This window comes from Streptomyces sp. AM8-1-1 (assembly GCF_032229325.1).
GTDB lineage: Bacteria > Actinomycetota > Actinomycetes > Streptomycetales > Streptomycetaceae > Streptomyces > Streptomyces achmelvichensis.
This window is the reverse complement of the sequence record NZ_CP135086.1, coordinates 6,277,090-6,333,543: the sequence shown is the minus strand read 5'-3', so window position 1 is coordinate 6,333,543 and position 56,454 is coordinate 6,277,090. Positions and strand designations below refer to the sequence as shown.

At 71.5% G+C, this 56,454-nt stretch carries 49 protein-coding genes and 1 pseudogene (2 of these 50 cut by a window edge); 22 read left to right on the top strand and 28 right to left on the bottom strand.

The window, feature by feature from the left end; genetic code table 11:
- Positions 1 to 1,134 carry the 5' portion of an excinuclease ABC subunit UvrC gene (gene uvrC, locus RPQ07_RS28180; protein ID WP_313947010.1) on the bottom strand. Its footprint begins 840 nt before the window's first position, so 1,134 of the gene's 1,974 nt are visible here — the first part of the coding sequence; its start codon is at positions 1,132 to 1,134; its stop codon lies beyond the left edge, outside the window.
- Between the two features lie 397 nt (positions 1,135 to 1,531).
- On the opposite strand from uvrC, the gene RPQ07_RS28175 reads away from it, so the two are divergent.
- Positions 1,532 to 2,473, top strand: coding sequence for a hypothetical protein (locus RPQ07_RS28175; protein ID WP_313947009.1), 942 nt, complete (start codon positions 1,532 to 1,534; stop codon positions 2,471 to 2,473).
- Positions 2,474 to 2,528: 55 nt separating this feature from the next.
- Here the strand turns inward: RPQ07_RS28175 and RPQ07_RS28170 are convergent, their stop codons facing one another.
- Positions 2,529 to 2,960: a Rieske (2Fe-2S) protein gene (locus RPQ07_RS28170; protein ID WP_313947008.1), complete on the bottom strand. Its 432-nt coding sequence runs from the start codon at positions 2,958 to 2,960 to the stop codon at positions 2,529 to 2,531.
- A 126-nt stretch (positions 2,961 to 3,086) separates the two neighbouring features.
- Here RPQ07_RS28170 and RPQ07_RS28165 point away from each other — a divergent pair, with 126 nt between their 5' ends.
- Positions 3,087 to 3,986, top strand: a complete 900-nt coding sequence (locus tag RPQ07_RS28165; RefSeq protein ID WP_313947007.1) for a carbohydrate kinase — start codon at positions 3,087 to 3,089, stop codon at positions 3,984 to 3,986.
- 138 nt (positions 3,987 to 4,124) lie between these two features.
- Here RPQ07_RS28165 and uvrA read toward each other — a convergent pair whose 3' ends face one another.
- Positions 4,125 to 7,160 carry an excinuclease ABC subunit UvrA gene (uvrA, locus tag RPQ07_RS28160; RefSeq protein WP_313947006.1) on the bottom strand — a complete coding sequence of 1,012 codons (3,036 nt, stop codon included), beginning with the start codon at positions 7,158 to 7,160 and terminating at the stop codon, positions 4,125 to 4,127.
- A 196-nt stretch (positions 7,161 to 7,356) separates the two neighbouring features.
- Here uvrA and RPQ07_RS28155 point away from each other — a divergent pair, with 196 nt between their 5' ends.
- The 3 genes from RPQ07_RS28155 (at position 7,357) to RPQ07_RS28145 (ending at position 10,002) form a co-directional block, all read left to right on the top strand.
- Positions 7,357 to 8,049: a maleylpyruvate isomerase family mycothiol-dependent enzyme gene (locus RPQ07_RS28155; RefSeq protein ID WP_313947005.1), complete on the top strand. Its 693-nt coding sequence runs from the start codon at positions 7,357 to 7,359 to the stop codon at positions 8,047 to 8,049.
- 10 nt (positions 8,050 to 8,059) lie between these two features.
- Entirely contained in the window at positions 8,060 to 8,716 is a 657-nt protein-coding gene (locus RPQ07_RS28150) for an MBL fold metallo-hydrolase (protein WP_313947004.1), read from the top strand.
- 239 nt (positions 8,717 to 8,955) lie between these two features.
- Positions 8,956 to 10,002 carry an LD-carboxypeptidase gene (locus tag RPQ07_RS28145; RefSeq protein ID WP_313947003.1) on the top strand — a complete coding sequence of 349 codons (1,047 nt, stop codon included), beginning with the start codon at positions 8,956 to 8,958 and terminating at the stop codon, positions 10,000 to 10,002.
- 116 nt (positions 10,003 to 10,118) lie between these two features.
- Here the strand turns inward: RPQ07_RS28145 and RPQ07_RS28140 are convergent, their stop codons facing one another.
- The 5 genes from RPQ07_RS28140 to RPQ07_RS28120 all read right to left on the bottom strand — a co-directional run bounded on the left by RPQ07_RS28140 (position 10,119) and on the right by RPQ07_RS28120 (position 17,284).
- The gene (locus RPQ07_RS28140) at positions 10,119 to 11,117 is read right to left on the bottom strand and encodes a TerC/Alx family metal homeostasis membrane protein (protein WP_313947002.1); all 999 of its coding nucleotides are present in this window, start codon (positions 11,115 to 11,117) and stop codon (positions 10,119 to 10,121) included.
- A gap of 223 nt (positions 11,118 to 11,340) precedes the next feature.
- The gene (locus RPQ07_RS28135) at positions 11,341 to 13,296 is read right to left on the bottom strand and encodes a TerD family protein (RefSeq protein WP_313947001.1); all 1,956 of its coding nucleotides are present in this window, start codon (positions 13,294 to 13,296) and stop codon (positions 11,341 to 11,343) included.
- Positions 13,297 to 13,402: 106 nt separating this feature from the next.
- Entirely contained in the window at positions 13,403 to 13,981 is a 579-nt protein-coding gene (locus RPQ07_RS28130; protein ID WP_096629140.1) for a TerD family protein, read from the bottom strand.
- 191 nt (positions 13,982 to 14,172) lie between these two features.
- Entirely contained in the window at positions 14,173 to 16,293 is a 2,121-nt protein-coding gene (gene uvrB / locus RPQ07_RS28125; RefSeq protein ID WP_313947000.1) for an excinuclease ABC subunit UvrB, read from the bottom strand.
- A 121-nt stretch (positions 16,294 to 16,414) separates the two neighbouring features.
- Positions 16,415 to 17,284 carry an MHYT domain-containing protein gene (locus tag RPQ07_RS28120; RefSeq protein ID WP_313946999.1) on the bottom strand — a complete coding sequence of 290 codons (870 nt, stop codon included), beginning with the start codon at positions 17,282 to 17,284 and terminating at the stop codon, positions 16,415 to 16,417.
- Between the two features lie 293 nt (positions 17,285 to 17,577).
- On the opposite strand from RPQ07_RS28120, the gene RPQ07_RS28115 reads away from it, so the two are divergent.
- The 5 genes from RPQ07_RS28115 to RPQ07_RS28095 all read left to right on the top strand — a co-directional run bounded on the left by RPQ07_RS28115 (position 17,578) and on the right by RPQ07_RS28095 (position 22,405).
- Entirely contained in the window at positions 17,578 to 18,468 is an 891-nt protein-coding gene (locus RPQ07_RS28115) for a glycerophosphodiester phosphodiesterase (protein ID WP_313946998.1), read from the top strand.
- Between the two features lie 57 nt (positions 18,469 to 18,525).
- Positions 18,526 to 19,056: a methylated-DNA--[protein]-cysteine S-methyltransferase gene (locus tag RPQ07_RS28110; RefSeq protein ID WP_313946997.1), complete on the top strand. Its 531-nt coding sequence runs from the start codon at positions 18,526 to 18,528 to the stop codon at positions 19,054 to 19,056.
- A gap of 167 nt (positions 19,057 to 19,223) precedes the next feature.
- Positions 19,224 to 20,447 carry an MFS transporter gene (locus RPQ07_RS28105; RefSeq protein WP_313949055.1) on the top strand — a complete coding sequence of 408 codons (1,224 nt, stop codon included), beginning with the start codon at positions 19,224 to 19,226 and terminating at the stop codon, positions 20,445 to 20,447.
- Between the two features lie 105 nt (positions 20,448 to 20,552).
- Entirely contained in the window at positions 20,553 to 21,455 is a 903-nt protein-coding gene (locus RPQ07_RS28100; protein WP_313946996.1) for a pseudouridine-5'-phosphate glycosidase, read from the top strand.
- Complete coding sequence (locus tag RPQ07_RS28095; protein WP_413777788.1) at positions 21,452 to 22,405, top strand: carbohydrate kinase family protein; 954 nt, start codon at positions 21,452 to 21,454, stop codon at positions 22,403 to 22,405. The genes RPQ07_RS28100 and RPQ07_RS28095 overlap by 4 nt, the downstream gene beginning before the upstream one ends.
- On the opposite strand, the gene RPQ07_RS28090 is transcribed toward RPQ07_RS28095, so the two are convergent.
- Complete coding sequence (locus tag RPQ07_RS28090) at positions 22,378 to 23,016, bottom strand: uridine kinase (protein WP_313946994.1); 639 nt, start codon at positions 23,014 to 23,016, stop codon at positions 22,378 to 22,380. The two genes, RPQ07_RS28095 and RPQ07_RS28090, sit on opposite strands and share 28 nt — an antisense overlap.
- A gap of 528 nt (positions 23,017 to 23,544) precedes the next feature.
- Positions 23,545 to 24,276 carry a hypothetical protein gene (locus RPQ07_RS28085; protein WP_313946993.1) on the bottom strand — a complete coding sequence of 244 codons (732 nt, stop codon included), beginning with the start codon at positions 24,274 to 24,276 and terminating at the stop codon, positions 23,545 to 23,547.
- 83 nt (positions 24,277 to 24,359) lie between these two features.
- Between RPQ07_RS28085 and RPQ07_RS28080 the strand changes: the two genes are divergently transcribed.
- A complete protein-coding gene (locus RPQ07_RS28080) occupies positions 24,360 to 24,659 on the top strand; it encodes a hypothetical protein (RefSeq protein WP_313946992.1) in 300 nt (99 codons plus the stop codon).
- Here RPQ07_RS28080 and RPQ07_RS28075 read toward each other — a convergent pair.
- Positions 24,652 to 25,611 carry a D-2-hydroxyacid dehydrogenase family protein gene (locus RPQ07_RS28075; RefSeq protein WP_313946991.1) on the bottom strand — a complete coding sequence of 320 codons (960 nt, stop codon included), beginning with the start codon at positions 25,609 to 25,611 and terminating at the stop codon, positions 24,652 to 24,654. The two genes, RPQ07_RS28080 and RPQ07_RS28075, sit on opposite strands and share 8 nt — an antisense overlap.
- On the opposite strand from RPQ07_RS28075, the gene RPQ07_RS37835 reads away from it, so the two are divergent.
- The 3 genes from RPQ07_RS37835 (at position 25,610) to RPQ07_RS28065 (ending at position 26,522) form a co-directional block, all read left to right on the top strand.
- Complete coding sequence (locus RPQ07_RS37835) at positions 25,610 to 25,825, top strand: hypothetical protein (RefSeq protein WP_413777787.1); 216 nt, start codon at positions 25,610 to 25,612, stop codon at positions 25,823 to 25,825. The genes RPQ07_RS28075 and RPQ07_RS37835 overlap by 2 nt on opposite strands.
- A 77-nt stretch (positions 25,826 to 25,902) precedes the next feature.
- On the top strand, positions 25,903 to 26,373 hold the full coding sequence (locus tag RPQ07_RS37830) for a DUF2293 domain-containing protein (protein WP_413777786.1): 471 nt from the start codon (positions 25,903 to 25,905) through the stop codon (positions 26,371 to 26,373).
- A complete protein-coding gene (locus RPQ07_RS28065; RefSeq protein ID WP_313946990.1) occupies positions 26,256 to 26,522 on the top strand; it encodes a DUF2293 domain-containing protein in 267 nt (88 codons plus the stop codon). Before RPQ07_RS37830 ends, RPQ07_RS28065 begins: the two co-directional genes overlap by 118 nt.
- A gap of 19 nt (positions 26,523 to 26,541) precedes the next feature.
- Here the strand turns inward: RPQ07_RS28065 and RPQ07_RS28060 are convergent, their stop codons facing one another.
- Positions 26,542 to 27,186, bottom strand: coding sequence for a chaplin (locus RPQ07_RS28060; protein WP_313946989.1), 645 nt, complete (start codon positions 27,184 to 27,186; stop codon positions 26,542 to 26,544).
- Positions 27,187 to 27,353: 167 nt separating this feature from the next.
- Positions 27,354 to 28,691, bottom strand: a complete 1,338-nt coding sequence (locus tag RPQ07_RS28055) for an amidohydrolase (RefSeq protein ID WP_313946988.1) — start codon at positions 28,689 to 28,691, stop codon at positions 27,354 to 27,356.
- Between the two features lie 197 nt (positions 28,692 to 28,888).
- Between RPQ07_RS28055 and RPQ07_RS28050 the strand changes: the two genes are divergently transcribed.
- Entirely contained in the window at positions 28,889 to 29,407 is a 519-nt protein-coding gene (locus RPQ07_RS28050) for a DUF3574 domain-containing protein (protein ID WP_313946987.1), read from the top strand.
- A 52-nt stretch (positions 29,408 to 29,459) separates the two neighbouring features.
- On the opposite strand, the gene RPQ07_RS28045 is transcribed toward RPQ07_RS28050, so the two are convergent.
- Complete coding sequence (locus RPQ07_RS28045) at positions 29,460 to 30,644, bottom strand: cytochrome P450 (RefSeq protein ID WP_313946986.1); 1,185 nt, start codon at positions 30,642 to 30,644, stop codon at positions 29,460 to 29,462.
- Positions 30,645 to 31,004: 360 nt separating this feature from the next.
- Here RPQ07_RS28045 and helR point away from each other — a divergent pair, with 360 nt between their 5' ends.
- Positions 31,005 to 33,143 (top strand): RNA polymerase recycling motor ATPase HelR, encoded by a 2,139-nt coding sequence (helR, locus tag RPQ07_RS28040; protein WP_313946985.1) that lies wholly within the window; start codon positions 31,005 to 31,007, stop codon positions 33,141 to 33,143.
- Positions 33,144 to 33,262: 119 nt separating this feature from the next.
- Here helR and RPQ07_RS28035 read toward each other — a convergent pair whose 3' ends face one another.
- The 5 genes from RPQ07_RS28035 to RPQ07_RS28015 form a co-directional block, all read right to left on the bottom strand.
- The gene (locus RPQ07_RS28035; protein ID WP_313946984.1) at positions 33,263 to 34,534 is read right to left on the bottom strand and encodes an SWIM zinc finger family protein; all 1,272 of its coding nucleotides are present in this window, start codon (positions 34,532 to 34,534) and stop codon (positions 33,263 to 33,265) included.
- The gene (locus tag RPQ07_RS28030; RefSeq protein ID WP_313946983.1) at positions 34,531 to 37,440 is read right to left on the bottom strand and encodes a DEAD/DEAH box helicase; all 2,910 of its coding nucleotides are present in this window, start codon (positions 37,438 to 37,440) and stop codon (positions 34,531 to 34,533) included. Before RPQ07_RS28030 ends, RPQ07_RS28035 begins: the two co-directional genes overlap by 4 nt.
- Positions 37,441 to 37,566: 126 nt before the next feature.
- Positions 37,567 to 38,673: a slipin family protein gene (locus RPQ07_RS28025; RefSeq protein ID WP_313946982.1), complete on the bottom strand. Its 1,107-nt coding sequence runs from the start codon at positions 38,671 to 38,673 to the stop codon at positions 37,567 to 37,569.
- 256 nt (positions 38,674 to 38,929) lie between these two features.
- Positions 38,930 to 39,379: a DoxX family protein gene (locus tag RPQ07_RS28020; protein WP_313946981.1), complete on the bottom strand. Its 450-nt coding sequence runs from the start codon at positions 39,377 to 39,379 to the stop codon at positions 38,930 to 38,932.
- A gap of 137 nt (positions 39,380 to 39,516) precedes the next feature.
- Positions 39,517 to 40,431 carry an acyltransferase domain-containing protein gene (locus tag RPQ07_RS28015; RefSeq protein WP_313946980.1) on the bottom strand — a complete coding sequence of 305 codons (915 nt, stop codon included), beginning with the start codon at positions 40,429 to 40,431 and terminating at the stop codon, positions 39,517 to 39,519.
- A gap of 236 nt (positions 40,432 to 40,667) precedes the next feature.
- Here RPQ07_RS28015 and RPQ07_RS28010 point away from each other — a divergent pair, with 236 nt between their 5' ends.
- On the top strand, positions 40,668 to 40,925 hold the full coding sequence (locus RPQ07_RS28010) for a DUF6343 family protein (protein WP_313946979.1): 258 nt from the start codon (positions 40,668 to 40,670) through the stop codon (positions 40,923 to 40,925).
- Between the two features lie 26 nt (positions 40,926 to 40,951).
- Here the strand turns inward: RPQ07_RS28010 and RPQ07_RS28005 are convergent, their stop codons facing one another.
- The 4 genes from RPQ07_RS28005 to RPQ07_RS27990 all read right to left on the bottom strand — a co-directional run bounded on the left by RPQ07_RS28005 (position 40,952) and on the right by RPQ07_RS27990 (position 43,587).
- Positions 40,952 to 41,320, bottom strand: a complete 369-nt coding sequence (locus RPQ07_RS28005) for a tetratricopeptide repeat protein (protein ID WP_313946978.1) — start codon at positions 41,318 to 41,320, stop codon at positions 40,952 to 40,954.
- A 116-nt stretch (positions 41,321 to 41,436) separates the two neighbouring features.
- A complete protein-coding gene (locus RPQ07_RS28000; RefSeq protein WP_313946977.1) occupies positions 41,437 to 41,808 on the bottom strand; it encodes a DUF3592 domain-containing protein in 372 nt (123 codons plus the stop codon).
- Between the two features lie 132 nt (positions 41,809 to 41,940).
- Entirely contained in the window at positions 41,941 to 42,549 is a 609-nt protein-coding gene (gene coaE, locus RPQ07_RS27995) for a dephospho-CoA kinase (RefSeq protein WP_313946976.1), read from the bottom strand.
- Positions 42,550 to 42,648: 99 nt separating this feature from the next.
- Positions 42,649 to 43,587: a PAC2 family protein gene (locus RPQ07_RS27990; RefSeq protein WP_313946975.1), complete on the bottom strand. Its 939-nt coding sequence runs from the start codon at positions 43,585 to 43,587 to the stop codon at positions 42,649 to 42,651.
- 169 nt (positions 43,588 to 43,756) lie between these two features.
- On the opposite strand from RPQ07_RS27990, the pseudogene RPQ07_RS27985 reads away from it, so the two are divergent.
- A pseudogene (locus RPQ07_RS27985) lies at positions 43,757 to 44,008 on the top strand (sheath polysaccharide-degrading enzyme); the annotation flags it as partial.
- Positions 44,009 to 44,141: 133 nt separating this feature from the next.
- Here RPQ07_RS27985 and rpsA read toward each other — a convergent pair.
- On the bottom strand, positions 44,142 to 45,644 hold the full coding sequence (gene rpsA, locus RPQ07_RS27980) for a 30S ribosomal protein S1 (RefSeq protein ID WP_313946974.1): 1,503 nt from the start codon (positions 45,642 to 45,644) through the stop codon (positions 44,142 to 44,144).
- A 362-nt stretch (positions 45,645 to 46,006) separates the two neighbouring features.
- Between rpsA and RPQ07_RS27975 the strand changes: the two genes are divergently transcribed.
- Both RPQ07_RS27975 and hrpB read left to right on the top strand, forming a co-directional pair.
- Entirely contained in the window at positions 46,007 to 46,828 is an 822-nt protein-coding gene (locus tag RPQ07_RS27975; RefSeq protein ID WP_313949054.1) for a class I SAM-dependent methyltransferase, read from the top strand.
- On the top strand, positions 46,825 to 49,368 hold the full coding sequence (gene hrpB, locus RPQ07_RS27970; RefSeq protein ID WP_313946973.1) for an ATP-dependent helicase HrpB: 2,544 nt from the start codon (positions 46,825 to 46,827) through the stop codon (positions 49,366 to 49,368). Before RPQ07_RS27975 ends, hrpB begins: the two co-directional genes overlap by 4 nt.
- A 6-nt stretch (positions 49,369 to 49,374) precedes the next feature.
- Here the strand turns inward: hrpB and RPQ07_RS27965 are convergent, their stop codons facing one another.
- The 3 genes from RPQ07_RS27965 to RPQ07_RS27955 all read right to left on the bottom strand — a co-directional run bounded on the left by RPQ07_RS27965 (position 49,375) and on the right by RPQ07_RS27955 (position 52,388).
- Entirely contained in the window at positions 49,375 to 50,364 is a 990-nt protein-coding gene (locus RPQ07_RS27965) for a DUF3068 domain-containing protein (RefSeq protein WP_313946972.1), read from the bottom strand.
- 13 nt (positions 50,365 to 50,377) lie between these two features.
- Entirely contained in the window at positions 50,378 to 50,515 is a 138-nt protein-coding gene (locus RPQ07_RS27960) for an SPW_0924 family protein (protein ID WP_313946971.1), read from the bottom strand.
- A gap of 154 nt (positions 50,516 to 50,669) precedes the next feature.
- Positions 50,670 to 52,388 carry a lytic transglycosylase domain-containing protein gene (locus RPQ07_RS27955; protein WP_313946970.1) on the bottom strand — a complete coding sequence of 573 codons (1,719 nt, stop codon included), beginning with the start codon at positions 52,386 to 52,388 and terminating at the stop codon, positions 50,670 to 50,672.
- A 199-nt stretch (positions 52,389 to 52,587) separates the two neighbouring features.
- Between RPQ07_RS27955 and RPQ07_RS27950 the strand changes: the two genes are divergently transcribed.
- Positions 52,588 to 53,400, top strand: coding sequence for a DUF4184 family protein (locus tag RPQ07_RS27950; RefSeq protein WP_313946969.1), 813 nt, complete (start codon positions 52,588 to 52,590; stop codon positions 53,398 to 53,400).
- A gap of 111 nt (positions 53,401 to 53,511) precedes the next feature.
- Here RPQ07_RS27950 and polA read toward each other — a convergent pair whose 3' ends face one another.
- The gene (gene polA / locus RPQ07_RS27945) at positions 53,512 to 56,166 is read right to left on the bottom strand and encodes a DNA polymerase I (RefSeq protein WP_313949053.1); all 2,655 of its coding nucleotides are present in this window, start codon (positions 56,164 to 56,166) and stop codon (positions 53,512 to 53,514) included.
- 201 nt (positions 56,167 to 56,367) lie between these two features.
- On the opposite strand from polA, the gene RPQ07_RS27940 reads away from it, so the two are divergent.
- Positions 56,368 to 56,454 carry the 5' end (the start) of an FdhF/YdeP family oxidoreductase gene (locus RPQ07_RS27940; protein ID WP_313946967.1) on the top strand. Its footprint extends 2,187 nt past the window's final position, so only the first 87 of its 2,274 coding nucleotides appear in the window; it begins with the start codon at positions 56,368 to 56,370; its stop codon lies off the right edge, out of view.

Below are 56,454 nucleotides of genomic sequence, written 5' to 3'. Positions count from 1 at the left end.
GGCGCGCTTGGTCTTGTGCAGGCCCAGCGCCTGGAGCGCATTGCGCTGGACCGTCGCCATCAGGTCCTTCTTGTCCCCGCGCTGGGGGATGCGCAGGGAGACGTTCGAACCCCGGCGCTGGCCGAGCCACTGGCTGACCGCGTCCGAGTCGTCGGGGAGGGCGGGGACGAGGACCTCCTTGGGCACCGCGTCGCCGCTCTCCTCGCCGTACAGCTGCTGGAGCGCGTGCTCGACGAGCCCGGCGGTGTCGACGGCCTCGACCTTGTCGGTGACCCAGCCGCGCTGTCCGCGCACCCGGCCGCCGCGGACGTGGAAGATCTGCACGGCCGCTTCCAGCTCGTCCTCGGCGACCGCGATCACATCGGCGTCGGTGGCGTCGGCGAGCACGACGGCGTTCTTCTCCAGGGCGCGCCGGAGAGCCCCTATGTCGTCCCGCAGCCGGGCCGCCCGCTCGTACTCCATCTCCTCGGCCGCGTCGGTCATCTGCCGCTCCAGGCGGCGGATGTACGTGCCGGTGCGGCCGGCCATGAAGTCGCAGAACTCGTCGGCCAGTTCGCGGTGCTCCTCGGGTGTCACCCGCCCGACGCAGGGAGCGGAGCACTTGCCGATGTAGCCGAGCAGACAGGGCCGGCCCTTCTGCTGGTGGTTCCTGAAGACTCCGGCGGAGCAGGTGCGCACCGGGAAGACGCGCAGCATCAGGTCGACGGTCTCGCGGATCGCCCAGGCGTGGCCGTACGGACCGAAGTACCGCACTCCCTTGCGCTTGGCGCCGCGCATCACCTGGACGCGCGGGAACTCCTCGTTCAGGGTGACGGCGAGGTAGGGATAGCTCTTGTCGTCCCGGTACTTGACGTTGAACCGCGGGTCGTACTCCTTGATCCAGGAGTACTCCAGCTGGAGCGCCTCGACCTCGGTGGAGACGACGGTCCACTCGACGGAGGCCGCTGTGGTGACCATCGTCGCCGTGCGCGGGTGCAGATTGGCCAGGTCCTGGAAGTAGCTGGCGAGGCGCTGGCGGAGGCTTTTCGCCTTCCCGACGTAGATCACCCGGCGGTGATCGTCGCGGAACCGGTAGACCCCCGGCGAGTCGGGGATCTCTCCCGGCTTGGGACGGTAGCTGGAGGGGTCTGCCATGCCGACCACCCTACTGGCGGGGGGTGACACCGCGGGGCGCGCGGGCGTGCACCGGACCGGAGGCTCCAGCCGCTCTCAGGTGCCGCTACGGCGTCCGGCGCGGCTCGCCCCGGGACGGGCTCCGCTCACCGTGCGAGAGGCTGCCGGCACGGCGCGTGCGCAAGGGGGACGGAGCGCGTCCGGGGACGCTGCGGTTGTGCCCGAATCCTTGTCGCGGATAGGTCAACCCGCTTCAATGCGGTGGACACGGGACTGTGAACGCGCGACCGGGATGTGAACACCTCCCCGCCCCGGCCGGACGGCCGGGACGCGCGCTGACAGGGGCCGTTCCCGTCCTGACCGTTCATCCGGGCCGTCGCAGGCCGCGCAGCCGTACCCCGAAGCCGCTGGAGGTTCCATGGGTCGCCCCGACCTTGACACCGCCGATCTGGCACAGGTGCTGCACACCGGGCCGTTCCATCTGGCGCTGCGGGCCGCCCTCGCGGTGCGCGGACTGCCGCTCCAGCGGGTGCAGCACCATCTCGCCCACCGCGGCATCAAGGTCGGGGTGACCAGTCTCAGTTACTGGCAGCAGGGCGCCCGCCGCCCGCAGCGTCCGGAGTCGCTGCGGGCGGTACGCGCGCTGGAGGAGGTGCTGGAGCTGCCCGGCAACTCACTCACCCGGCTGCTCGGGGTCGGCGAGCGCGGGGCGGGCCTCGACGTCGAACGTCCCGCCGGACGCTCGTACCGCTCCCTGGCCGAGGTGTCCGGTGTCGTGGAGCGGCTGCTCGCCGACATGGAGACGCCGAAGGACACCGGACTGCACACCGTGGGACACCACGAGCGCGTGCGCATCGGCGCCGGGCGGGAACTGGTGGGCCGCGATTCCCAGCATGTCGTCCGGGCCCACCGAGACGGTGTCGACCGCTATCTCGCCATCCACCACGGGGACCCTGGCTGCGACCCGGCCCTGGTCCGGGTGAGCGCGCTGGAGAACTGCCGTACGGGCCGGATCCGCCGGCACCGCGAGACCGGGATCACCGTCGCGGAACTGCTCTTCGACGCCCGGCTGCGGGCGGGCGAGACCTATCTCTTCGGCTACGGCTTCGAGGACGGCACCGGCGGCCCGAGCAATGAGTACGTCCGCGGCTTCACCTTCGCGGGCGGGCAGTACGTCCTTCAGGTGCGGTTCGACGAGGGGGCCCTGCCGGCCCGGTGCCGCCGGTTCGCCCAGGCCACCACGGGTGCTCCGCGGGGCGCCCGGACGGCTCTGACGCTCAGCGGCAGGCACCGCACGGTGCATCTGGTCGAGCAGGGTGTGCGCCCCGGGATTCTCGGGATCGACTGGGACTGGGAGTGAGCCCGGACCGGCCGACTTCGCCGGCCGGTGACCGGTGACCGGTGTGCCGGACGTCTTACGCGCTCGGCCCCGCGACGAGCTTTCCGCCCTTGGCGGTCACCGGCACCTCGGGCAGCGGCACGGTCGCCGGGCCCTGGAGCGCCTTGCCGGTGGTCACGTCGAAGCGGCTGCCGTGGCACGGGCAGTTGCCCTCGGTGCCTTCGACCTTGTCGAGGACACAGCCGGCGTGGGTGCACTGGGCGCTGAACGCCCGGTACTGGCCCGCGGCCGGGCAGCTCACGATCAGGCGCTGCTCGCGGTAGAGCTTGGCACCACCGACCGGAACGGCGTCGGCCGCGCCGAGGTCGACGGGCGCGGTCGGTGTGGGGTTCTCCGCGTGGCCGAGCTTGGACTCGGTGGAGCAGGCGGCGACCCCGAGGCCGGCGGCCCCGGCGAGGGCGGCGCCTTTCAGCACGGTGCGGCGGGCGGCTGAGGGGTGGCCGGACATGCAGACTCCACAGGTCAGAGCATCGGTCGCAGGGCCTGCGACAGACCCGACAATACCGGCGCGTACCCGCGGCCCCGAGGGCGGGATACCTCCCCCGGGCCGCGGTAATGAGTTACGTTCTGGCCCGTGATCGTCGTCGCCGGTGAATCCCTGATCGACCTGGTCCCGCACGGGGACGGCGAGCCCCTGCCGACGCTGCTGCCGCGCCTCGGCGGCGGACCGTACAACACCGCCGTGGCGCTGGGGCGGCTCGGCGCGCGCGCCGCCTTCTGCTCCCGGATGTCCACGGACGGCTTCGGGGAGGCGCTGCTGGCCGGCCTGCGGGACGCGGGCGTCGACACCGGGCTGGTGGCGCGCGGCCCGGAGCCGACAACGCTGGCGGTCGCGTCCCTCGGCGCGGACGGCTCCGCCGGCTACGGCTTCTACGCCGAGGGCAGCGCAGACCGGCTGTTCGAGCTGCCGCCCCGACTGCCGGACGCGGCACGGGCGGTGGCCTTCGGCACGTGCTCGCTGGTGCTGGAGCCGGGCGCGAGCGCGTACGAGGCGCTGTTGCGGCGGGAGGCGGAGCGCGGGCTGTTCACGCTGCTCGACCCGAACATCAGACCGGGGCTGATCCCGGACGCGGACGCCTACCGAGCACGGTTCGCGGGCTGGCTGCCGTCGGTGTCCCTGCTGAAGCTCTCGGAGGACGACGCCCGCTGGCTGGGCGGTGTGCCCGAGGGCCCGGCGGCGGTGGTCCTGACGCGGGGCGACGAGGGCATGCGCGTGCGGACGCGGACCGGGACGGAGGTCTCCGTGCCCGCGACACAGGTGCGCGTCGCCGACACCATCGGCGCGGGCGACACGGTGAACGCGGCCCTGTTGCACGGCCTCGCGGCCCGGGACGCCCTGTCGGCGGACGGCATGGCCCGGCTGGGTGCGGAGGGCTGGCGTGCGGTGCTGGACTTCGCGGCACGAGCGGCGGCGGTGACCTGCTCCCGTACCGGGGCGGAACCGCCCTACGCCTGGGAACTGCGCCAGGACTGACGAGCCGTCCGGCGGGCTGTCGGCCGAGCCGTCCGGGTTCGAAAACCGGCCGAACGACATCGGTCTCCCCCCGATGAGCTCGGGGAGAGACCGATGACGCTGCCGACTACGGTGATCAGGCCTTGCGGGCTACGGTGCTCATGCCTTGCGGGCGCGAGCCGCCGTCTTCTTCGCCGCCGTCTTCTTGGCCACCGCCTTCTTCGCGGTGTTCTTGGTGACGGGTGCCTTCACGGTGGGGACCGAGTTCGCGGCGGCCGTGGTCGCGGGCTTCTTAGCCGCGGCCTTCCTGGTGCCCGAGCGCGCCTGCGGCACCACCGCGTCGCTGATCCGCTCCGTGTCCAGGATGTCCCGCAGGAACTTGCCGGTGTGGCTGGTCGGGACTCCGGCGATCTGCTCCGGAGTGCCTTCCGCGATGACGAGTCCGCCGCCGCTGCCGCCCTCCGGTCCCATGTCGACGACCCAGTCCGCGGTCTTGATCACATCGAGGTTGTGCTCGATGACGATGACCGTGTTCCCCTTGTCGACCAGCCCGGACAGCACGTTGATCAGCTTGCTGATGTCCTCGAAATGCAGACCGGTCGTCGGCTCGTCGAGCACGTACACCGTGCTGCCGGTCGAGCGCTTCTGGAGCTCGGACGCCAGCTTCACCCGCTGGGCCTCACCTCCGGAGAGCGTCGGCGCGGACTGGCCGAGGCGGACGTAACCGAGACCGACCTCGTTGAGCGTGCGCAGATGACGGGAGATCGTCGGGACGGCCTCGAAGAAGTCCAGGGCCTCCTCGATCGGCATGTCCAGCACCTCGGCGATGGACTTGCCCTTGTAGTGGACCTCCAGGGTCTCCCGGTTGTAGCGCGCACCGTGGCAGACCTCGCACGGGACGTACACGTCCGGAAGGAAGTTCATCTCGATCTTGATGGTGCCGTCGCCCGAGCAGTTCTCGCAGCGGCCGCCCTTGACGTTGAAGGAGAACCGGCCGGGGAGATAGCCCCGGACCTTGGCCTCCATCGTCTCGGCGAAGAGCCTGCGGACATGGTCGAAGACACCGGTGTACGTCGCCGGGTTGGACCGCGGGGTGCGGCCGATCGGCGACTGGTCGACATGCACGACCTTGTCGACGAGGTCGTCACCGTCGACGCGGGTGTGCCGTCCGGGCACCGACTTGGCGCCGTTCAGCTCACGCGCCAGGTGCGTGTAGAGGATGTCGTTGACCAGGGTCGACTTGCCGGAGCCGGAGACACCGGTGACGGCGGTGAGGACACCGAGCGGGAAGGAGACGTCGATGTCCCGCAGGTTGTTCTCACGGGCGCCGTGGACGGTGAGCTGCCGTCCCGGGTCCATGGGCCGGCGGATGTCGGGGGTCGGGATGGACCGCTTCCCGGCGAGGTACTGACCGGTGATCGACGCCTTGTTGGCGAGCAGATCCTTGAGCGAGCCCGAGTGCACGACCTTGCCGCCGTGCTCGCCGGCGCCCGGACCGATGTCGACGACCCAGTCGGCCACCTTGATGGTGTCCTCGTCGTGCTCGACGACGATGAGGGTGTTGCCCATGTCACGGAGCCGGACGAGGGTCTCGATGAGCCGGTGGTTGTCGCGCTGGTGCAGACCGATGGACGGCTCGTCCAGGACGTACAGCACGCCGACGAGTCCGGAGCCGATCTGGGTGGCGAGCCGGATGCGCTGGGCCTCGCCGCCGGAGAGGGTGCCGGCCGCGCGGTTCAGCGAGAGGTAGTCCAGGCCGACGTCGACCAGGAACCGCAGCCGCTCGTTGACCTCCTTGAGCACCCGCTCGGCGATCTTCTTGTCCCGGGCGTTCAGCGTCAGACGGCCGAGGAACTCGGCGCACTCGCTGATCGACATCGCGGAGACATCGGCGATGGACTTCTCCATCACCGTCACCGCGAGGACGATCGGCTTCAGCCGGGTGCCCTGGCAGGTGGGACAGGGGACTTCGCGCATGTAGCCCTCGAAGCGCTCCCTGCTGGAGTCGCTCTCGGCCTCCTGGTGCCGCCGCTTGACGAACTGCACCGCGCCTTCGAAGGCGGGCGTGGTGTACGCGCGCTCCCTGCCGTACCTGTTGCGGTAGCGGACCTCGACCTGGGTCTTGTGGCCGTACAGCAGGGCCTTCTTGGCCCGCTGCGGCAGTCCGCCCCAGGGCATGTCGGTGGTGAACCCGAGCGCCTGGGCGAGCCCGCCGATCAGCCGGCCGAAGTACTCCTTGGTGTGGCCGTGCGACCAGGGGTGGATCGCACCCTCGTCGAGGGACTTCTCCTCGTCCGGGACGATCAGCTCGGGGTCGACCTCCATGCGCGTGCCGATGCCGGTGCAGTCGGGGCAGGCGCCGAAGGGGGAGTTGAAGGAGAACGAGCGGGGCTCGAGCTCCTCGAAGGACAGGTCGTCGTACGGGCAGTACAGATGCTCCGAGTACATCCGCTCGCGCTCGGGGTCGTCCTCCGGGAGGTCGACGAAGTCGAGCACGACCATGCCGCCGGAGAGGCCGAGCGCGGTCTCCACGGAGTCGGTCAGCCGGCGCTTGGCGCTGTCCTTGACCGTGAGGCGGTCGATGACCACCTCGATGGTGTGCTTCTCCTGCTTCTTCAGCGTCGGCGGCTCGGCAAGCTGGATCGTCTGGCCGTCGACCCGGGCCCGGCTGTATCCCTTGGTCTGGAGATCGGAGAAGAGGTCGACGAACTCGCCCTTGCGCTCGCGCACCAGCGGCGAGAGCACCTGGAAGCGGCTGCCCTCGGGAAGCTCGAGCACCCTGTCGACGATGGCCTGCGGCGACTGGCGCGTGATGGGCCGGCCGCACTCGGGACAGTGCGGCTTGCCGATCCGCGCGAACAGCAGACGGAGGTAGTCGTAGACCTCGGTGATGGTGCCGACCGTCGAGCGCGGGTTGCGCGAGGTCGACTTCTGGTCGATGGAGACGGCCGGGGAGAGACCCTCGATGAAGTCGACGTCCGGCTTGTCCATCTGCCCGAGGAACTGGCGGGCGTACGACGACAGGGATTCCACGTACCGGCGCTGGCCCTCGGCGAAGATCGTGTCGAAGGCGAGCGAGGACTTGCCCGACCCGGAGAGCCCCGTGAAGACGATGAGGGAGTCACGGGGGAGGTCGAGCGAAACGTTCTTGAGATTGTGCTCGCGAGCGCCACGAACGATGAGACGGTCGGCCACGCCGGGTCCGCACCTTTCTTCAGAGAAGCGGGGGCACCGGCCCCCGTCCCAGACTGTTCCAGCCTACGGAGGGCGCCAGATCGATGAATGCCAGACAAGCAAGGATGCCTCGGACCAGGCTATAGCACGTGCATTCGATTACAGACCGCGCTCTGCCACCTTCACCCGAACGTGTGGCGCGGCTATCGTCGGCCTCATGATCGATCCCCTGCGCGACCTGGCATCTGTACGTGAAGCGACGGAGCGGCTGCTCAGCGCAGTCGACTCCATGGACAACGCCGTCCTCGCCGGTCCGTCACGGCTACCGGGCTGGAGCCGCGGACATGTCCTTGCTCATGTATCCCGTAACGCCGACGCGATCGTAAATATTCTCGAGGGCCGGCCGATGTACGCGAGCGCCGAGGCGCGCGAGGCCGACATCGAGCGTGACGCGCCGCGTCCGCTGGACGTACAGCTCGCCGACCTGCGCGACAGCGCGGCCCGCCTGGAGGCCGTGGGCGCGCTCCCCGCCGACTGGCGGCGCACGGTCCAGCTCCGCAACGGCGTCACCGATGCCGCCGCCCGGGTCCCCTTCCGCCGGCTCGTCGAGGTCGAGCTGCATCATGTGGATCTCGACGTGGGCTACGAGCTGGAGGATCTGCCGCAGGAGTTCACCGCCCGGGAGATCGACTTCCTCGCGCAGCGCTTCTCCGGCCGGCCGGACGTGCCCCCGACCCGGATCGCCGCGACGGACGGCTCCGGCGGCGAGTGGCACACCGGCGGTACCGACGGCGCCCCTGTCACCGTCTCCGGCCCTTCGGCCGCGCTCGTGGGCTGGCTCGCCGGCCGCCGGGACGGGGCCTCCCTGGACACCGCGGGAGCCCTGCTGCCCGCGCTGCCCCCGCTATAGGCTGATCTCCATGACGTACAGCGGAGTGGTGAAGGTCGGCGGCGCTGCGGACGTTCACGAACTGACGGACCTGATGATCTCCAAGGTCGCCGTCGGTCCGATGGACAACAACGCCTTTCTGCTGCGCTGCCGCGCCACGGACGAGCAGTTGCTGATCGACGCGGCGAACGAGCCGGAGACGCTGCTCCGGCTGATCGGCGACGACTCCATCGCCTCGGTGGTCACCACACACCGCCACGGCGACCACTGGCAGGCACTCGCCGATGTGGTCGGGGCGACGGGTGCGCGCACGTACGCGGGGCGCTTCGACGCCGAGGGCATTCCCGTCGCCACGGACGTGCAGGTCGAGGACGGCGACGTCATCCGCGTCGGCCGGGTCGAGCTGACCGCCCGGCATCTGGTGGGCCACACCCCGGGGTCGATCGTCCTGGTCTACGACGACCCGCACGGCCACCCGCACATCTTCACCGGAGACTGCCTCTTCCCCGGCGGGGTGGGCAACACCCGCAAGGACCCGGTGGCGTTCCGGAGCCTGATCGACGGTGTCGAGGAGAAGCTCTTCGGGCCGTTGCCGGACGAGACGTGGGTGTACCCGGGCCACGGCAAGGACACGACGCTCGGCGACGAGCGGCCGCACCTGGCGGAGTGGCGCCGGCGCGGCTGGTGACCGCGCGGCCGTACGGGGGTTCCGGCACCCGGGCGGCGTGGGAGACGGGTCCGCGTCCGAGCGGCTGTGCGCGTGGGTGCGCGTCCTGACGGCTGTGCCGGTCGGTCCGCGTCCGGGCGGCTGTGCTCGTGGGTCCGCGTTCCGGGCGACTGTCCGCGTGGGCCCGCGTCCGGTCTGTGGGTCCGCGGCCGGAGAGAAACCGTTGTCGTCCGGCGCCTGCGCACGGTTAGCCTCCGGGCATGACGCAGCCCGTCCACCCTCCCAAGCCCCGTCCCGGCGACCGGATCGCGGTCCTCTCGCCCTCCAGCGCACTTCCGGGACTGCTGCCGCTGCCGTTCGAGCTCGGTCTCGCCCGGCTCCGTGACGACTTCGGGCTCGTCCCGGTCGAGTACCCGACGACCCGCCGGATGGGCTCGTCGCCACGGGAGCGGGCCCGCGACATCCACGCGGCCTTCGCGGATCCCGGTATCACGGCCGTCGTCGCGAGCATCGGCGGGGACGACCAGATCACCGTGCTGCCTTATCTGGACCGGGAGTTGATCCGGGCCAACCCGAAGCCCTTCTTCGGATACAGCGACAACACGGCCCTGCACTGCTACCTCTGGAACACCGGCATCGTCAGCTACCACGGCGGCAGCGTGATGGTCGAGCTCGGCCGCCCGGGGGCCATGGCCCCGCTGACCGCCGACTCGATGCGGGCCGCCCTGTTCACCTCGGGTCCGTACGAACTGCGCGCAGCCGACCGGTTCCGGGTCGTCGACCGAGACTGGGCGGACCCGGCGACGTTCGAGGCCGAGCCGGAGACGGATCCGGGCGGCGGCTGGCTGTGGCACGGGCCCGAGCGCGTCGTCGAGGGGCGTTCGTGGGGCGGAAATCTCGAAGTGCTGGCCGGGCTGCTGATGGCGGACCGCGAGATCAGCTCCGACCTCTCGGCGTACGACGGCGGAGTGCTGCTCTTGGAGACCTCAGAGGAACTGCCGTCGGCCGAGGAGGTGTTCCGCATCCTGCGCGCCATGGGCGAGCGGGGGCTCCTGGAGCGGTTCGACGCGCTGCTGATGGGCCGGGCCAAGACCTGGTCCTTCGAGCGGCCCGGCGACCACGCGGAACGGGCACGGTACGCGCGCGACCAGCGCGAGGCGGTGCTGCGAGCCCTGGCGGCGTACGCGCCGGACCTGATGGCCGTCTTCGACGTCGACCTCGGGCACACCGATCCGCAGTTGATCGTTCCCTACGGCGGGCTTGTGCGGGTGGACGGGCCGGCCCGGCGCATCACGGTGACGTATTGACTGGCCGAAGGCCGGGGGCGCGGGAACGCCGGTGGACGTGGGAAACGCGGTGGACGCGGGAACGCCGGTGGGCGGGGACAGCAGCCGCTGTCCCCGCCCACCGCTCATGAGGTCCGTCAGGCCTCGATGCTGTCCTTCTCCGGCGACTCCGGCGTCTGGGCCGCCTCGCGCTCGGACTGCCTCTTGGAGGCGATCAGGCTGGTGATCGTGGTGATGATCAGCACGCCGCAGATGACCGCCAGCGAGACCGGGATCGAGATCTCGGGGACATGCACCCCGCTCTCGTGCAGTGCGTGCAACACCAGTTTCACGCCGATGAAGCCGAGGATCACCGACAGGCCGTAGCTGAGGTGGACCAGCTTCCTCAGCAGTCCGCCGATCAGGAAGTACAGCTGCCGCAGACCCATCAGGGCGAAGGCGTTGGCGGCGAAGACGATGTACGGGTCCTGGGTGAGGCCGAAGATCGCCGGGATCGAGTCCAGCGCGAACAGCACATCCGTGGTGCCGATGGCCAGCATGACCACCATCAGCGGGGTCAGGACGCGCTTGCCGTTGTTGCGGATGAAGAGCTTCGTGCCGTGGTACTTGTCGGCGACGCCGAACTTCTTCTCGATGGACTTCAGGAGACGGTTCTCCTCGAACTCCTCGTCCTCGTCGTCGGCCCGCGCCTCCTGGATGAGCTTCCAGGCGGTGTAGATCAGGAACGCACCGAAGATGTAGAAGACCCAGGAGAAGCTGGCGATGATCGCGGCACCGGCGGCGATGAAGATCGCTCGCAGCACCAGGGCGATCAGCACACCGATGAGCAGCACCCGCTGCTGGAGGTGTGAGGGCACCGAGAACTTCGCCATGATCAGGACGAAGACGAAGAGGTTGTCGACGCTGAGCGATTTCTCGGTGATGAAGCCCGCGAAGAACTCGCCGGACGCCTGGCTCTCGCCCGCCATCAGCAGGCCGAGGCCGAACAGCGCGGCGAGGACGATCCAGACGATCGTCCAGATTCCGGCTTCCTTGATGGACACGTCATGGGGCTTGCGCCCGATGAAGAAGTCCACGGCGATGAGGGCTGACAGACCAAGAATGGTCAGCAACCAGATGTTCAATGAAACGTCCACTGCGCCTCCGGCTTCGTACGGCTACTGATCAGCGTCGTCGCTGCCGGAGGTCTCCTCCACCCGAGCGGTCCTTGCCGCTCCGGCCGGCGCCCCGGGACCTGTGAATCGGTCCGTATTGACGGGCACGCCGCAGTCGGGAGTACTCCCCTCCGTTCAAAAGGAGAGTACAGGTATCCCCAAGGAAAGGTAAAGCGCGGGGTAAAGGACGGTTCAAATCCGCAGGTCAGCGGCCCCAGTTACGGCGGGCGGCGGTCACCGCGTCCAGCACCTGCCGCAGCACCGCGCTACCCGGCGGGACCGTCAGAGGCTGGTACGTCCAGGCGTGCCGGACCCAGGGATCGGCGAGATGGTCGTCCGGCACGGGCGTGATCCGCAGGAGGGACCGCCACAGCGGGTCCAGCACCGGTCCGTAGGCGCTCGCGTCCTCGCGATCCGCGACCATCATCAGGTGCACACCGACCGCCGGACCCTCGTCGGCGAGGTAGCGCAACTGGGTGACGGCCCGGTCGTCGAAGCCGTGCGGGAAGTCGTTGACGATCAGCAGCTGCTCGCCGGTGTCCAGGTCGGGCGGAAGGGCGTCGGCCGCGCCTCCGCGCACCGCCATCGTCACCAGGTCCACCCGCTGGGTGAGCTTGGCGAGCGTGTCGCTCACACCCTGCGCGCCGGTCGCGGGCGGGCCCGCGAGAGCGCCCGACTCGACCAGCGGGGCGAGCGATGCCGCTGCGGTACGGGCGGGGTCGATGACATGGACGGTGAACTCGCCGGGCGGGTAGACACCGAGCAGCCGGGCCGCGTGCGAGACCGCGCAGTCCACGGCGAGCTTTCGCAACTGGCCCTCGTCCAGCATCATCGCGGCCTCGGAGCCGGTGCGTCCGCTGTCCACCCACAGACCGCGCTCCAACGGCAGCCTGATCAGGAACGGGATGCGCAGCTCCGGCGTCTCGGGCAGCTGGAGATCACCGAGGCGCAGGGCCATCGGGATCTCCATGGGCACGCGGTAGGCGTGCCAGACCGGGTTGTCCCAGCGCGCGAAGGCCGGCGGCAGGGCCGGCTCGACGACGTCGGACTCGGCCGACAGCTGGGCCAGGTCCCGGTCGAGCGCCTGGCGCGCCTGGGTCGTCAGCTCCTCGCACTTGGCGCGGGCCGCCGCACGGGCGGTGTCCCCGGCGCCGCCGATACGGCTGCGCGGGTCGGACAGGGCCCGGTCCAGTTCCTGGTCGAGGCGGTTCTCGGCGAACTCGACCGCGCTGCGGTAGGCGGCTACCGCACGGGCCAGGTCCTCGAACATCCCCCAGATCTGGTTGTAGAGCCGCTCCTCCATGGACCAGCCGGTGGCGTCGCCCGCGACGGGCCGGGCGGGCTGTCCGGGCTCGGCGGCCGGCGCGGGAGGAGGCGGCGGGGGCGGGGCCGAGCGGCGGCGCGGGTGCGCGTAGTCGATGGGGCCGCCGGATCCCGGCGGGGCGTCGGGTGTGGTGGCCTGCTGGGGTTCGGCAGGTGCCGGGGCCTGACCGCCGCCGGCCCCGAGGCCGTCCGCGACCGTCGGGTCCACCGCGGTGGTCTGGCCGGAGGCCGGGCGGGTGTAGGCGCCGTCGGCGCCGCGGGTGTTCAGCGGCGCGGGCGCGGTCCGCGGACTGCGCGGGGCGGCGACGGCCTGGATCTCGGCGGCCTTCTCACGGGCCGTGGCCAGTCCCTGGTCGCCGAGGAGCTGGGCGAGCCCGCCCGCGTACCCCTGGCCCATGGCGCGCACCTTCCAGGCGCCCTGGCGGCGGTAGACCTCGACGGCGACGAGCGCCGTCTCGGTGTCCAGACCGGTGATGGTGAAGCTGGCCACCTCGCTGCCGTCCTCGGCGACGACGGCGAGGAACGGGGCGGCCGTGGCGCCGAACTGGGACGGGCCGCCGGTGCCTTCGGGGAGCGCGAGCAGGATGTTGAGCCGGTGGACGGCCGCGGGTACCGCCGGCAGGTCGACGGCGAAGCGGGGCGCCTCGGTGGCCTGGCGGGGTACCTCGACGCCGTGGACGGTGGGCGATCCGGGGTGGGCGATCCAGTCGTCCCGGACGGCGCCCCGCTCGTCGGCGCAGGTCGCGCAGGCCACGACCGGGTGTCCGGCCGACACCCGTATCTCCAGGCGGGCGTCGGGCAGTGGATGGTTCTGCCCCCGGACCAGCTCGGCCGTCATCGCCTTGTCCCCTCGTGCTGTGGTCGGTGCTGCGCGGTGGTGCCAATCGGTGCAGCTCCCGGCGGCCTCATGCCTCCGGGAGCTGCGTCGTCCGTGCGAGCCGTGCTTACAGGTGCGGCAGGATCGACGGCATCAGGTCCTGGAAGGTGCGGCCATTGGCGGGGTTGCCGAGGGCCGTCATCTGCCAGCCCGAGCCCGCGCGGTGCACCTTCGCCATGATCTGGGCGGTGTACTGGCCACCGCCGTCGAGCGTGTAGCGGGCGAGCTCCTGGCCGTTCGTCTCGTCGACGATGCGGCAGAAGGCGTTCTGCACTTCCTGGAACGTCTGGCCGGTGAAGGAGTTCACCGTGAAGACGATCTGGTCGATGTGCACGGGCACTCGCTGAAGATCGACGAGGATCGCCTCGTCGTCGCCGCCCGAACCCGCCCCGCCGACCAGGTTGTCACCGGTGTGCTTCACCGAACCGTCGTCGCTGACCAGGTGACGGAAGAAGACCACGTCCACCGGCTGCTTGTCGGCGAACAGCACCGCCGAGGCATCCAGATCGATCTCCCTGGTGCGCGAGCCGAACAGACCGCGCCGGGGCGCCGCCTGCCAGCCGAGCCCCATCCGTACAGCCGTGAGGGTGCCCCCGTCGCTCTTCTGCAGGCTGATGGCCTGACCCTTGGTCATGTTGACCGTCACGCGCTGTCCCCTTCTCCCTGAATTCCGCCGCCCAACGCGCGGCTTCCCAGCACCCTACGCAGTTGCGTCAACGGTGCAGCACAAATGGCTCGATTTTGTGTCGGTCTTGCAACACACCAGACGAATCACCAGGTGTGCGAGGGCTGCCGCACACCTGGTGAGCGGGGTGGTGGCCCGCCCGTGGGACGGGCTCAGGCCACACCCGCCTCCTTCATCTGACGGAGCTCCTTCTTCAACTCGCCGACCTCGTCGCGCAGCCGGGCCGCCACCTCGAACTGCAGATCCGCGGCGGCCGCTCGCATCCGGTCGGTCATCTCCTCGATGATTCCGGCCAGTTCGGCGGCGGGCCGGTCGCTCAGCACCTCGCCCTTCCTGCCCGCCTTGCCGCCGAGCGCGGGGACGGGGGCCTTGGCGCCCTTGCCCGGCTTCTCCGCCTTCGCCTGCCGGTAGCCGGTGCCGAGCAGCTGCTCGGTGTCGACCTCCTCGCGCGCGATGGTGGCGACGATGTCGTTGATCTTCTTGCGCAGCGGCTGGGGGTCGATGCCCCGCTCGGTGTTGTAGGCGATCTGCTTCTCCCGGCGGCGGTTGGTCTCCTCGATGGCCTTCTCCATCGCCGGGGTGACCTTGTCCGCGTACATATGGACCTGGCCGGAGACGTTGCGCGCCGCGCGGCCGATGGTCTGGATCAGCGAGGTGCCGGAGCGCAGGAAGCCCTCCTTGTCGGCGTCGAGGATCGCCACCAGGGACACCTCGGGGAGGTCGAGGCCCTCCCGCAGGAGGTTGATGCCGACCAGCACGTCGTACTCGCCGGCGCGCAGCTCGCGCAGCAGCTCGACGCGGCGCAGGGTGTCGACGTCGCTGTGCAGATAGCGGACCTGGATGCCCAGTTCGAGGAAGTAGTCGGTGAGGTCCTCGGCCATCTTCTTGGTGAGGGTGGTGACGAGGACCCGTTCGTTCTTCTCGGTGCGCAGCCGGATCTCGTGCACCAGGTCGTCGATCTGGCCCTCGGTCGGCTTGACGACGACCTCCGGGTCGACGAGTCCGGTGGGGCGGATGATCTGCTCCACGAATCCGTCGCCGCGGGAGAGTTCGTACGCACCGGGGGTGGCCGACAGATACACGGTCTGGCCGGTCCGCTCCTTGAACTCCTCCCACTTCAGCGGGCGGTTGTCGAGCGCGGAGGGCAGCCGGAAGCCGTGGTCGACCAGGGTCCGCTTACGGGACGCGTCGCCCTCGTACATCGCGCCGATCTGCGGAACGGTGACGTGCGACTCGTCGATCACGAGGAGGAAGTCCTCGGGGAAGTAGTCGAGAAGGGTGTTGGGCGGCGAGCCGGGTCCGCGGTCGTCGAAGTGCATCGAGTAGTTCTCGATGCCCGAGCAGGAGCCGATCTGGCGCATCATCTCGAGGTCGTAGGTGGTGCGCATCCGCAGCCGCTGCGACTCCAGGAGCTTGCCCTGCTTGTCCAGCTCGGCCAGCCGCTGCTCCAGCTCCGCCTCGATGCCGTTGACCGCCTTCTCCATGCGCTCGGGGCCCGCGACGTAGTGGGTCGCCGGGAACACGTAGAGCGACTGGTCCTCGCTGATGATCTCGCCGGTGAGCGGGTGGAGGGTGGAGAGCGCCTCGATCTCGTCGCCGAACATCTCGATGCGGACCGCGAGCTCCTCGTAGACCGGGAAGATCTCGATGGTGTCGCCGCGGACCCGGAAGGTGCCGCGCTGGAACGCCGCGTCGTTGCGCGTGTACTGGATGTCGACGAAACGGCGCAGCAGCTGGTCGCGGTCGATCTCCTCGCCGACCTTGAGCTGCACCATGCGGTCGACGTATTCCTGCGGGGTGCCGAGGCCGTAGATGCACGAGACGGAGGCGACGACGATCACGTCACGCCGGGTGAGCAGCGAATTGGTCGCGGAGTGGCGCAGCCGCTCGACCTCTTCGTTGATCGAGGAGTCCTTCTCGATGTAGGTGTCCGACTGCGGGACGTAGGCCTCGGGCTGGTAGTAGTCGTAGTACGAGACGAAGTACTCGACGGCGTTGTTCGGCAGGAGCTCGCGGAACTCGTTCGCCAGCTGGGCGGCCAGCGTCTTGTTCGGCGCCATCACCAGGGTGGGGCGCTGGAGCTTCTCGATCATCCAGGCGGTCGTCGCCGACTTGCCGGTGCCGGTCGCGCCGAGCAGCACGACATCGTCCTCACCCGCGCGGATACGGCGCTCCAGGTCGGCGATGGCCGCGGGCTGGTCGCCACTGGGCTGGAAGGGACTGACGACCTCGAAGGGCGCCACCGTACGTTCGATCTTGGAAACGGGCCGCATGGATCCAACGGTACGACCCCCCACTGACAACCGGGCTCGGGTCCGTCCTGTGGATCAGGCCGGATCGGGCCGGATCGGGCCTGCGCCCCCGGGAATCGCCCCCGCCGGGCGGCCGCCGTGGTCACCAGCTGTCGGACCGGTGCCGCTCGCCCCTCTCGACCGCCCAGCCGGGCGCCCGGTACCCGGACGGGCTCCCCGTGCGCTGGGCCGGCACCCCGGGGCGCAGATCCATGCTCCCGGGCGCCCGCCGGTCCGGCTCTCCCAGCATCAGGAGCGGGTCGAACATCACCACCACCCCCGCCAGCACGAGGAAGATCACGGGGCCGATCAGCATGGGGAGGAGCAGTGCGGCGGGGTCGTCGCCCGTGCCCGCGGCGCCCGCGACTCCGTGCAGATGGACGCTGACGGCCGCCATGCCGGTGTAGTGCATGCCGCTCACGGCCACGCCCATGACCAGGCCGGCGCCGAGGCCGGCCAGGAGGCCGTGGACGGAGACCGCCGCCCACAGGGCGATCGTGGCCGCGGCGACGGCGATCACCACGGACGCGGCGACGGTCACGGTGTCGTACGCCAGAGCCCCCTGGAGCCGCATCCCCGCCATGCCGAGGTAGTGCATGGAGGCGATGCCGAGGCCGGTGATCGTGCCGCCGGTGACCAGGGCCATCGGCGTGGCCCCGCGGTAGCCGACGAGGAAGATCCCGATGCCGGTCATGAGGACGGCAACGCCGAGCCCGGCGAAGACGACCGGCCGGTCGTAGGCGATCGGCGCCTCGTCCACGCTGAAGCCCAGCATCGCGATGAAGTGCATGCTCCAGATGCCGGAGCCGATCGCGGTCGCGCCGAGCGCCAGCCAGCCGGCCTTGAACGACCCCCTGTTGCGGACGGACCGTGCCGTGCAGCGGAGCCCGAGGGCACCGCCCAGCCACGCCATCACAAACGCGGCCACGGGCGTGACGAGTCCGTAGCTGAAGCCGTCGACTGTTCCCTGCATACCTCTGACGCCCTTCGCTCCCGGCGCGATTCCGCGGTTCTGCGGTTCTGCGGTTCTGCGATTCCCGCAATCCTGGATCCCCCACGATCCTGAGGGAACGTCCGGTCAGGGGCCGAGGGTATGACTCCGGCCACGGTTGGCAAACAGGTGTGCGGAGATTTGTCGACACGAGAGCGGACACGCGATGTGTTCTGGGTGGATCCGTTCACGTTCTGGCCATACTTCGCCTGTTCCGCGTTGACCGGCGGGTGTCACTCTCGGCCCGTCCGTGACCGACACCGTGAGGAGTCAAGGTGTACGCACGTCCCGTCGCCGCAACTGCCGCCGCCGTCCTGGGAGTCGGAGCGGCCCTGCTGTCCCCTCCGGCGGCCGCCGCCGGCCCGAGCCCCGCCGAGACCGCGGGCCGGCACGGCGAACCGATCGTCTTCGCCCACCGGGGTGCTTCCGCGTACGCCCCGGAGAACACCCTCGCGGCCGTGGACCTCGCCTCCGACATGGGCTTCGCCTGGGTCGAGAACGACGTCCAGCGCACCAAGGACGGCGAACTCGTCGTCGTCCACGACGACTCGCTGGCCCGCACCACGGACGTCGAGCAGCGGTTCCCCGCACGGTCGCCCTGGAAGGTCAAGGACTTCACGGCCGCCGAGATCGCGACGCTGGACGCGGGCAGCTGGTTCGGCCCCAAGTGGTCGGGCGCCCGGGTGCCGACCCTGAAGCAGTACCTGAACCGCGTCGAGGACAACGGCCAGAAGCTGCTGCTCGAGATCAAGAAGCCCGAGCTCTACCCCGGCATCGAGAAGGACACCCTGCGCGTGCTGCGCCAGGAGGGTTGGCTCGACCGCGGGCACGTCCGCTGCCGCCTCGTGATCCAGAGCTTCGGGGCGGCCAGTGTGCGGGAGGTGCACCGTCAGCGCCCCGACGTCACCACCGGATTCCTGGGCACGCCCGCGGTGGCCGATCTGCCGTCTTACGCGGCGTACACCGACCAGATCAACCCGACGCACAGCACCCTCACCGCCGACTACGTGACCGCGGTCCACCGGCTCAAGGGGGCGCACGGCAAGCGGCTCCAGGTGAACACCTGGACCGTGGACGACGCGGCGAACGCCGAACGGGTCGCCGGGTACGGCGTCGACGGCATCATCACCAACAAGCCCGACGTGGTGGCGGACGCGGTGGGCTGAGGCGCTCCGAGCCGCAGCCGGAGGGCACTGTCAGTGCCCGGTCGTACGGTGGTCCGCATGAAGAGCTTCGAGTGGACCGTCGTGAGCACGGACATCGGGCCCCTGCTGGTCGCCGCGACCGAGCAGGGCCTGGTGAGCGTCGTCTTCCACGCGGACGCGGGCATACGCGACCGGGCGCTCGGGCAGCTGGCCGGGCGCCTGGGCGCCGAGCCGGTCGAGGACGCGACCGGCAGGCTGAAGGAGCCGGTGCGCCAGCTGACGGAGTACTTCGCGGGCGGCCTGCGGGAGTTCACGCTGCCGCTCGACTGGTCGCTGTCGGGCGGCTTCAACCGTGAGGTGCTGCGCGAGCTCGCCGCCGGCGTCCCCTTCGGCACGGTCGTCGGCTACGGCGACCTGGCGTCCCGGGTGGGCCAGCCGGGTGCCGCCCAGGCCGTGGGGGCGGCCATGGGGTCCAATCCGCTGCCGGTGGTGGTGCCCTGCCACCGCGTGGTGGAGACCGACGGCAAGCTGGGGGGCTTCGGAGGCGGTCTGGAGACGAAGCGGAAGCTGCTGGCCCTGGAGGGGGTTCTGCCGGAGCCGCTGTTCTGAGGCGGGCGGATCCGGCCGTGCGCCCCGGGGCTCGTGGTTTCGCACGGCCGTGCGAGCTGCCAGACTGCGTCAGTGACTCTCCGCGCTGACGCACCCTCCCTCTGTCCCGGCGGTGGAACGGCGCCCGCGTCGTGACCTCGCTCGACAAGGCTCCGGCCGTCGCCCCGATGCCCGAGACCGAACTGGCGGCCGTGCGGCGGCGCATCACCGCCGTGCTCGTCGCCAGTCAGATCCTCGGCGGGCTCGGAGTCGCCACCGGCATCGCGCTCGCCGTCGTGCTGGCGCAGCAGGTGAGCGGCACCGAGGCGCTGGCCGGCCTCGCGCCGACCGCGACCGTCGCGGGGACGGCGCTGATGTCCGTGCCGCTGGCCGCACTGATGACGGCCAGGGGACGGCGGCCGGGGCTGGTCCTCGCGTATCTGATCGGCGCTCTCGGTGCGGGCGTCGTCGTGCTCGGCGCCGTCATGGACAACTTCGTGGTGCTGCTGGTGGGCATGGCCGCGTTCGGCGCCTCCTCGTCGGCCAATCTCCAGGCGAGGTTCGCCGCCGCGGATCTGGCCGTGCCCGAGCGGCGTGGCCGTGCCATCTCGAACGTGGTGTGGGCGACCACGATCGGTGCGGTCCTCGGCCCCAACATCGCGGCGCCCGCGGGCCGTAGCATCGCCGGTGCCGGCATACCGGCCACAGCCGGTCCGTTCGTCTGGGCCGCCGGAGTGTTCCTCATCGCGGCGGTCATGGTCCTGGTGCTGCTGCGGCCCGACCCGCTGCTGACCGCCCGTGCGCTGTCGCCCGCCGACCGGTCCCCCGAGGGCCGCTCCCTGCGGGCCGGGGTGCAGGCCGTGCGCGAGTCCCCCATGGCCCGGCTCGCGCTGGTGACCGTCGCCCTCTCGCACACATCCATGGTGTCGATCATGTCGATGACACCTGTGGCTCTCAGCCACCACGGCGCCGGCATAGAACTGATCGGGCTCGTCATCAGCGGCCATATCGCGGGCATGTACGCGTTCTCGCCGGTGATGGGCTGGCTGGCGGACCGGGTCGGCCGGCTCGCGGTGATCGGACTCGCCGTCGGTCTGCTGTCGGTGGCCGCGCTGCTCGCCGGCACGGCGGGTGCGAGCCACGTCCAGACCGCCGTGGGGCTCTTCCTGCTGGGACTCGGCTGGTCGGCGGGCGTGGTCTCCGGTTCGGCGCTGCTGACCGACTCGGTGCCGCAGCCTGCCCGGGCCGCCGCCCAGGGCCTCTCCGACCTGGCCATGAGCGCCACCGCCGGGCTCGGCGGCGCGGCCGCGGGCCTGATCGTCGCCCAGGCGGGCTACGGCTGGCTGAACCTGGTCGGAGCCTGTCTGCTGCTCCCGATGGCGGCCCTGACGATCCGCAGGTCGATCCGCTGACGTACACGGGCCCGGGACTTCGGGTCGGGTGTCCCGTCAGTGGCTCCAGGTCCGGGACGCGTTCTCCGGGGTTTGGGCGGCCCGCCGCTGTGCCAGGGATGGGACATGCAGCTCACCGAGATGACCGAGGAAGTACGGGAAGCACTCGCCGCCCACCGGCCCGTCGTGGCCCTGGAGTCGACGATCATCGCGCACGGGCTGCCGCGTCCGCGCAATCTGGCCGTCGCCGAGGAGCTGGAAGGGCTCGTACGGTCCGAGGGGGCCGTCCCCGCCACGATCGCCGTCCTGGACGGACGGATCCACATCGGCCTGGACAAGCGGCAGTTGGACCGCGTCGCCGGGGACGACGACGTACGCAAGCTCGGGCACCGGGACCTCGCACCGGCGCTGGCCTCGGGAGCCTCGGGGGCGACGACGGTGTCGGCGACGGCCTTTCTCGCCTCGCGGGCCGGTATCCGGGTCTTCGCGACGGGCGGGCTCGGCGGGGTGCACCGCGAGTGGACACACTCCCAGGACGAGTCCGCGGATCTTCGGGTGCTGGCGCAGACACCGATCGCGGTGGTGTGCGCGGGGGTGAAGTCGGTGCTGGACGTTCCCGCGACGCTGCAACGGCTGGAGACGTTGGGCGTCGGGATCCTCGGCTACGGGACGGATCGTTTCCCCGGCTTCTATCTCACCTCCTCCGGGGAGCCGGTCGACTGGACGGTCCACTCCCCCGGTGAGGTCGCCGAGGTGATCCGCGCCCGGGAAGCGCTCGGCGGGCCGGAGTCCTCACTGATCGTCGCCAATCCGGTAGCGGAGTCGGACCAGCTGGATCCGGCGCTGCACGACCGCGTGCTCCGCGAGGCGCTGGACGAGTGCACGGAGCGGGGCATCGTGGGTCAGGCGGTGACGCCCTTCCTGCTGGAGTTCCTGATGCAGCGGACGGAGGGCGCGTCGCTGGAGGCCAACATCGCGGCGGTGCGCGGGAATGTGCGGCTGGCCGCGCGGATCGCGGCGGCCCTGTGAGGGCGGAGCTTCCCGCTCCGTTCGAAGGGGGAGCCGTGCCCGCGGGCGCGCTGCTCGTCATCGGGGACGTCGTCACCGACGTCGTCGCACGTCATGCGGCACCGCTCAGCCACGGCACGGACACAGCGGCCGAGATCCTCATCCTGCCGGGCGGCGCGGGTGCCAACGTGGCCTGCTGGGCAGCGCGCCGGGGCTGCGCCGACCTACGTCTCCTCGGCCGGGTCGGCCGCGCGGAGGCCGGCTGGCACGAGGAGCGGCTGCGGTCCGCCGGGGTTCGCCCGCTGCTCGTCCCCGACGACGGGGCGCCGACCGCCACGGTCATCGCGCTGGTCGACGCCAGCGCGGAGCGCACGTTCCTCACCGACAGCGGCGCGGTCCTGCGCATCTCACCCGCCGACTGGTCGCCGTCGCTGCTGGACGGCGTCGGGCATCTGCACATCTCCGGCTATCTGCTCTTCGCCGAGTCCAGCCGAGAGCTCGCGCGCCTCGCCATGGCCTCGGCGCGCGCCCGGGGCGTCCCGGTGGGCCTGGACCCGGCCTCGGCGGGCTTCATCCGTGGTGCCGGCGCACCGAAGGTGCTGGCGGAACTCGACGACGTGGACGTCCTCGTCCCCAACGCGGACGAGGCGTGCCTCCTCACGGGTCTGACCGATCCGGCGGACGCGGCGGCACGGCTCAGCCGCCGGGTTCCGCTGACCGTCGTCACTCTGGGCGCCGGGGGCGCGCTGGTGGCCGAGTCCGGTGAGATCACGGCCCGCGTTCCGGCGCCGCGGGCCAGTGCGGTCGACTCGACGGGCGCGGGCGACGCCTTCACGGGGGCGTTCCTGGCGGCGCGGCTCGCCGGGGCGGACCCTGCGAGTGCGGCGGCAGAGGGCTGCCGGGCCGGCGCGGAGGCGGTGACGCTGATCGGCGGCCGGCCGGCTCAGCCCGTCCCGCCCCACGCGGGATGACGCGGGTCGTCGACACGGACCAGCACATCGGCGGCCCCGGCGGGCCCCACCTCGTCCTCGTACCGCTGGAACGCGGGCAGGGTCCACTGTTCGCTCTCCGGTGTCCGCCTTCGCAGCGCACCGGGCGAGAGCTGGAGGTGGACGGTCAGGTCGAACGGGAACCAATGGCCGAGCAGAAAGGGACCGTGCAGCAACAGCACTCCCCCGGGCGGGAGCCGGACGCGCGGGCTGCGGGTCGCCCGGTCGGTCGCCGGATCCCACAGATCGGGCAGGACGAGCCCGCTGCCCCCGGCCTCCAGCGGCCCGAAGACCTCCCGCCACAGGGCGCCCGTGTCGAACCAGCCGCTGTAGTACGAGTCGGGGTCCTCGCGCCCGTACTCCAGGCGCAGCGACGCGGGTCGCAGGAAGCCTTCGGTCCCGACGACGAGAGCGCTCCGGCCGCGCAGCCGCAGCGCCTCCTCGACGCGCCGGGCGAACTCCCATCCGGGCGCCCCGCCGGCGCCGTCCACGGCGACGCGCAGCCACGGGCTGCCGTCCTCGGCCTCGACCGCCGTGACCGTGTCCGCCACGGCCTCGGTCAGCCGCTCCCAGGTGATCGCTTCGAGTCGCACGGGTCCCATGATGCGGCGGACGCGGTGGCGATGCCCGAAGGAGGGGGTGGTGGTGCTGCCCGGCCGAGGCCGGTATCGGTGTCCGACGGGAGTGCGGCGGCGGTGCCCGACGAACGCGGGTGGGGCCGAAAAGGAGCGGGCCCGGAGGCGTAGCCGGCCCCCGAGCCCTGTGATGCCGCCCATGTGGCACGCCGGCACACTTGAGGACCCCGGTCAGTCATGATGTCGTCGCGTCCTGCCTTTGGACCACCGCACATCGAGCTGTGCGGGCCGGACTTGAACCGGCATCTCGGCGTACTGGGCCCGGGCCCGGTCGATCCGGCGATCGGCGGCGAATACTGAATCTGGAGCAATAGTCTGAGATTGACGGCGGCTGCCTCTGCCAGGCTTGGGCTACCGCGGCGCGTGACATGCCGCGGGGAGGATTCGAACCTCCACTGGAACCGCCTCGTTCACGACAAGCTTCAGCTTCAGCTTGCGCTCCTCGCGCACCCCGCCCGCACAGCAGCGGACGGGGAGTCTTGAAGGCTACCCGAACAGGTAGCCGAACACCGCGTCACCCACGCGCTCGTCGGTGACCTCCGCGCCGTTGGCCTCCTCGCGCGCGAACTTCACGGCCTGCTGCAACTTCTCCACCCGCTCCAGCAGTTCGTTCACCCGCCGGGCCGGCAGCGCGCCGGAGAACTTCACCGTCGTCCAGTAACCGACCGGGATGTCCTCGTAGTAGACCTCGACCTGGGCCGGGTGCTTCTCGGTCGCCTCGGCCTTCACATGGTTGCGGGGCACCTTCTTGGTCCGCAGCGTACGGACCGCCTCGGTCTTCCACGCGTCCGTCGACGGGTCCTGCGTCCACGACTCCGACGCGTCCAGCACGGGCAGCTTGCGCACGAAGGTGTTGATGTCCGTCAGCTGCTTCTCCAGGAACAGGAGGTACGCCACCGGTACATCACTCACGAGCACCCGCCCGTCCACCGTCACATCGGCGCGCGCGGTGCAGTTCGCCCAGTCCTTGGTGGCGGTCACGTCGAACAGCCGCGTCAGCGTCTTCGCCGTGTCGCGCAGCACGTCCTCGGCCTTGACCTGGACCCGCGTGGACTCGGGAGGAAGCTGCTCGCCCTCCTCGTCCTTGGGCTGGTACGTACGCGAGATGCCGGCGAGCAACGCGGGCTTCTGGAGCCCGTGGTGAGCGGCCGTCAGGCCCTGGTGCGTCTTGGACTTGACGCCTTTCTCCACTGCGATGATCTGATTGAGTTTCGCCACGTCGATCACGTTACCAAGACCTTCCGACGCGCTCGAACCCTTATTCGGAGCACCGGGACGCGGCCGGAACGACCGGTGGCACCGTGCGCAGCAGACTCCGGACGGCCGGCGCCGGAGCGGCCCGCATCGACGACTGCCGGCTGCGTTCCGGCGACCATCAGGCTCTGGTCCACGTCCAGTTGATGTGTGACGACCATCAGGCGTTGGTCCGCGTCCAGTTGACGTGTGACCACCCGCCGGCGCCGGCCCTGGCCGCGTCGGCCTGCGCGGTGCCCGACCGCATGCGCGGGGCACCGGACGAGGCCGACCGGGCGGATCGCTCCGAGCAGGCACCTGAAACGCTCTCGGAGTTGCTCGGCGCGCTGGCGCCGGGTGTCAGGTGAGCCGGCGGACCGGGCTGCCCGCGAGATACGCCGCGATGTCCTCGACCGCCTGGGTGAAGTAGCCCTCGTAGTTGCGCCGCGTGACATAGCCGAGGTGCGGCAGGCCGAGGAAGTTCGGTGCGTCACGCAGCGGATCATCGGCCGGCAGCGGCTCGGCAGCGAACACGTCCGATCCCGCTCCGGCGATCCATCCCTCGCGCAGCGCCCGCACCAGCGCGGACTGGTCGACGATCGCCGCGCGAGAGGTGTTGACGAGATAGGCCGTGGACCGCATGCGCCGCAGCTCGTTCTCCCCGATCAGCCCGCGGGTGCGGTCACCGAGCTGGAGATGGACGGAGACGAAGTCGCCTGCTTCGAGGAGTTCGTCGAGCGAGGCCGCGCGGACGACGCCGTGCTCCGCGGCCCGTTCGTCGGTGAGGTTCTCGCTCCAGGCCATGACGTCCATACCGAAGGCCTGTCCCACGCGGGCGACCTTGACGCCGATCTTTCCCAGCCCGAGGAGGGCGAGCCGGCGGCCGTACAGGTCGGCGCCGACGGTCGACTGCCAGGGCCCGTTGCCGCGCAGGGCCACGTTCTCCTCGACGACATGGCGGGCGAGACCGAGGATCAGCGCCCAGGTCAGTTCGGCGGGAGGCTCCGAGCTGCTGGCGGTGCCGCAGACGGTGACGCCGTGCCGGGCGGCGGCCTCCAGGTCGATGGACGCATTGCGCATGCCGGAGGTGATCAGCAGCCGAAGACGGGGCAGGCGGGCGAACAACGAGGCGGTGAAAGGGGTGCGTTCGCGCATCGCGACGAGGATCTCGCAGTCGCCGACGGCGTCGGCGACCTCGTCCTCGGAGGCCAGATGGCGGGCGTGGGAACGGACTTCGACGTCGCCCGCGACGGCCGACCAGTCGGCCAGGGAGAGCGCGACCGCCTGGTAGTCGTCGAGCACGGCACAGTGCAGCGTCATGGGAGCGGAGCGTACCCGGTGGGTACGTGCGGACATGGACGTGGTGGTGATCGAACCACGGAAGGGACGGTACTGCGCGGAGTGCCGTCAGGGGCCGCTGGCGATGCACATCCGGGAGTTCAACGCGCCGCTCTGCCCGGTCTGCGCGGATCTCGCGCACCTGGTCCACCTGCCGCGGGGTCCGCGGCACTCACCCGCCGCGCCCGCGAGGTGAGTTCGCTCTCGGCGGTCGCACCCGGGCCCTTGGCGCGGCGGCCGGGCGCGACGCGGTGACCCGGACGCGCCGCGGTCGTGGTCCGCTTCAACCGCCGCCGCCGGCGGTACGAGCGGCAGGGCCTGCTCGTCGAGGAAGCCGCTCCGGCCCGTGCCGAGTCGGCCTGCCTCGCGGACGCGGAGGCCCGGGCATGCCGCCGGGAACGGGACGCGGCCCGGTGTGCGGGCGAGGACGTACGCTTCACGGCCGGACTGGCCGCCGAGATCCCGCGGTTGTTCCTCCGCTGTCCGCCCGCCCGCGCGCAGGACATTGCCGCGCACGCCGCGGCGCGCGGCAGCGGCCGGGTGGCCCGCACCGCCGCGGGCCGATCCCTGGAGACAGAAGCGGTGACAGCCGCGGTACGGGCCGCCTGGCCGCCGAGATCCCGCGGTTGTTCCCCCGCTGTCCGCCCGCCCGCGCACAGGACATCGCCGCGCACTCCGCGACGCGCGGCAGCGGCCGGGTGGCCCGCACCGCCGCGGGCCAGTCCCTGGAGACAGGAGCGGTGACAGCCGCGGTACGGGCCGCCGTACGGCATCTCGACACCGGGTACGACGCGTTGCCGACCGCCGGAACCGCCCGCAAGCAGGCACGGACACGGGTGTCCGCCGCGATCGAGACGGTGCCGGCGTCGTGGCGGCAGCCGCCTGGCCGGTAGGCGTCGGAGCGGGGTGTTCTCAGGCCCCGCCGCGGCGTGCCCGCCGGTAGAGCATCGCTCCGCCGAGCAGCAGTGCGGCGCTCGTGGGAACCGCGTAGCCCATCGGTCCGGAGCCGGTGTGGGCGAGCTCGACGTCCGTCTCGGGCAGCGGTGCGTCGGCGCGTTCGACCGGCTTGGGCGGGGCGGGCCTGGGCGGGGTGACGGGGCGCGGCTGGGCGGGCGGCTGCCCGGGGTTGTTGGAGGAGGAGTTGCCCACGGAGGCGTTGCCGATACCGACCACGTTCACTGAGTTCCCCGTGACGTTGACCGGCACATCGACCGGAAGCTGGATGCCGTTGCCGGACAGGACGCCCGGGGAATCCTTTCTGCCACCCTCGGCGGTGGCTCCCTTCGAGCCGTGTCCGGCACGCCGGCCGTCGTCCTGCGAGGTGTTCTCGCAGGAATTGCCGGCGGCCGGATTGAGCAGCCCGACGACGTTGATCGTGTTGCCGCACACATTGACCGGGACGTGTACCGGAAGCTGCACCGTGTTGCCGGCGAGCACACCGGGTGAACCGGCCGCGGCGCCTTCCGCCCCGGCGTCGGCGTACGCGTGTCCCGTCAGCGCGAGCGCGCCACCCGTGAGCATCACGGTGGCCAGACCCTTTCGGTGAAGCTGCCTCATGTTCCCTGCCTTCCGGAGAAGTTCGCGGGCACTCGCCCGCACCGGGAACAACGACGCCCTGACGCCATCCGGGTTACGTGGCCCACGCCTTTCACTCCATCGAGTGGGCAGCATTTCGAACTGGGCGGGGTAAGCGGTATCGCCGTCTCCACCGTGCCGGACAGGTTTCAGCCGTCGTAGTCCTGGATCCGCTTGCCCTTCCGCCGCTCGGTCAACGCGGGGAGTTCCGCGTTCAGTTCGGCGACGATCTCCGGCACGTCGAGGGTGAGCAGCCGGCGGTCCCGCATGAGGATCCGGCCGTCGACGACCGTGGTGGTGACGTCGGCCGAGCGCGCGGAATGCACCAGGGCCGCGGCCACATCGTGCAACGGCTGGGTGTGCGGCCCGCTGAGGTCCACGAGGATCACATCGGCCCGGCGACCGGGTGCCAGCGACCCGATCTCGTCTCCGAGTCCGACGGCCCGGGCGCTCTGCAAGGTGGCGTGGCCGAGTGCCTGCCGGGAGGTGAGCCAGGCGGGGTCGTTCTCCTCCGACTTCTGCACGAGGGCGGTCAGCGCCATGCTCTCCCACACGTCCAGGGTGTTGTTCGACGCGGCCCCGTCCGTCGCGAGTCCGACGGCGACTCCGGCGGCCACCAGACCGCGGACGGGCGTGGTGTCCCATGCGAACTTGAGGTACCCCTTCGGCGCGCTGGCGACCCCGATGCGTCCTGTGCCCTCCCGCAGGACGTCCAGGTCCTTCGGGGTGATCCCGGTCCCGTGAGCGATGAGAACGTCTACGTCGAGCAGCCCCGTGCGCTGGAGCACACCGATGGGCGTACGGCCGTACCGCTCCAGGCTGTTGTCGGTCTGTGCCCGGTTCTCGGCGGCGTGGAGGTGGACGAGCAGCCCGTGCCGGCGCGCGAGGGCGGCGGTGGCCGCAAGATCGTCGTCGTCCACGGTGTACGGCGCGTGCGGCGCGAGCGAGGTGGTGATCCGGCCGTCCGCCGCGCCCCGCATCCGCAGCGCGAAATCCAGGGAGCGCTCGCGTCCTTCGGCCCCCTGGCTGGAGAAGAAGGCCCAGCCGAGATTGGCCCGCAGTCCGCTGTCGGCCACCGCGGCCGCGACCCGGTCCATCGAGAAGTAGTGATCGGCGAAGGTGGTCACCCCGCCGCGGATCATCTCGGCGCACGCCAGCCTCGCGCCGAGTTCGACGACGCGGTCGGTGAGATTGGACTCGATCGGCCAGATCCAGTCGTTGAACCACTCCTCGACGGGCATGTCCTCGGCGATCCCCCGCAGGGCGACCATGGGCGAGTGGGTGTGGCAGTTGATCAGACCCGGCATCGCCAGCTGCCCGCGTCCGTCGATCCGCTCCACGGCCTCGATCGAGGCTGCCTCGCGCGTGGACGTGACGGCGTCGATCACTCCCCCGCGCACCACGACGGCGGCGTCCTGCACGAACTGGATCTGCCCGCTGTCGTCGTGCACCAGGGCGGTGCACCCGTCGATGACAAGATCAACCATCCGGTTCTCCCTCCGGCTTCCGGCCTCCCGGCCGCTGACCTCTGTGCCCGGGAGTCGCCTTCCGAACGGCCGGCGTCCCCGTGCGGGTGGTGTCCGGCCGACCTGCGCGGCCTGCCGGGTACACCGGCACGGACCTTGCCACAGTGAGGGCGCGCCCGGCAGACCGCCGTGCTGACGCCGGACGGAAGGATCCACCCGTGCCCACCTCGAAGCAGCGCTCACTGCTGGCCGCCGCCGGTGCCGTTGCCGCCGTGCTGACCCTGGCGGCGCCCTCCGCCACCTCGGCACTCGACGGCCCGGAGCCGAAGGCGGCCGCAGCGACGGCAGTACCGGCCGCGGTGACGGAGGTGCCGACCGGGGCGGTCGGGGCGACCGCGGCGGCCGGAAGCGCCTACGTCGAGACCCGGCTCTTCTTCGGTACGGAGCGTCCCGACGGCGGGCCCGATGTCACCGACGAGCAGTTCATGGCCTTCGTCGACCGCAGGGTCACCCCGGGCTTCCCGGACGGGCTGACGGTCCAGGACGGCCGCGGGCAGTGGCGGGACGCCAACGGCACCATCGAGAAGGAGCGTTCGTACGAGCTGACGCTGCTGTACCCGGCGTCGCAGGCCCGTGCCCGCGGGCCGTTGATCGAGCGGATCCGCGAGGCGTACCGGGCGGCGTACGGGCAGGAGTCGGTGGCCCGCCTCGACGAGCCGACCCTCGCCGACTTCTGAACCCGCCCTCGGAAGGCCTCTTTCTCAAGCCCCGCCAGAACCCTGAGGACCCTCAGAAGCGGACGGGCAGCGCGATGAGCCCCCGGGCACGGGCGGACGGCCGCCGGCGCAGCTCGCTCTCGGCGGTGTCGAGCGCCAGCCGGGGGAAACGCTCCAGCAGCGCGCCGAGTGCGACGCCGGTTTCGAGGCGGGCGAGCGGTGCTCCGAGGCAGTAGTGGATGCCGTGGCCCAGCGCGAGATGCCCCGCGGTGTCACGGCTCAGGTCGAGCCGGTCCGGCTCCGGAAAGCGGGCGGGGTCGCGGTCGGCGGACGCCAGGGACAGCAAAACCGTCTCGCCCGCCGGAACGGTCACTCCGCCGATGGTCACGTCCTCGACCGGGAAGCGGCGGATGGCCAGCAGGGCCGGGCCGTCGAACCGGGCCAGCTCCTCGACGGCGGAGCCGATCCGCGTCGGATCGGCCCGCAGTGCGGCGAGTTCGTCGGGGTGCCGGAGCAGGGCGAGTGTCGCGTTGCCGATCAGCTGGACGGTGTTCTCGTAGCCGGCGAAGAGGATGAGAAAGGCGAGCGACGTCAACTCGTCCTCACTGAGCCGGCCTTCACCCTCCTCCCGTAGCGCGATCAGCGCGGAGAGCAGATCATCCGCCGGTTCGGCACGCTTGTGGGCGAGCAGCTCGTGGAAGAAGCCGAGCATGCTGCCGATGGCCTGCTTGGCCCGGCCGGGCTGTGCGGGGTCGGGGGCGACGAGGGCGTCGGTCCAGTCGCGGAAGTCGCGGCGTGAGTGCGGCGGTACTCCGAGGAGTTCGCAGATGACGGCGATCGGCAGCGGAGCGGCGTAGGCGGCGACCAGGTCCGCCCGGCCGTGCGGGGCGACGGCGTCGAGCAGGTCGTCGGCGATGCGCCGGACCGGTGTGCGCAGTTCCTCGATCCGGCGCGCGGTGAACGCCTGGGTGACGAAGCGCCGGATGCGTGTGTGGTCCGGCGGATCCATGTTGAGCAGGTTGGCGTCCAGGGCGGGCGGCAGGGCGAAGCCCCGGTAACTGCCGGGCAGCGCATGCCGCTTGTCGAGGGAGAGCCGGGGATCGGCGAGCGCCTGCCGTACGTCCTCGTAGCGCGTGACGATCCAGGCGGGCGAGCCGTCGGGCCCGGTGATCCGTTGGACGGGGGCGGTCTCCCGCAGGCGGGCGTAGACGGCGTAGGGGTCGGTCAGCAGCTCGCTCGCCGGATCGTCCATGGTCATGACGCCAGCCTGGACAAGGCGTTCTGACGGATCGTCGGGGGTGCGGGGCCGTACCTGGGCCGGGTGTTGGGCAGGACGTACCCGGGCGGAGCTGTGAGACGTACGGTCCCGGGACGAGTCGTGAGACGTACCGTCGGCACGGTTCGGCGTGCACCGTAGGGCCCCGCCGCTCGGGCCGCCGCTCGGACGGTCATGAGCCGTCCGTCGAAGCGTCCGTCGCCGAAGACGACGAAGGGCAAGGAGTACACCCACTCCTTGCCACTCTTAACTTATAGCGCACCGGGGGGCTTGCGGCAAGGCCCCCGTCGTACCGCAGAATCGTCCGCCGATGCCAGATCCTGCGGAAATGAGTGCCACTGAATGCGTAGTGCGTTCGACCTTCCCGACCGTCTCTCCTCCAAGGACGACCCGACGCTGATCGCCGGCGACGAGCAGCACTTCGCGGCCATCGCGCAATGCCTCGACGAGTCGATCGCCGAGCTGTCCGGCCGCCTCGACGCCGAGCGCCGGACACCCGGCGGCATCGGCCGGCAGGCCATGGACCGGGACATCGAGGTCCACCGGCTGACCGCGCGCCTGCGCGCGCTGCGCCGCTTCGGCCTGGACCTGTGCCTCGGGCACATGGTCACCGAGGACAGCGCCGAGCCCCTGTACGTCGGACGGCTCGGCCTGACCGACAGCGAGGGCCGCCGGCTGCTGCTCGACTGGCGCTCCCCCGCCGCCGAGCCCTTCTTCGGCGCCACGCACGCGAACCCGATGGGTCTGGCGAGCCGCCGCCGGTACCGCTGGGCCCGTGGCCGGATCAACGACTACTGGGACGAGGTGTTCACCTCGGAAGGGTTCGTCGGGCACGCCGCCCTGGACGACCAGTCCGCCTTCATCGCGAGCCTGGGCAGCAACCGGTCGACGCGCATGCGGGACGTGCTCGGCACCATCCAGGCCGACCAGGACGCGATCATCCGTGCGGGCTCCCGCGGCGCTCTCGTCGTCGACGGCGGTCCGGGTACGGGAAAGACCGTCGTCGCGCTCCACCGCTCCGCCTACCTCCTCTACTCCGATCCTCGCCTCGGTCACCGCCGGGGCGGCGTCCTGTTCGTCGGTCCGCACCAGCCCTATCTGGGGTACGTCGCCGACGTGCTCCCCAGCCTCGGCGAGGAGGGCGTGCAGACCTGCACGCTGCGGGACCTCGTCACCGAGGGAGCCACGGCGGCGACCGAGACCGATCCGGAGGTGGCCCGTCTCAAGTCGTCCGCGCGGCTGGTGAAAGCGATCGAGTCGGCCGTCGGGTTCTACGAGGAGCCGCCGACGAAGGGGATGACGGTCACCACCCCCTGGTCCGACATCCGGCTGCGCGCCGACGACTGGGCCTCGGCGTTCGAGTCGGCGCCCGGTACTCCGCACAACGAGGCGCGCGACCAGGTCTGGGAGGAGCTGGTCACGATCCTGGTGGACAACCACGACGGTGACGCACCGGAGGATCTGCTCCGCAAGTCGCTGCGGCAGAACCGGGAACTGCTGACGGCCTTCAACCGCGCGTGGCCGCTGCTCGAAGCGGCCGACCTCGTCGGGGACCTGTGGTCGGTGCCCGCCTATCTGCGGATGTGCGCTCCCTGGCTCGACCGCGACGAGGTGCGCACGCTCCAGCGTGAGGAAGCCCAGGCCTGGACGGTGTCCGACCTGCCGCTCCTGGACGCGGCCCGGCAGCGGCTCGGCGACCCGGAGACGGCACGGCGCAGACGCCGGCACGAGGTCGCCGTCGCCGCCGAACGGGAGCGCCGGGCCGACGTCATCGACATCCTGCTGCGGGACACCGAGATCGACGAGAGCCAGGGCGCGATGGGGATGCTGCACGGGAAGGATCTCCAGGACACCCTGATCGACGAGAGCGGACTTCCCGGCGCCGAACCCGACCTGCTCGCCGGGCCGTTCGCGCACGTCGTCGTGGACGAGGCCCAGGAACTCACCGACGCGGAGTGGCAGATGCTCCTGCTCCGGTGCCCGTCCCGGAGCTTCACCATCGTCGGCGACCGCGCCCAGGCCCGGCACGGGTTCACCGAGTCGTGGCGGGAACGGCTGGAACGGATCGGGCTCGACCGGATCACTCAGGCCTCCCTGAGCATCAACTACCGGACGCCGGAAGAGATCATGACGGAGGCCGAGCCGGTCATCCGGGCCGCTCTGCCGGACGCCAATGTGCCGACCTCCATCCGCAGCGGCGGTGTCCCCGTCCTGCACGGATCGGCTGCGGATCTGAGCGCGGTCCTCGACACCTGGCTCGCCGCCCATGACGACGGAACCGCCTGCGTCATCGGCGATCCCACGTTCCGGGCAACGTCCCGCGTCCGGTCACTGACCCCGGAGCTGTCGAAGGGCCTCGAGTTCGACCTGGTCGTCCTCGTCGACCCGGAGGCGTTCGGCCAGGGCATCGAGGGGGCGGTCGACCGCTATGTCGCGATGACCCGGGCGACGCAGCAGCTCGTGGTCCTCACGAGCTCCTGACACGGGTCCGCCCGGACTCCCTCCCCCATGCCGTGCGCGCCGGGCCGCGCCGGGCCGGTCAGCGAGCCGGTCCGGCCGGGCGGGTCCGTCCACCGGTCCCCCTGCGGCACCGGGGCCGGTCATCTGCCCAGCAGGGCGGTGAGCGCGCCCACCGGGTCGGCGTCGGGTGTGCCGCGGGGCCACCAGTCCTCACGGTCCGTGTCGGACTCGTAGCCGTACCAGAGGCCGTCGCGGCCGAAGCGCAGCTGGAGCGAGCTGGTCGAGAGGTGGTTGCGCCAGGGACGGAAGTGCGGGAAGTCGGCGGCGGCGAGCGCGGGCCGGGCGCGGTCGAAGGGACCGGCGGGCGGGTCCCACGGTTCCTCCAGCACATCGAGGGCCGCCCGGCCGCCCTGTCTCCAGGCGGCCACCGCTCGCGCCAGATCGGTGGGCGTACGACCGGTGGCGGCGGCGAGGTCCCGGTACAGCGCGCGGGTGGACGCGGTCAGCCCCGAGCCCGGGTGAGCGGCGGCCAGCCGGATCGCGTCCTGCCAGACGGTGAGTCCGGCGATGGGGTCGGAGCCGGTGGCGAGGACGGTGTGCGCCCGGGCGGCGGCCTCGGTGGCGAGCAGATCGAGGGCGAGCGAGTCGAGCCCGCGGCCGCCCGCACCGGGTCCTTCGGGGTACGCCGGCGGGCGCCCCGGATGGAGGGGGACGGGGAACGGTGGCGGCAGGACCGGGAGCCCGCGAGCCGCGACGGCCTCGCGGGCCGGGACCGTCGGCACGGGTGCTGCCGTCGCGGCGGTGCTCCGCTCGGCGGCGGACCGGGTCGCGTTGCGGTGCGCGAGGGCGGCGAGGATCTCCCTCTCGCCCAAGCCGCGCATGAGGAACAGGACGAAGGGGTCCTCGTCGAGCAGCCGTGCCGTCTGGTAGCAGAGCGCGGCGGCGTGCTTGCAGGGGTAACCGTCGTCCGGGCAGGAGCAGTCGGGGATCAGATCGCCCGGGGTCGGCAGCAGGTCCGCCACCTCCGCCAGGGCGTGCGGCACATCCTTGTCGAGCAGGGCCGCGATGTGGTCCGGCCGGGAGGCCGCCGCCGCGAGGAAATCGTCCCAGTCGTCGTCGGTGAGCGTCCGCAGACGGATCTCCGTGCGGTACGGGCGGGGTCTGCTGCCGTGGACGTACGCCATGACACGGCCGGGGGTCACCGTGATCGCGTCGACGTGGCCGCGGCTCGCGTACGCCCGCCCCCTGACCAGCCTGGCCCGGTCCAGGGCGGTGTCCTCCAGCGCGTCCACCCAGGCGTTCCCCCACCAGCTTGCGGCGAAGTCCTCACCCGTCAGGGGCTGGAGCGCGGGGAACGTGCGCCGGCGGTCGTCGTGGCGGGCGGGTCCCGTGGAGCGGCTGCGCGGGCTCATGAGGGCCTCCGCAGGGAGACGAGGTCGGCGAGCTCCCGGTCGGTCAGCTCGGTCAGGGCGGCCTCGCCCGAGCCGAGGACCGCGTCCGCCAGGGCCCGTTTGGCGGCGAGCATGTCGGCGATCCTGTCCTCCACGGTGCCTTCCGCGATCAGCCGGTGGACCTGGACCGGCTGGGTCTGGCCGATGCGGTAGGCGCGGTCGGTCGCCTGCTCCTCGACCGCCGGATTCCACCAGCGGTCGTAGTGGATGACATGGCCGGCGCGCGTCAGGTTCAGTCCGGTGCCGGCCGCCTTGAGCGACAGGATGAACACGGGTGCGCCGCCGGACTGGAAGCGGTCCACCATGCGCTCGCGCTCCGCGACCGGCGTCCCTCCATGGAGGAGCTGGGCCGGGATCGCCCGCGCGGCGAGATGGTCGGCGAGCAGCCGGGCCATCGCGACGTACTGCGTGAAGACCAGAACCGATCCGTCCTCGGACAGGATCGTCTCCAACAGCTCGTCCAGCAGGGCGAGTTTGCCGGAGCGGCCGGCCAGCCGCACGGCGCCCGTGCCCGGCGCACCGCCGCGCCGCGTGTGGCCCCCCGGGGTGCCGCGCTGCTCCGTGGGCGCGCGTTCCTTGAGGAACTGCGCCGGGTGGTTGCAGATCTGCTTGAGGTCGGTGAGGAGCTTCATCACCAGGCCGCGGCGCGCGATGCCCTCGGCGCCCTCGATCGCGGCCATCGTCTCCCGGACGACCGCTTCGTACAGCGACGCCTGCTCGCGGGTGAGCGCCACGGGATGGTCGGACTCGGTCTTGGGCGGCAGTTCGGGCACGATGCCGGGATCGGACTTCTTGCGCCGCAGCAGGAAGGGCCGCACCAGCCGGGAGAGCCGCTCGACGGCCTCCTCGTCCTCGCCGTGCTCGACGATGCGCGCGTGCCGGGAGCGGAACGCCTTGAGCGGGCCGAGGAGTCCGGGCGTCGTCCAGTCCAGCAGCGCCCACAGCTCGGAGAGGTTGTTCTCCACCGGGGTGCCGGTCAGCGCGACCCTGGCGGGTGTCCGGATGGTGCGCAGGGCCTTCGCCGTGGCGGAGAAGGGGTTCTTGACGTGCTGTGCCTCGTCGGCGACCACCATGCCCCAGGTGTGTCCGGCCAGCTGTTCCGCGCTGGTGCGCATCGTGCCGTACGTCGTGAGGACGAAGCCGCCTCCGGATTCCGGGAGGGTCCGGTCGGCGCCGTGGAAGCGGCGGACCGGCACACCGGGCGCGAACCGAGCGATCTCCCGCTGCCAGTTGCCGAGGAGCGACGCAGGGCAGACCACGAGCGTCGGGGCGGAACGTTCGCGCCGCAGATGGAGCGCAATCACCGTGACTGTCTTGCCGAGGCCCATGTCGTCGGCGAGGCAGCCGCCGAGACCGAGCGAGGTCATCAGGTCCAGCCAGGCCAGACCGCGCAGTTGGTAGTCGCGCAGGGTGGCGGTGAGCCCCTCGGGGGGCGGGACCGGTGCTGCGCCGGCCGTGAGCCGGTCACGCAGGGCCGCCAGGGCGCCGGTGGGCACCGCCTCCACCGTCTCGCCGTCGACCTCCGCGGTGCCGGTCAGCGCCACGGCCAGCGCATCGACGGGCTGGAGCAGCCCCAGTTCCCGCTTCCGCGCCTTGCGCACCAGGTCCGGGTCGACCACGACGAACTGGTCCCGCAGCCGCACGACCGGGCGGTGCGACTCCGCCAGCGCGTCCATCTCCTTCTCGGTCAGCGGATCGCCGTCGAGGGCCAACTGCCAGTTGAACGCGAGCAGTTCCGCACTGTCGAAGAAGGGGGTGCCGTCCGTCGCCGAACCCGGCGCGGGCCGTACGACGGCGGCGGCCGACAGGGAGCGCACGAGGTCCCGCGGCCAGTGGACGGCGACACCCGCGGCGGCGAGCCGTGCCGCCCCCGGCCCCAGCAGGTCGTACAACTCGCTCTCGGTGAGCGGCAGCACGTCCGGGACGTCCCGCTCCAGCAGTCCGGCGAGCGGCGGCCAGACGCGGGCGGCACGGCGCAGCGCGAGCACCGCGTCGATCCGGGCACGGGGGCCGAAGTGCTGGTCGCCGTCGCCCGCCCACAGCCGGGCCGCGTCGATGACGAGTGTCGGGTCGGCAAGGCTGTGCACCTGCACGAGAGCCGCGCCCGCACTGCGCTCGGCGTCCTCCTCCGCGTCCGCGATGTCGAAGAGTTCGAAGGCCGACAGGTCCAGCCGCAGGGACACCCGGACCCCGGCGTCCATGCCCGCCGCGGCCTCCGCGGCCCATTCCCGCGCCCCCGGCAGATGCTGGGGCTCCTCGGCCGCGAACGGTGCGCCGGCCGCGAAGGCCGCGGCCGGGGTACGGGGAAGGGCGTCGGCGACCGCGTCGAAGAAGGCCCGCACCAGGGTCTCCGGTTCGGGCAGATCCAGGGGCTGCGGGCCGGGCACGGGGACGGCGTGTGCCTCGTACGGCATGGCGGCGGCGATGGCACGCAGCTGGGCGATGTCGTCCGCGTCCAGCGGGCCCGCGCGCCAGGCGTCGTGATCGGTCGGGGTCAGCCCCGGCAGCAGCCGGCCGCGCGCCACCAGATGCAGGGCGTGCAGCGCGGCCGCGCCCCAGCAGGCGGTGGCGGGGTGCGCACCGGGACGATGGCGTGCATTCGCCAGCAGCGGTACGGCCTCGGCGACGGACAGCAGCACGGCGGGCACGGTACGCACCGCCACGCTCCCGTCCGGAAGGTCCGGCCCGTCAGGTCCGGGTCCGGGTCCGGGTCCGGGTCCGGGTCCGACGACGGTGATCTCGGCGGTCGCGTCACGCAGCCGGTCGCCGTCCGGGTCCCAGAAGGCGACCCGGCCCTCGCGCGGGAGCGCTGCCGGAAGGAACACGGCGGCACAGCCGTGCAGCGCAGGCGTCGTCTCGGACGTCATCGGGTCACCTCCCACCCGTCGGTCGTGCGGTGGAGCACTGGATCTACGACCTTACGGGCGGGGTCTGACAATGACTGCCGACGGCGGCGCCGGTCCGCGGTTGCCGGACAGGTCCGGCCGCGGCGATCATGCAGCCGGCGGCAGCGGACGTACGGATGGCGGGCCCTCGGCGTTCTGCGTGACGCCGTCCGGCTCGCGGCCGGCCGCGTCCCCGGCGATCGGCTCGGCGGACGAGTCCCTCGGCCCGGGCTCCCGTACCGCCTGGGGTCCGGCCTCCGGAGCGGCAGGGGATTCCGGCTTCGGCTCCTGCACCGGCTTCGGCTCCTGCACCGGCTCGTCCACCGTCCCCGGCTCGGACATGGTCTCCGCTGCCGCTGCCGGACTCTCCACCGCCGGTCCCGGCGCTGGTGGAGCCACCGCCTGTTGACCCGGTTCGGGCTGTGCGGCAGCGCCCGTCTGGGCCACCGGCGCCGGCTGCTGGGCGCGTTCCAGGAAGCGAAGGAGTTCCACCGGGAAGGGCAGCACCAGGGTGGAGTTCTTCTCCGCGGCGACCGCGACCACGGTCTGGAGCAGCCGCAGTTGCAGCGCCGCCGGCTGCTTCGACATCTCGCCCGCCGCCTCGGCCAGCTTCTTCGACGCCTGGAGCTCCGCGTCCGCGTTGATCACCCGGGCCCGGCGCTCACGGTCGGCCTCCGCCTGGCGTGCCATCGACCGCTTCATCGCCTCGGGCAGCGACACGTCCTTGATCTCCACCCGGTCGATCTGCACACCCCAGCCCATCGCCGGGCTGTCGATCATCAGCTCCAGCCCCTGATTCAGCTTCTCCCGGTTCGACAGAAGGTCGTCGAGATCGCTCTTGCCGATGATCGAACGCAGCGATGTCTGCGCCATCTGCGAGACCGCGAACCGGTAGTCCTCGACCTGCACCACCGCGTCGGAAGGATCGATCACCTTGAAGTAGATCACCGCGTCGACCCGGACCGTCACGTTGTCCCGGGTGATGCCGTCCTGCGAGGGCACCGGCATGGTCACGATCTGCATATTGACCTTACGGAGCCGGTCCACGCCCGGAATGATCATGGTGAATCCCGGACCGCGCTCGGTTCCACGAAGGCGGCCGAGGCGGAAGACCACACCCCGCTCGTACTGCTTGACCACCCGGGCAGCGGCCAGCGTGTACACCACGGCTGCCGACGCGACCGACACGCCCGCAATCACCAGCTCCTCGACCATCAGGGCACCCCCTACCGTCCGGGCCGGATGTCCACCTACCACGGTATGCCCGAAATGCTCCGCCGGTCGAGCGTCGGGCACCTCCTCCGCCGCGCACCGGCACACGCCCCGGCACGGCCGCGCACCGGCACACGCCCCGGCACGGCCGCGCGCCGACGCACGCCCCGGAACGCAGGAAGACCGCACCCTCGGCGGGTACGGCCTTTCCTGACTGCGGTGGAGATCTCGGCCGACGGAGCGCGAACGCCCGGCGCCGTCAGATGCGCTTGCGGATCAGCGCGACCAGCTCCGCCGTGTTGTGGCGGCGCGCCCAGGCGATACCGGCGAAGACGAAGAACAGGATCACGGGCGTGATCGCGTACTGACCGTCGAACACGGTCACCTGGGTGATGAACGCGCCGATCATCAGGCCCATGAACGCCATGGCGGACACCCCGGACAGGATGGGGATGACCAGGGCGATCGCGCCGGCCAGTTCCAGGCCGCCCGTGACGTACATGAACCAGTCGCCGAACCCGATCTTGTCGAAGGACTCCGCGGCGGAGGAGTGACCGACGAGCTTGGGGCCCGCGCTCGGGACGGCCATGAAGAGGGCGAGGACGATCTGGAGCGTGAGCGTGGCGATGTTCGCGCGACGGCTCAGTCGCGTTCCGTTCCCGGTGGTGGCGGCGGTGTTCGTGGTGGTGGCGGCGGTCGTCGCGGACATGATGGTCTCCTCCGGTACAGGCTCTGCGGTGCTTTCGGGAGGTAGACCGGGCAGGCCCCGCGAACTCATCGCTCGCGGGCCCCTCTTTCCAGATCTGTTCGGATTTCTTCAACTCGCCGCCGGAACGCGCCCCTTGCTCACAGCTCGAACCAGCCGTGCCCGCCGTACCAGTGGCGGCCCGCCCGCAGATGATCGCCGATCGCGCGCTCCAGAGTGGTGCGCCGGGGCAGACCGGCGGCCGGCAGGTCGGGATCGCCGAACACGAAGCCGACCGGTCCGCTGTCGTCGGCCTCCTTCTCCTCGTACGCCGTCCGGAAGCGGCCCTGGAAGCGCCGGATGTGCGAGTCCTGCGGCAGACAGTCGGCGAGCTGCGGATCGAGCAGCCATGAGTGACAGTCGGCGACCCGGTACGTCTCCTCGGGGAAGTGCCGCGGGAAGAAGTCCCCGGCGAGAGCGAGCGAGCGGTCGCAGGCCGCGGGCGTGAGCGGCCCGAGGAAGTCGGGGATGTGCAGGCCGAGAACCGGGTCGCCGGGTCCGAGGGGCAGTCCGGCCGCACGCACCGCCTCACCGGTACGCCGGCCGAGCCGGCTGCGTTCGAACTGCAGCCGCCCCAACTGGTAGAGCTCACCGCGGAAGTGCAGCCCGAGCCAGCCCGGTATCGGCAGCCCCCCGATGCCGTGCCTCCTGCGGTGGATGGCCATCTGGCGGCCGAGGTCGGCGAGGGTGCGACGGGAGACGGCCTCCGGGACGGAGCGAGCGCGGTGGTAGGCCCGGGTGTACGGCAGGGTCGCGACGAACACATAGACGGGGAAGCAGCGGCCGAGCGGGCCGGAATCCTCGGGCCGTGGCAGTTCCCCGCCACCGTCGACCCTCCCCATGCCGTCGACCATGTCCCGGACACCCGCCTCCAGCATCCGCCGCAGACCGGGGTCGCTCGTCATACGGCCGCGCAGGGCGAGGAGTTCGTTGATGTCCTCGTGCGGGACGGCCAGGTCCAGCAGTTCGCCCGCCAGCTCCTCCGCCGCCGGCAGTTCCACCAGGACGCCTGTCACCGGCGACTCCTCCCCCTCGGGTCGGTCGTGCGCACGGGCCCGGGCGACCCCGGATCCGTACGTCTCGGGACCTCCGTACGTCTCGGAATGTCTGTACGTCTCAGGACGTCCGCGTCTCTCCCGCAGGTGCCTCTCAGAAGGTCCGTACATCCCAGGATGCGGGCAGCCGGACGGCCCTCGCCGGCGCATCCGGCAGATCGCCGTGGGTGCATGCTGGAAGGGGAGAGGGGATGGCCATGCGTACCGGGAGTGAACCGAGGACTGCGCGCAGTCCCCTGCGGATGCGGTTCTGGCTGAGTGTGTGGGGCCTGCTCTGGACGGCCGGCGGGACGGTCGCCTTCGCTCTCGCCTCCCGCCCCGGCTGGGCGGCGGCGTGCGGAGCACTGCTGGTGATCGTGCTGGTGGATCTGGTCCTGGTCGTCCGCCACATCCGTCAGGGTCCCCACTACCAGCCGGGCCGGGACGTCCCCCCGTACGAACCGGACCGCGGCTGACCGCCGCGGAGTCGACGGGCTGACGGTCACGCGTCCGCGTCGAAGCGGGCCGCCCTCAGATACTCCGGCTTCGGGTCCAGCGCCGCGGCCAGGCGGAAGTGGCGCATGGCCTGCTCGGGCCGGCCGGCCCGCTCGAAGGTGCGGGCCAGGGCGAAGTGGGCGAAGGCGTTGTCCGGCTCGCGCTCCAGGACCAGCTCGAACTCGAGCTCGGCAGGGCGCAGTTGGGCGGAGGCGAAGAAGGCTCGGGCACGCAGCAGGCGGGCCGATGTGTTCTCGGGGTGGGCTGCGATCACCGAGTCCAGCAGCTTCAGGGCTCCGCGCGGATCCCTGGCGGCGAGCAACTGCTCGGCCGCCCGGTAGTCGATGACGTGCGTCTCCGGGTTGCTTTCGGGCACGGTGGCATCCTTCCCCTCGCTGCACGGTTCCAACACGGGACCCGGCAGCGGTATTCCGATCGGATGCCCGGGAGGCGGCGCGCTGCCGGCTGCGACGGCCGCGATGACCGCAGCCGTCAGAGACCGGAGACCGCGAGCACCAGCCCGATCACCACGAGCAACAGGCCCGCGATCACAAAACCTCTGTCGACACCTGTCCGCCGATGTCCGTCGACCACCACGTCGCGCGGATCACGGGCGTCGTAGGAGACTCCGACGGATGTCCCCACGGTCAGTTCGGCCACGGGCGAGACGATCTCCATCACCTCGCCGTCCTGGGTCTCGAACTCCAGGAGGGGCCGTTCCGCACCCTGGGGCGGCTGCTTCACCAGCGCCATGACGAGGCGGCCGTCGGCGGTGATCCGGCGGGTCTGCCGCAGGCCGTGTCCCCCGGCGAGGGCGGCAACCAGCCCGCCCAGCACGGTGACCGTGGCGAAAACGATGTGCACCGCCTCGATACTACTGGGGGCGCCGCACATCCGGTGCGGCCTTGACGCATGCCTGACGGGTGCGGGCGCGCGGGCCCGTCAGGGCCGCCCTGGCGGAGCGCAGCGGGTGAAGGACTCCCCGGCTGCCGGCGACTAGGGAGCCTCCGCCGCGGCCCGGCGGGTCAGTTCCGTCCAGACGTCTCGGACCTGCGGTTCCAGATCCTCCAGCGGCCCGTCGTTGTCGACGACCAGATCCGCGATGGCGCGCCGCTGCTCGCGGGTCGCCTGAGCCGACATCCGCGCCCGCGCCTCGGACTCGGCCATCCCGCGCAGCCTGACCAGCCGGTCCAGCTGCGTCTCGGGTGCCGCGTCCACGACGATCACCAGGTCGTAGAGCGGGGCGAGTTCGTTCTCGGTGAGCAGCGGTACGTCGTGGATGACCACCGCGTCGGCTCCAGCCGCCTTCTCGAGCTCCTGGGAGCGCGCTCCGACCAGGGGGTGCACGATCGCGTTGAGCGTCGCCAGCCGCTCGGGGTCGGCGAAGACGATGGACCCGAGCGCGGGCCGGTCCAGTGTTCCGTCGGCGGTCAGGATCCCGGGGCCGAACGCCTCCACGACGGCTGCCAGCCCGGGCGTGCCGGGTTCGACGACCTCGCGGGCGATCTTGTCGGCGTCGATGAGGACCGCGCCGTACGAGGCGAGGAGACGGGAGACTTCGCTCTTGCCGGCGCCGATTCCGCCGGTCAGGCCCACCTTCAGCATGAGCCGCAGCTTAGACCCCGCCTCCTGCGCACCACGTCGGCCCCTCGGGCTGCGCCTCGTCCGCGCCGCCCGGGCGCCCGTGCGACTCCCCACGCCCCTCTAGGCGTCGCCCTCCCGCTCGGCGAGGAAGCGCTCGAATTCGAGGCCGATCTCGTCCGCGGACGGCAGATCCACCGCCTCCGCGACCAGGCTGCCCCGCGTCTCCGCGCCCGCCATCGCGTCGAACTGGTGCTCAAGCCCCTGGACCAGGGTGACCAGTTCCTCGTCGCCCTCGCCGATCTGGCGCTCGATCTCGTTCTGCGTGCGGTGGGCCTCGGTGCGCAGCGTGTGCGCGATGCCGGGCAGCACCAGACCGGTGGCGGCCGTGATCGCTTCCAGCGCGGTGAGCGCGGCATCCGGATAGGACGAGCGCGCCACGTAGTGCGGGACGTGTGCGGCGACGCCGAGGACGTCGTGGCCTGCTTCCATCAGTCGGTACTCGACCAGCGCCTCCGCGCTGCCCGGGACCTGCGCCTCGTCGAAGGGGCTGCGATGGCCCGGCATGAGGTCCGTGCGGTTGCCGTGCGGGGTCAGCCCCACGGGACGGGTGTGCGGGACACCCATCGGGATGCCGTGGAAGTTGACCGCGAGACGCACGCCGAGGCGCTCGACGATCTGCTCGACGGCCGCGGCGAAGCGTTCCCATTCGACGTCGGGCTCGGGGCCCGACAGCAGGAGGAAGGGTGCGCCGGTGGCGTCCTGGACGAGGCGCACCTCGATGCTGGGCGTCTCGTAGCCGGACCAGCGGTCGCGCTTGAACGTCAGCAGCGGGCGCCGGGCCCGGTAGTCCACCAGCCTGTCGTGGTCGAACCGCGCCACCACCTGGTGGGGCAGCGTTTCGAGCAGCGTCTCGACGATCTGGTCGCCGGTCTCACCCGCGTCGATGTATCCGTCGAAGTGGTACAGCATGACCAGGCCTGCGGACTCCTGCGCGAGCGCCATGTCGACGACCGCGAGGCCCTTCGGCTCCCATTCGTACAAACCCTGCGGATCAACCACGATTACCGCTCCTCCTCGTGTTCTCCTTCAAGAACACGGTGTGACTCTCGGGCATTCCCCGGGCACGGAACGAACACCGCCGGAGCGGGCACCAGTTCGGGCCATCTCATGATCGCTCCAGGTCCGGACCTTGACATGCCCCCGCCCCCTCCCGACCGTCACCGAGCGCAATCGGGTCCTCGTCCAGAACAACACCGGCAAGAACACGACCAACAACGGCTTCGAGACCCACACCCAGCAGACCGGCCGGGGCTGTGGCACCGTCTTTCGCGGCAACCGGTCCGATCTGCGCGAGGCCACCGGCGACAAGCAGCTCGCCGTCAACGTCACCAAGGACACCGCCGACTGCCGGACCACGGTGTACGCGGACAACACCGTCACCGGGGGAAAGGGGCTGACGAACATCCCCGTCACCCCCTGAGACGGCCGCCTCCCGCCCCCTGGTACGGCCGGCTCCCGACCCCCTGAGACAGCCGGCCCCCCACACAACGAGCAAGGCCCGCCCCCCGAAGGGAGCGGGCCTTGCTGTCAGCTGTCAGTCAGCCGGCAGAGCGTCAGCTCTGGCCGCCGGCCAGCTTCTCGCGGAGGGCGGCGAGCGCCTCGTCCGACGCCAGGGCGCCGGAGTTGTCGTCCGACTCCGAGGAGTACGAACCGCCACTGCCACCGGCGGGCGCAGCGGCCGGAGCGGCGGTGCCACCCTCGGCAGCGGCGGCCTCGTCGGCCTCGCGGGACTTGATGACCTGGGCCTGGTGCTGCTCGAAGCGCTGCTGCGCCTCGGCGTACTGGCCCTCCCACGCCTCGCGCTGGGTCTCGAAGCCCTCGAGCCAGTCGTTGGTCTCGGGGTCGAAGCCCTCGGGGTAGATGTAGTTGCCCTGGTCGTCGTAGGACGCGGCCATGCCGTACAGGGTCGGGTCGAACTCGACCGAGGCCGGGTCGGCACCGAAGGACTCGTTGGCCTGCTTCAGCGAGAGGCTGATGCGGCGGCGCTCGAGGTCGATGTCGATGACCTTGACGAAGATCTCGTCGTTGACCTGGACGACCTGCTCCGGGATCTCCACGTGGCGCTCGGCCAGCTCGGAGATGTGGACCAGACCCTCGATGCCCTCGTCGACGCGCACGAACGCACCGAAGGGAACGAGCTTGGTGACCTTACCGGGAACAACCTGCCCGATCTGGTGCGTACGGGCGAACTGCTGCCACGGGTCTTCCTGCGTCGCCTTGAGCGACAGGGAGACGCGCTCGCGGTCCATGTCGACGTCGAGAACCTCGACGGTGACTTCCTGGCCGACCTCGACAACCTCGGAGGGGTGGTCGATGTGCTTCCAGGAGAGCTCGGAGACGTGAACCAGACCGTCGACGCCACCCAGGTCCACGAAGGCACCGAAGTTGACGATCGAGGAGACGACGCCGGAACGAACCTGACCCTTCTGGAGGGTCGTGAGGAAGGTCTGGCGAACCTCGGACTGAGTCTGCTCCAGCCAGGCACGGCGGGACAGGACCACGTTGTTGCGGTTCTTGTCCAGCTCGATGATCTTGGCCTCGAGCTCCTTGCCCACGTAGGGCTGGAGGTCGCGAACACGGCGCATCTCGACCAGGGAGGCCGGGAGGAAGCCGCGGAGGCCGATGTCGAGGATGAGACCACCCTTGACGACCTCGATGACGGTACCGGTGACGATGCCGTCCTCTTCCTTGATCTTCTCGATGGTGCCCCACGCCCGCTCGTACTGGGCGCGCTTCTTCGAGAGGATCAGGCGGCCTTCCTTGTCCTCCTTCTGGAGAACAAGGGCCTCGATCTCGTCGCCGACCTTGACGACCTCGTTGGGGTCGACGTCGTGCTTGATCGAGAGCTCGCGGCTCGGGATGACACCTTCGGTCTTGTAACCGATGTCGAGCAGGACCTCGTCCCGGTCGACCTTCACGATGACGCCGTCGACGATGTCGCCGTCGTTGAAGTACTTGATCGTTTCGTCGATCGCGGCGAGGAAGGCTTCCTCGTTACCGATGTCGTTGACCGCTACCTGCGGGGTGGTTGCGGTGGTCTCGGTGCTGCTCGTCATGTGGGAAAAGGCTCCGGTGCGGACATTGAAGTCGTAGGTACTGCTACGCCGAGAACCCGTATCGCAGCTGCAGAAGCCGGACAGCCTTGGAAGCGCCGACCCGGGTGGCTGTTCCGGAGAACACGCCTCGGGGGCGCCTCGTGAACCGAGGGGACATACATACAGATGCGAGCGCGACCTGCTCCGTCTGAGGCGCGCAGGCCCGCAGCGCAACTTGTAGCATACGGGGGCAGCCGGAGGCGGTCAATGCGCGAAGGCGCACACCCGGGGCGGATCGCCCCAATCCCGGCACAACTAATGTTTGCAGAGGCCACAACGGCCGCCCTGTGGCGCGCTGAACGCAAACTACAACGACGGTGGAAATGATCCAAGACCTGAGCGACCTCCAGGGTCCAGAACCGGAAGCCACCCGGCGTGACGCCGGGAACACGGAGAGCAGCCGGGCCAGTCGCGGGTGGTGGGACCGCCACGCCGACGAGTACCAGAGCGAGCACGGCGCCTTCCTCGGTGACGACCATTTCGTCTGGGGACCGGAAGGGCTCGACGAGGCGGAGGCCGGACTGCTCGGCCCCGTCTCCTCGCTGGAGGGCCTGGACATTCTCGAGATCGGCGCGGGCGCGGCGCAGTGCTCGCGCTGGCTGAAGGCGCAGGGCGCGCGCCCCGTGGCGCTCGACCTCTCGCACCGCCAGCTCCAGCACGCGCTGCGGATCGGCGGCGGCATTCCCCTGGTGGAGGCGGACGCGACGGCGCTGCCCTTCGCCGACGGCTCCTTCGACCTGGCCTGTTCCGCCTATGGGGCGGTGCCGTTCGTGGCCGATCCGGTGCAGGTGTTCACCGAGGTCCACCGGGTGCTGCGGCCCGGCGGGCGCTGGGTCTTCTCCGTCACGCACCCCGTGCGCTGGGCGTTCCCGGACGAGCCGGGCCCCGAGGGCCTGAGCGTGGCGGCGTCGTACTTCGACCGCACCCCGTACGTCGAGCAGGACGACACGGGCCGCGCGGTCTACGTCGAGCACCACCGGACGCTCGGCGACCGGGTGCGGGACGTGGTCGCGGGCGGCTTCCGGCTGGTGGACCTGGTCGAGCCGGAGTGGCCGGCCTGGAACGGCCAGGAGTGGGGCGGCTGGTCCCCGCTGCGCGGGAACCTGATCCCGGGGACGGCCATCTTCGTCTGCGAGCGGGCGTGAGCGGGGAGGACGGGCTCGGTATACGGACGGGGGAGGCGGAGCGGCTGCCGGTGCGTTCGGCGCTGCCGGCGCTGGAGCAGGCGCTGGACACGCACGGCTGCGCGGTGCTCTGCGCTCCTCCCGGGACGGGCAAGACAACGCTCGTACCGCTCGTGCTCGCCGGGCGTGGCGCGCGGGTCGTGGTCGCCGAGCCGCGCCGGATCGCGGCCCGGGCGGCGGCGCGACGCATGGCCTGGCTGCTCGGCGAGCGGGTGGGGCGGAGAGTCGGCTTCACGGTCCGCGGTGAACGAGTGGTCTCGGCCGACACAGTCGTCGAGGTGGTCACCACCGGCGTGCTGCTCCAGCGGCTCCAGCGTGACCAGGAGCTGGCCGGAATCGATGCGGTGATCCTCGACGAGTGCCACGAGCGGCATCTCGACGCGGACACGGTGGCCGCGTTCCTCCTGGACGTACGGGCCGCGCTGCGGCCGGAACTGAAGCTGGTGGCGGCGTCGGCGACCACCGATGCCGAGGGCTGGGCGCGACTGCTCGGCGATGCCCCGGTGGTCGAGGCGCAGGGCACCACTCATCCGGTTCAGGTGGTGTGGGCCTCGCCCGCGCGGCCGGTGCGGCCGCCGCACGGCATGCGGGTGGATCCCGCGCTGCTGACGCATGTGGCCTCGGTGATCCGGCGGGCGCTGGCCGAACAGAGCGGGGATGTCCTGTGCTTTCTGCCCGGAGTCGGGGAGATCGGCAGGGTCGCCGGACAGCTGGGCGGTGTGGACGCGGAAGTGCTCCAGGTCCACGGGCGCGCTCCGGCTGCGGTGCAGGACGCGGTGCTGGCGGGCTCGGCGGGTGTCCGGCGGGTGGTGCTGGCGACCTCGGTGGCCGAATCGAGCCTGACGGTGCCGGGTGTGCGGACCGTCGTGGACGCGGGGCTGGCGCGCGAGCCCCGCATGGACCACGCCCGAGGGCTGAGCGCGCTCACCACGGTCCGCGTCTCGCAGGCGGCGGCCCGCCAGCGGGCGGGCCGCGCCGGCCGGGAGGCCCCGGGCACGGTGTACCGCTGCTGGTCCGAGGCGGAGGACGGCCGGCTGGTCCGCTTCCCCTCCCCCGAGATCAAGGTCGCCGATCTGACGGCCTTCGCGTTGCAGACCGCATGCTGGGGCGACCCGTCCGCCACCGGGCTCGCCCTGCTGGACCAGCCGCCGGCCGGTGCGATGTCGTCGGCGCGATCGGTGCTGTCCGCGATCGGTGCGGTGGACGTGGAGGGCCGGGCGACGCAGCGGGGCACCACGCTCTCCCGCATCGGTGTCCACCCCCGGCTGGCGCGGGCTCTCCTGGACGGTGCGCCGGAGGTGGGCGCGCGCCGCGCGGCGGAGGTGGTGGCGTTGCTGAGCGAGGAGCCGCCACGGGAGTACGGGGACGATCTGGCGGCGGCCTGGCGCACGGCGCGGCGCGGCGGCGACGCGTATGCGGGCCGGTGGACCTCGGAGGCCCGCCGACTGCAGTCGTCACTGGCGGGAGCAGGCGGCCATGACCCGGGTGAGGGGAGCCAGGGCGGGGCCGGTCAGGGCGAGGACGCCGTCGCGGGGCTCGTGACGGCGCTCGCGTTTCCCGAACGCATCGCCCGGGCCCGCGGCGAGGGCGCCTTTCTGATGGCTTCCGGAACCGGGGCGGAGCTCGCGGAGGGATCCCGCCTGCGGACGTCCGGCTGGCTGGCGGTCGCGGTGGCCGACCGCCCGTCCGCCGCCGCCTCGGCCCGCGTACGTCTCGCCGCCGTCGTCGACGAGGACACCGCCCGCAGAGCCGCGGCCCATCTCCTCGCCGCCGGCGAGGAGGTCCACTGGGAGAACGGGGACGTCGTCGCCCGGGACGTCCGGCGGCTCGGGGCGATCGAGCTGTCCGCCCGCGCCCTCAGGAACCCGGACCCCGCTCTCGTCCGTGCCGCCCTGCTCGACGGGCTGCACCGTGAGGGGCTCGGCCTGCTGCACTGGACGCGGGACGCGGAAGGGCTGCGCGAACGCCTCGCCTTTCTGCACCGGGAGCTCGGCGAGCCCTGGCCGGACGTGTCGGACACGGCGCTGCTGGACCGCGCCGGCGAGTGGCTGGAACCCGAGCTGTCACGGGCCCGTCGGCGATCCGATCTCGGGCGTGTCCCGGCGGGGCAGGCGTTGCAGCGGCTGCTGCCCTGGGCGGGCGGTGAGGCCTCCCGGCTCGACGAGCTCGCGCCGGAGCGTATCGAGGTGCCGAGCGGCTCGCGGATCCGTGTCGCGTACGGGGGTGCGCAGCCCGTCCTCGCGGTGAAGCTCCAGGAACTGTTCGGGCTGCGCGAGACACCGCGCGTGGCGGGCGTACCCGTCCTGGTCCATCTGCTCTCCCCCGCGGGCCGCCCCGCGGCCGTCACCGCCGACCTGGCGTCGTTCTGGAAGGACGGATACGCGGCCGTACGGGCCGAACTGCGCGGCCGCTACCCCAAGCACCCCTGGCCGCAGGACCCTTCGGCCGCGGAGCCGACCCGGCACACGAAGGCGCGTCAGGACCGGCAGAGCCGGGGCTGACGGGTCTCAGGCCCCGACGGGCTCCGGCTCGCGGTCCGCCGAGGGCTCCCGCGGCCGGCGGCTGCGGGCCTCGAGCACCAAGGCGAGGGCGAGGAGTCCGCCGCCCAGGACGAGGAAGCCCCACGGCAGATACGAGGTCATGAGGAGCACCAGCCGCCGCTGGGACGTGACGAGGGCGACCGTGTGGTCGAGGTAGTCGGGGCGCATCTTCACATGACCGGAGAAGGCGGTCACCTTGTCCCGGCCGCCCAGCAAGGTGCCGCCGCGCAGCTCCTCCTGGTGGATCTCCTCGCCGTTGACGGGCGCGCCGGTGACCGGGTCGACCCAGAACATGCGTTTGGTGGTGTACCAGCGCGAGGTTCCGGTCTGCTTCTCCAGGGTGCTCGCGTCGACGCCGGGGATGGGCATCTTCTTCGGGTAGGGCACCTTCGTCCACGGGATCGTCTGCTCGAAGTAGTAGACGTCCAGGCCCCGGAAGGTCCTGGTCCCCCGGTAGTGGATGGGCGCGGACGTCCTCGTCTGCGCGTCGAAGTACTCGTAGTCCCGCTTCTCGGTGAGGAAGGGCCACTTGAACTCGATGCCCTCGCGCCGCACCGCCTGACCGTCGACCGCCTCGCCGGTGGCGTGGACGGGTGCCTGGCTGTGGGCGTCGAAGATGTACCGCTCGGGGATCGCGGAGACCATCGCCCCGTCGGGGCCCTGGACGTAGGAGAGCGAGTCCCAGACGACGACATCGCGTCCGGCGCTGCGCTCGATCCGCTCCGACTCCTCCACATTGCCCTTGAGGGTCTGCACGATGGTGACCTTCTCGACCTCCTTCGCCTGGAGGGTGCCGTAGTCGAGGAGGGTCGCGGGCTTCGCCTCCAGCACCATCTCCTGGTACTGGCCCGGCGGAACCTTGGCGAGCCGCGGAAAGGCGTACCAGCGCAGCAGCGGTGAGAGCGCGGCGAAGAAGACGGCGAAGGCGAGGAGTACGAGACTGGCGCGGCGGCGCATGGGCCGGCCCTCCCTACTTCTTGGGGCCGGGGACGGTGGTCAGCAGCGGCTTCGGGGAGGTCTCGCCCGGGGGTGACCCCATCGCCGTGACCGTGAGGACGAGGGCGAGGGCGGCGGCCAGCCCGATGGCGGCGGCGACGAGTGCGCGCATGCTCGGCCTCCCGGAGCGTCGGGACCCACTCAGAATCTGATACTGCGTCAGAACGGGGGCACCGTAGCAATCCGGCCGCGAGATGAGAACACGTAGCACCGCCCCTCTGCCGAGCGGTGGCAAAGGGGCGGTGCCGTCTGGGTCGTGCCGCGGGTCAGGCGGCCGGGGACGCCGGAGCGCTCGGTGTGGCGGGCGGCGTCGCGGGCGGGGTCGTCGGGGTGTCCGGTGCGACCACCTTGAGCTCGATGGTCACCGTGCCGCCGCCGGCGGTGGTGAGCCGCAGGAGGAAGGTGCCGGTCTCGCCGTCCGCGAAGATCTTCGGGAGGGTCAGCAGGCCGTCGGCGCGGGTCTTGAGGTCCGTGAGCGTGCGGACCGGCTTGTCCTCGGGGCCCTTGAAGTACGGACCCTTGTCGTTCGCCGTCGGGTCCTCCGCGCTCTTGATGAGCGTGGCGGTGACCGCGACGCCTTCGGCCGCGGAGCCCTGGTACGTGGCCTTGAGCTCGACCGCCTGCGCGAACTCCGCGCCGGGCGCGGCCGTCAGCACCTCGTGGCTGGTCCGGCGGATCGCGTCCGCGGCACGCGGTACGACGGTGCCGGTGAAGCTGACGGGAGGAAGCGTGCGTCCCACGACCGAGGCCCGCACGGTGAACGTGCCGGTCTTCTCACCGGCCTTGATGACGGGCGCGGCCACGGTGCCGTCGGCGCCGGTGGCGGCGACGGTGCTCGCCTTGCCGCCGGCGAAGCGGGCGTCGGTGTCCCCGACGATCTCGAAGCGGACAGGCTGCTTGGCGACCGTGCGGCCCGCGGCGTTCTTCACGCGGACGGTGGCCTTCTCGGCGAAGTCGCGCCCCGCCATGGCGGTCAGCTCTGCCGCGCCGGCCCGCTCGATGCGGGTGATCGGCGACGGCGGCGTCGTGGTCGGCGGGGGCGTGGTCGGCGGCTTGGTGCCGCCACCGGGCTTGGCCGGCGGCGTCGGCCTGGGCGTCGTCCCCGGAGTGCTGGGCGGCGTCGGGGAGGGCGAGGGCAGCGTCTCGGCGCCGGCGGGGAAGGAGTCGGGCCCGCTCGTGTCGGGCAGGACGCCGGTGCCGTCCGGGACCTCGTGCGTACCGCGCTTGTAGTAGTCGAACCAGGACAGCACCGTCCGCAGGTACTCCTGGGAGTGGTTGTAGCCGAGGATCGCGCGGTCGAGGTGCGACTTGACCCCGAGGTCCCGGTCGCCCGCGCAGAGGTAACGGCCCGCGGCCAGCGCCGCGTCGTAGATGTTGTTCGGGTCCTTGCGGCCGTCGCCGTTGGCGTCCTGGCCCCACGTCGCCCAGGTGGAGGGGATGAACTGCATCGGGCCGACCGCGCGGTCGTGCGTCGAGTCGCCGTCGAAGGCACCGTTGTCGGTGTCCGATATGTTCGCGAAGCCGACGCCGTTGAGCACGGGGCCGAGGATCGGCGAGAAGGTGGTGCCGTCGGCGTCGACCTTGCCGCCGCGCGCCTGGCCGGACTCCACCTTGCCGATGGCGGCGAGCAGTTGCCACGGCACATGGCAGCCGGGGTCCGAGGCCGCGATGGTCTGCTGGGCCTGCTTGTAGGCGGCGAGGACGGTCGCGGGTATGCCCGCTTCCGCCGTTCCGGTCGCCGGCAGGTCGACCGAGGTGCCGGGCTTGTCGGGGGTGTTGAGCGGCGGCAGGTCGGTGTAGTAGGGGGAGTTGCCGGTGACCGGGGTGCCCGGCGGCGGCGTGGCGTCGGACGCCCCCTGGCTGTCACCCGTGGTGGCATGCGTGATACCGGGCGCCTGTGAGGCGGAGAGTGCGGCCACAGCAGCCGCGGCCACTGCGGTCGTGGTCGCTCCCCTGCGCAGCCGGCGGCCGAATTGCGCTGCCATACGTCTGTTCCCTCCCGAGGTGCCGCGCGCTCCCCAGCGCGATGACTCAGGCGACCCTACGGCACCTATGTGCCTCAGGACACCGTTACCTGACCGGTTTTCACCACTTCGCCATCTCCGGATCCACCGGATTCCGGCACCGGTCCATCACGCATACTGACCGTCAAAGATCCGGATCGGTTCCAGGGGGACTTCACGTATGCCGTTCACGCTGAGCCACGCCGCCGCGGTGCTGCCCGGCATCCGCCGGGACGGACGGGCGCGCGGACCGCTGCTCGCCTCGGCGCTCGTGACGGGTTCGCTCGCGCCGGACATGACGTACTTCGCGGCGACGGCGGTGCCCGGGGCCATGGAGTTCGGGGAGTTCACGCATGCGCCGGCCGGTGTGCTGACCGTCGATGTGGCCGTCGCGGCCGCGCTGGTGGCGGTGTGGCTGATGGTGCGTGACCCGCTGCTGGCCCTGCTGCCCACCCGCTGGCAGGGGCGCGTCCACGCCTGCGTCCGGGGCGAGGGCGGGAGCGGCCGGCGGGACCTGGCCTTCGGGTTCCGCTTCTATGTCTCGGCCGTGCTCGGCGCGCTCACGCATGTGGTGTGGGACGCCTTCACCCATCACGACCGCTGGGGTACCCGGGTGCTGCCGGTGCTCAACGAGACGGTGGCCGGTCTCGGGCTCTTCCAGTACGCGCAGTACGGCAGTTCGGCGCTCGCGCTGGTGGTGCTCGGCTGGTTCCTGATGTCCGCGCTGCGGCGGCAGCCCGCGGCCGCGCCGCCGGCGTCCGTGCCGGTGCTCGACAGCCGGGGGCGGCGGCTCGCCGTGGCCCTGCTGGGAGGTTGCGTCCTGCTCGGCGTCGTCCAGCGGTGTGCTCGCTGGTACGCGTACTACGGGCACATCAGCTCGCCCCTGGACATCATCCCGACGGCCTGCTTCGGGGCGGGTGCGGGGCTCGCGGTGGGCATGGTGGTGTACGGGGCGGGAATGCGCCTGCGCGCACGGGCGGTTGAACGCGTCTGAGCCCCCGCCCCTCCCCCACCGCTTCCGGGCGGGGGACGGACAGAGGCCCGAGCGGGGCCGCCCCGGCGGACAGGGGCCGGAGCGGGACGCTCTTCCTGACGGACGGCAGGCTCAGTGCGCCGCGGACTCCCAGTCCGTGCCCACACCCACCGAGACGTCCAGCGGCGCGCGCAGCGACGTGGCCGCCGACATCTCCCGGCGGACGATCGTCTCCACCTGCTCGCGCTCGCCCGGGGCGATCTCCAGCACGATTTCGTCATGGACCTGGAGCAGCAGCCGCGAGGTGAGCTCCTCCTCGCGCAGGGCCCGGTCCACCCGGAGCATGGCGACCTTGACGATGTCAGCGGCGGTGCCCTGGATCGGGGCGTTCAGCGCCATCCGCTCGGCCGCCTCACGGCGCTGGCGGTTGTCGCTGTTGAGGTCGGGGAGATAGCGGCGACGGCCGAGCATCGTCGCGGTGTATCCCGTCGCCCGCGCCTCGTCCACGACACGGCGCAGATAGTCACGCACCCCGCCGAACCGCTCGAAGTAGGTGTCCATCAGCGCGCGCGCCTCGCCCGCCTCGATGTTCAGCTGCTGGGAGAGGCCGAACGCCGAGAGCCCGTACGCCAGGCCGTACGACATGGCCTTGATCTTCCGGCGCATCTCCGCGTCGACCGCGGACGGCGCGACCTCGAACACCTGGGAGGCGACGGTGTTGTGCAGGTCCTCACCGGAGGCGAAGGCCTCCAGCAGCCCCTCGTCCTCGGAGAGATGGGCCATGACCCGCAGCTCGATCTGGCTGTAGTCGGCGGTCATCAGCGACTCGAAGCCCTCGCCGACGACGAAGCCGCGGCGGATGGCGCGCCCCTCGTCGGTGCGCACCGGCACGTTCTGCAGGTTCGGGTCGGTGGAGGACAGCCGGCCGGTGGCCGCGACGGTCTGGCTGAAGGTGGTGTGGACCCGGCCGTCGGCCGCGATCGTCTTGATCAGCCCCTCGACCGTGGACCGCAGGCGGGCCTGCTCACGGTGACGCAGCATGATGACCGGCAGTTCGTGCTCGGTCTGGGCCGCCAGCCAGGCCAGCGCGTCCGCGTCCGTGGTGTAACCGGTCTTGGTCTTCTTGGTCTTGGGGAGATTCAGCTCGCCGAAGAAGACTTCCTGGAGCTGCTTGGGCGAACCGAGGTTGAACTCGTGGCCCACCGCGGCGTGCGCCTCCTTCACCGCCTGCTGCACGGCGCCCGCGAACTGCACCTCCATCGCCTCCAGATGGGCGCGGTCGGCCGCGATGCCGTGCCGCTCCATCCGGGCGAGCAGCAGGGAGGTGGGCAGCTCCACGTCGTGCAGCAGCTCGGCGGCGCCGACCTCCTTCAGCTTCTCGCCGAACGCCTCCCCGAGGTCGAGGACCGCCCGGGCCTGTGCCATCAGGGCGTCGGCCTCGGCGCTCTCGTCGGTGCCGAACGCCAGCTGGCCGTCGGCGGTGGCCGGGGCGAGCTCGCGGTGGAGGTACTCGACGGACAGTGCGTCCAGCGCGAAGGAACGGCGCCCGGGCTTGACCAGATAGGCGGCAAGGGCGGTGTCCATGGTGACGCCGGCGATGTCCCAGCCGTGCTCCGGGAAGACCCGCAGCGCTTCCTTGGCGCTGTGCATGACCTTGGGCCTGGCAGGGTCGGCGATCCAGGCGGCGAAGGCGCGCTCGTCGGCCTCGTCCAGCTGTGTGGTGTCGAACCAGGCGGCCGCTCCACCGGCCGCGGCCAGCGCGACCTCGCTGACGCTGCCGACGCCGAGTCCCCAGGCGGTGACGGTGGCGACGCCGAGCAGCTGGGTGCCGTGCTCCGCCAGCCAGGGGGCCAGCTCGCCGGCGCCCAGGACACTGCCGTCCAGCTCGACACCGGCGTCCGGGGCGGGGGCCTCGTCCTCCTCGGCGCCCGGGTCCACGGCGAGCAGCCGCTCGCGCAGGCTCGGATTGCGGATCTCGAGGACTTCCAGGAAGCCCTTCAGCGCGGTCCGGTCGTACGGCGCGCGCTCCAGCTCGGTGACGCCCTTCGACAGCTCGACGTCCCGCACCAGCTCGGTGAGATGGCGGTTGAGCTTGACCGACTCCAGGTGGTCGCGCAGGGCCTGGCCGACCTTGCCCTTGACCTCGTCGGCGCGCTCGACCAGCTCGGCGAACGAGCCGTACTGGGCGATCCACTTGGTGGCCGTCTTCTCGCCGACGCCCGGGATGCCCGGCAGGTTGTCCGACGGGTCACCGCGCAGGGCCGCGAAGTCGGGGTACTGCTGCGGGCTCAGTCCGTACTTCTCCTGGACCTTGGCCGGGGTGAAGCGGGTCAGCTCCGAAACGCCCTTGGTGGGGTACAGCACGGTGGTGTGATCGCTCACGAGCTGGAAGGAGTCGCGGTCGCCGGTGACGATCAGCACGTCGAAGCCCGCGGCCTCGGCCTGGGTGGCGAGCGTGGCGATGACGTCGTCCGCCTCGAAGCCGTCCACGGCGAACCGCACGGCGTTCATCGTGTCCAGCAGCTCGCCGATCAGCTCGACCTGGCCCTTGAACTCGTCGGGCGTCTTGGAGCGGTTCGCCTTGTACTCGGGGAAGTCCTGGGAGCGCCAGGTCTTGCGGGACACGTCGAAGGCCACGGCGAAATGCGTGGGCGCCTCGTCGCGCAGCGTGTTCGCCAGCATCGACGCGAAGCCGTAGATGGCATTGGTCGTCTGGCCGCTCGCGGTCGTGAAGTTCTCCGCGGGCAGCGCGAAGAACGCCCGGTACGCCAGGGAGTGCCCGTCCATGAGGAGCAGGCGCGGACGGTTGTCGTCTGGGGTCTTCTTCGATGCTGTCTCAGCCACGGACACGATCCTGCCACGGACCACTGACATTGCCGCTCACACCGCCCGCCGCCGAGCACTCCGGAGCGACGGGTGACGGGATCGGCGGCGCCCGTGACAGGATTGGATGCATACGACACAGGAACGCGCCCGAGGGGGAGCACGATGGCCAGCAAGCCGCCCGCAGGTGATCCGGTCCAGAACGCTCCGCAGGTCGCCGAACCGCAGCGCGCGGCGGCCGGCCTGCCCGCC

What these genes read in the sequence shown, in the direction of transcription:
- RPQ07_RS28150 (WP_313947004.1), top strand. Translation starts at nt 8,060, where the DNA reads ATGACGTACAGCGGAGTGGTGAAGGTCGGCGGCGCTGCGGACGTTCAC.
- RPQ07_RS28135 (WP_313947001.1), bottom strand. Translation starts at nt 13,296, where the DNA reads ATGACGGCCGAGCTGGTCCGGGGGCAGAACCATCCACTGCCCGACGCC.
- RPQ07_RS28145 (WP_313947003.1), top strand. Translation starts at nt 8,956, where the DNA reads ATGACGCAGCCCGTCCACCCTCCCAAGCCCCGTCCCGGCGACCGGATC.
- rpsA (WP_313946974.1), bottom strand. Translation starts at nt 45,644, where the DNA reads ATGACGAGCAGCACCGAGACCACCGCAACCACCCCGCAGGTAGCGGTC.
- RPQ07_RS28105 (WP_313949055.1), top strand. Translation starts at nt 19,224, where the DNA reads ATGCCCGAGACCGAACTGGCGGCCGTGCGGCGGCGCATCACCGCCGTG.
- uvrB (WP_313947000.1), bottom strand. Translation starts at nt 16,293, where the DNA reads ATGCGGCCCGTTTCCAAGATCGAACGTACGGTGGCGCCCTTCGAGGTC.
- RPQ07_RS28035 (WP_313946984.1), bottom strand. Translation starts at nt 34,534, where the DNA reads ATGAGCCCGCGCAGCCGCTCCACGGGACCCGCCCGCCACGACGACCGC.
- helR (WP_313946985.1), top strand. Translation starts at nt 31,005, where the DNA reads ATGCGTAGTGCGTTCGACCTTCCCGACCGTCTCTCCTCCAAGGACGAC.
- RPQ07_RS28060 (WP_313946989.1), bottom strand. Translation starts at nt 27,186, where the DNA reads ATGAGGCAGCTTCACCGAAAGGGTCTGGCCACCGTGATGCTCACGGGT.
- RPQ07_RS28120 (WP_313946999.1), bottom strand. Translation starts at nt 17,284, where the DNA reads ATGCAGGGAACAGTCGACGGCTTCAGCTACGGACTCGTCACGCCCGTG.
- RPQ07_RS28110 (WP_313946997.1), top strand. Translation starts at nt 18,526, where the DNA reads ATGAAGAGCTTCGAGTGGACCGTCGTGAGCACGGACATCGGGCCCCTG.
- RPQ07_RS28020 (WP_313946981.1), bottom strand. Translation starts at nt 39,379, where the DNA reads ATGTCCGCGACGACCGCCGCCACCACCACGAACACCGCCGCCACCACC.
- RPQ07_RS28155 (WP_313947005.1), top strand. Translation starts at nt 7,357, where the DNA reads ATGATCGATCCCCTGCGCGACCTGGCATCTGTACGTGAAGCGACGGAG.
- RPQ07_RS28100 (WP_313946996.1), top strand. Translation starts at nt 20,553, where the DNA reads ATGCAGCTCACCGAGATGACCGAGGAAGTACGGGAAGCACTCGCCGCC.
- RPQ07_RS27975 (WP_313949054.1), top strand. Translation starts at nt 46,007, where the DNA reads ATGATCCAAGACCTGAGCGACCTCCAGGGTCCAGAACCGGAAGCCACC.
- coaE (WP_313946976.1), bottom strand. Translation starts at nt 42,549, where the DNA reads ATGCTGAAGGTGGGCCTGACCGGCGGAATCGGCGCCGGCAAGAGCGAA.
- RPQ07_RS27960 (WP_313946971.1), bottom strand. Translation starts at nt 50,515, where the DNA reads ATGCGCGCACTCGTCGCCGCCGCCATCGGGCTGGCCGCCGCCCTCGCC.
- RPQ07_RS37835 (WP_413777787.1), top strand. Translation starts at nt 25,610, where the DNA reads ATGGGAGCGGAGCGTACCCGGTGGGTACGTGCGGACATGGACGTGGTG.
- RPQ07_RS28055 (WP_313946988.1), bottom strand. Translation starts at nt 28,691, where the DNA reads ATGGTTGATCTTGTCATCGACGGGTGCACCGCCCTGGTGCACGACGAC.
- RPQ07_RS28025 (WP_313946982.1), bottom strand. Translation starts at nt 38,673, where the DNA reads ATGGTCGAGGAGCTGGTGATTGCGGGCGTGTCGGTCGCGTCGGCAGCC.
- RPQ07_RS28010 (WP_313946979.1), top strand. Translation starts at nt 40,668, where the DNA reads ATGCGTACCGGGAGTGAACCGAGGACTGCGCGCAGTCCCCTGCGGATG.
- RPQ07_RS27965 (WP_313946972.1), bottom strand. Translation starts at nt 50,364, where the DNA reads ATGCGCCGCCGCGCCAGTCTCGTACTCCTCGCCTTCGCCGTCTTCTTC.
- RPQ07_RS28175 (WP_313947009.1), top strand. Translation starts at nt 1,532, where the DNA reads ATGGGTCGCCCCGACCTTGACACCGCCGATCTGGCACAGGTGCTGCAC.
- polA (WP_313949053.1), bottom strand. Translation starts at nt 56,166, where the DNA reads ATGGACGGGCACTCCCTGGCGTACCGGGCGTTCTTCGCGCTGCCCGCG.
- RPQ07_RS27955 (WP_313946970.1), bottom strand. Translation starts at nt 52,388, where the DNA reads ATGGCAGCGCAATTCGGCCGCCGGCTGCGCAGGGGAGCGACCACGACC.
- RPQ07_RS28030 (WP_313946983.1), bottom strand. Translation starts at nt 37,440, where the DNA reads ATGACGTCCGAGACGACGCCTGCGCTGCACGGCTGTGCCGCCGTGTTC.
- RPQ07_RS27950 (WP_313946969.1), top strand. Translation starts at nt 52,588, where the DNA reads ATGCCGTTCACGCTGAGCCACGCCGCCGCGGTGCTGCCCGGCATCCGC.
- RPQ07_RS28045 (WP_313946986.1), bottom strand. Translation starts at nt 30,644, where the DNA reads ATGACCATGGACGATCCGGCGAGCGAGCTGCTGACCGACCCCTACGCC.
- RPQ07_RS28170 (WP_313947008.1), bottom strand. Translation starts at nt 2,960, where the DNA reads ATGTCCGGCCACCCCTCAGCCGCCCGCCGCACCGTGCTGAAAGGCGCC.
- RPQ07_RS28075 (WP_313946991.1), bottom strand. Translation starts at nt 25,611, where the DNA reads ATGACGCTGCACTGTGCCGTGCTCGACGACTACCAGGCGGTCGCGCTC.